Below are 57,109 nucleotides of genomic sequence, written 5' to 3'. Positions count from 1 at the left end.
GTCCTGCGGCGCACGCAAGCTGCCCAGGGCCACACGGTAGTCCACGTAGCGCTCGGCCAGTGCCAGGGCTCGCGTGGCCAGGGCGGCGGGGAAATGCCGGTTGACCAGCGCGGCCAGGCGCTGTTTGAGCGTGGCTGGGTCGCTGGCGTCGCCCGCTTCCATCAGCAGGGCTTCCAGCGTGTCGCGCAGGCCGTGCACCAGCAGGGGGTCGGCCGGGCCGTCGGTAGTGATGGCGCGGCGGCGTGCAAAAAAGCTGTGGTCCGCGCCCTGTGCTGGCGAGGGTTGTACCTGGGCACCGGCGGAGGCGGCGGCCGCCCCCGCTGGTGATGGGTGGGTATCCCCCGCGCCCAACCCGGCAGGGCCCCCCAGCCACCACACCACGGCGACCGTGGTGAGGGCCAGGACTGCGGCGGCAACCGCCCAGGTGCGCGAGGGCTGGGCCATGGCTTACAGGCCTTGTTGCTTGAGGCGGTTGGCGTGCTGGCGGTACAGCGTCACCGGGTCGGTGGAGAACCAGTCGCGCAGGCCCAGCAGCTGGTTGACTTCGTCGAGGTGGTTCTGGCGGTAGTCGCCCAGGTGTTTGCCCAAGCGCGACGAGCAGGCCGACACCAGGCCATCGTTGGCTTCGCCAAAGGTCAGGCTCAGCGTGGCCAGCAGCGCGTCGCTGGCATCGAGCACGTTGGTCAGGGGCAGGGTGCCGGTCCAGGAGTAGTAGCGCACACCGTTCACCAGCTCGGCGCCGCTGCCGCAGCCGGAGGTGGGCACGCCTTGCGGAAAGCGGCTGTTGAACTTGGCCGAGCCTGCCGTGGTCAGCGAGTCCAGCGCCGCCGTGGGCATCTGGGGCAGGCCCGTACCGCCGGAGGTCAGGTTGATCAGACCCACCAGTGCCTTGGCGGCGGCGCTGGCCACGGCTTCGGACACTGAACCTGCGGGCGCTACGCCGCGCAGGATGTCTGCCACGCGCGAACCCCGGTTCACACCGCCAATCGACGTGACCGATGCCACCAGCTGCGGCGCCACGCCCGCCACATAGCGGGTGGTGGGGCCTCCGTGCGAATGGCCCACCAGGTTCACCTTGGGGGCCCCGGTCAGCGCCAGGATGGTCTTGACCTGCGCCAGCAATTGCTCGCCGCGCACCTCGGTGCTGTTGGCGGCCGAGACCTGGGCGACGTAGACCTTGGCGCCGCCCTGGCGCAGTGCGTCGGGGATGCCGTAGAAGTAGTCGATGCCCAGGGCCGAGTCAAAGCCGAACAGGCCGTGCACCAGCACGATGGGGTAGCGCGTCTGGGTGTAGCCCGTCTGCGCCTGCGCGCCCACGCCCAGCAGCAGCAATCCCGCCGTTGCTGCCAGCACCAGTCGCCGCAAAAAGCGGCTGAAAAATCCGGTCATGTGTTTGTCTCCGTTGGTATGGTTTCTTATGCTCGCAAAAACGAACGACCGTTCTTTTTTGCGAGATCAATTTTTGTATTCGGCCCGTGGAGTCACTATCGGGACATACCCGTGTGTGCGCCGCACCATGCAGAAATCACGCAGTTGTTCGTAAAATCCTGCGCCATGAAAGCCTTTGACGCACTCGACAAGCTGGACCGCGCCATCCTGCGCCGCCTGCAGGACAACGGCCGCGAGACGTACGACGTCATCGGAGAACAGGTGGGCCTGTCGCCCAGCGCGGTGCTGCGCCGCGTCAAGCGGCTGGAAGACAGCGGAGTGATTCACCGCTACGTGGCCCTGGTGCAGCCCGAAGCGGTGGGGCTGGGGCTCACGGCGTACCTGAACGTGCGGCTGGAAAAACACACGGAAAGCCACAAGCGCAACCCCATGGACCTGTTCCGCGCCAGCGTGCAGACCTGGCCCGAGGTGGTGGAGTGCGCATCGCTCACCGGCGAAATGGACTACCTGCTGCGCGTGGTGGTGGCCGACATGGCGCACTACAGCCGCTTCATCATGGACACGCTGCTCAAGCACCCCAGCGTGCAGGACTGCAAGACCAGTTTTGTGCTCGACCGCGTGAAGGCGACGACGGCCGTGCCGGTGTAGTCCAGCGCGGGCCTTCGCCCTTGGCTGGGATGGGGCACGTCACAGGCGTGACTCCCTGTGGCGTCTGGCGGTGCGGCGGAGGTTGCTGTAAGGCGGTCCGCGCTTTACGCTCTGGCCCGTGCGGAGAAGGCTTGGCGCAGACGGGGTGCAGCCACCTCAGCCGTCGCGTCTGCGACCCATGCTGAGGAGATCCAGGGCATGAATACTCTCAAGTTGATAGCTATTGAGGCATGATCTTCCAGCGCTTGGAGCCGATTTTTCCGCATTTTGAGTAGGATCACTATTTTGTTGCGGCGCAGCAATTTGGACTGGAAAAGATGAGGGAAAACCCTTATATTTGGCGACATGTTCGCAACCAAAGACTGGCTCAAGGCATCCTGGTACGCAGGCCGGGACCTGCTGCGCCCGGTAACCAGCGGCTCTTCTGCCTCTGATATTCACATCCACCAGCAGGAGACGCCCGTGATGGTTCCTATCCGCTCCCTGGGCCCCTCCTACCGGGAGCGGATCACCCAGCACCTGCTGCAGCTGGAGCCTGCAGACCGCTACCTGCGCTTTGGCTATGCCGCCAACGACGAACAGATCCGCCGCTACGCCGAGCAGCTCAACTTCGAGCGCGATGAAATCTTTGGCATCTACAACCGCCGCCTTGAGCTCATCGCCATGGCCCACCTGGCGTTTTCGGAAAACCCCGAACACAAGCCGTGTGCTGAATTCGGTGTGTCTGTGCTCAAGCAGGCACGGGGTCGCGGCTTTGGCGCGCGCCTGTTCGAGCGTGCCGTGATGCATGCGCGCAATGAGGGCGTGAACATGGTGTTCATCCATGCGTTGTCTGAAAACACCGCCATGCTCAAGATCGCGCGCAACGCCGGTGCCACCGTGCGCCGCGACGGGTCCGAGTCCGAGGCCTATCTGCAGATTCCACCCGCCAGCCTCGACACGCGCATGACCGAGATGGTCGAGCAGCAGTTTGCCGAGGTGGACTACCAGCTCAAAAAGCAGGCCAAGCAGTTCTGGGACTTTCTGGCCAATGTGCAGGAAGTGCGCAGCGGCGTGCAACACGCGCGCCACCAGTCGGCCGAGTGATGCATGGCGGTCACGCCCCCGGCCGTGACGCCGGTGGTGGCTGGCTGTCACGGCAATCCGCTATCCTAGGGGCCTGATTCACTACCGCACGTCCTGCACTCCAGACAGTGTCTGACCCGCACCCCGCGCACCCCGGGCGACCGCCCGAGAGGGAAGACAAGCGCACCTTCCTGCAGAAAGTGGCCGAGTTCATCCATCCTGGGCCGGACTCCACGGAAGAACTCATCGAAACCCTGGCCGAGGCCGAGGACAACGAGGTCATCGGCGCCGAATCGCGCGTGATGCTGGAGCGCGTGATCCGCATGGCCGACATGACGGCGGGCGATGTGATGGTGGCAGCACCGCGCATGGACCTCGTCAACATTGACGCGCCTTTCGATGAGCTGCTGCACCTGGTGATCAGCACCGCGCATTCACGGTTTCCGGTCTATCAGGGCGAGCGCGAGAACATCATCGGCATCCTGATGGCCAAGGACCTGCTCAAGCTGCAGCGGGCGCCCGAGCTGAACATCCGTGCGTTGCTGCGCCCGGCAGCGTTTGTGCCCGAAAGCAAAGGCCTGAACGACCTGCTGCGCGAGTTCCGTGGCAACCGCAACCACCTGGCCATCGTGATCGACGAGTTTGGCCGCGTGGCCGGGCTCATCACCATCGAAGACGTGCTGGAGCAGATCGTCGGCGAGATTGAGGACGAGTTCGACATCCCCGAAGACGATGGCGACATCTTTGGCTTGGCCGACCGGACCTACCGTGTGAGTGGTGACACCCCCATCGAGCGTGTGGCCGAGGCCTTTGAGGTGGCCATCGTGGGTAGCGACCCCAACGAGCATTTCGACACCATCGGCGGCCTGATTGCCCACGAAATGGGCCATGTGCCCAAGCGCGGTGAGCATCTGCAGCTCAGCGGCCTGCATTTTGTGGTGCTGCACACCAAGGGCGGGGCGGTGCGCTGGTTCAAGGTGTCCAGGGTCGAAGACACTCCCTCCGACGGCTGATGTCGCGGCGCTCTCGGATGGCGGGCGGGCCGCTGCTGCCGCAACTGCTGCTGGCACTGGCGGCGGGCCTGGCCCAGGCGGCCTCGCTGGCCTGGCCGGGCAGCGGCCAACCCTTGTGGTGGCTGCAGCTGGCTTCGATGGCTGCACTCGCCTGGATGGTGCGGCCTTTCGCTGTGGAGCACCAGCGCGTCGCTGCGCCCTGGCGGCGCGGTACGTTCGTGGGTGGGTTGTTTGCCACCGCCTGGCTGGCAGGCACTTTCTGGTGGCTGTTCATTTCCATGCATTCCTATGGCGGCCTGCCCGCGCCGTTGGCCGTCGCAGCGGTGCTGGGGCTCGCTGCCTTTCTGGCCAGCTACTACGCGGCGGCTTTGGCCTTTTTTTGCCGGTATGCGCCGGTGAATCGTGCCGGGAGTGCTCTTCTTTTCGGAGCGCTGTGGCTGCTGGCCGAACTGGCACGGGGCGTCTGGTGGACGGGGTTCCCGTGGGGTGCAGGCGGCTACGCGCATGTGGATGGGCCGCTCGCCGTGCTGGCCCGCCACATGGGGGTGTATGGCATCAGCGCGGTGGCTGCTGCGTTGGCGATGGGCGTGGTGCAGGTGCGTGCCGCCGACCTGCGCAACGTGCGCTGGTGGGCGCTGGTGCTGGCGGCGGGCGGCCTGCTGGCCTGGGCCACGGTGGACCGGCTGTGTGCGGTCAATCTGTGCCACACCCCGGTACGGCGCGCAGCGCCCGCCCTGAGCCTGGAGCTGCTGCAGGGCAATATCCCCCAGGACGAAAAGTTCCAATCCGGCAGCGGCGTGCCCGTGGCCCTGCAGTGGTATGCCGAGGCCCTGCGCAACGCCCAGGCTGACCTGGTGGTGGCGCCCGAGACCGCCATACCGCTGCTGCCGCAGCAGCTCATTCCGGGGTATCTGGAGGGCATGCAGCAACGCTATGCGCAAGGGGCTCAGGCCGCCATGGTGGGCATTCCGCTGGGGGATGAAGCGCAGGGCTACACCAACTCCGTGCTGGGCATGAGCGCCACGACCCAGGCAGAGCCCTATCGCTACGACAAGCACCACCTCGTGCCATTTGGAGAGTTCATTCCGCCGTTTTTCAAGTGGTTCACGGCCATGATGAACATCCCTCTGGGCGATTTCAACCGGGGGACCGTGGGCCAGGCGTCGTTTGCCGTGGCGGGGCAGCGCATCGCGCCGAACATCTGCTACGAAGACTTGTTCGGCGAGGAGTTGGGGGCTCGATTCATCGACCCCGCCCAGGCCCCCACGGTGTTTGTCAACTTCAGCAACATCGGCTGGTTTGGCGACACCCTGGCCATCGACCAGCATCTGCACATCAGCCGCATGCGTGCGCTCGAATTCGAGCGCCCGATGGTGCGCGCCACCAACACGGGAGCCACGGTCATCATCGACCACCGGGGCGTGGTCACGCACCAGCTGGCTCGCTACACGCGCGGCGTGCTCAAAGGCGAGGTGCAGGGCCGGGGGCTGGACGCACAAAGTGGCTGGGCCATCACGCCTTACGCGTGGTGGGTGTCCCGCTGGGGGCTGTGGCCGCTGTGGGCGCTGGGGGCTCTGGTGCTGGTGGGGGCCATGGTCGCCAGCAGGGGCCGCAGGCCGCGTGGCAATTGATCCAGGTCAGGCATTGCGCCCGGCGTCGCAAGGGCCTGCGCACCCCCGTGTTTAGAGGCGGCTCCCTATGCCTTGATAATAGAGGCCCGCAACCGGGGGGCTGGTGTTGCGTAAAACGATGATTTGAGGCGGGCCATCCGCCGTTCTGGAGCACGACTGAAAATGGCAGATTCCTTTTCCTACGAACAACTGATCGCCTCGGGCGAGGGCCGGCTGTTCGGCGCTGACAGCGGGCGTCTGCCGCTGCCACCCATGCTGATGTTTGACCGCATCACGCACATCGACGGCGATGGTGGCGCGCACGGGCTGGGAAAGATCCGTGCCGAACTCGATGTCAAGCCCGACCTGTGGTTCTTTGCCTGCCATTTCCAGGGCGACCCGGTCATGCCCGGCTGCCTGGGGCTCGATGCCATGTGGCAGCTCATCGGTTTTTACCTGACCTGGCTGCAACTGCCGGGCCGGGGCCGCGCGCTGGGTGCGGGCGAGGTCAAGTTCACCGGCGAGGTCGGCCCTGACGTGAAGCTGGTCACCTACGAAATCGATATCAAGCGCGTCATCAAGCGCAAGCTGGTCATGGCCATTGGTGATGCCCGCCTGCTGGCCGACGGCAAGGAAATCTATGTGGCCAACGACCTTCGCGTGGGTCTGTTCAAGCGCGAGGAAGACGGTAAGGACGCAGCATGACCACCAAGAAGCGCGTAGTCATCACCGGCGCGGGCATCGTCTCGTGCATTGGCAACGACCTGGCCTCCGTGGAGGCTTCGCTGCGTGCGGGCACCAGCGGCATCAAGGCCGTGGAGAAGTTCAAGGAACTGGGTCTGCGCAGCCAGGTGGGCGGCGCACCGGAGATCGATATCGAAGCGCGCATTGACCGCAAGCAGCTGCGCTTCATGGGCGATGCGGCGGCCTATGCGCAGATCGCACTGGAAGACGCTATCCAGCAAGCAGGCCTCACGCCAAGCCAAGTCAGCCACCCGCGCACCGGCCTCATCATGGGGTCGGGCGGTGGTTCGCCCGCCAACCAGATCGAAGCGGCCGACACGCTGCGCGAAAAAGGCATCCGCCGCGTGGGGCCCTATCAGGTCACGCGCTGCATGAGTTCTACCGTGTCCGCCTGCCTGGCCACCAACTTCAAGGTCAAGGGCATCAACTACTCCATCACATCGGCCTGCTCCACGTCCGCCCACTGCATCGGCGCTGCCGCGCAGCAGATCGCCTGGGGCGTGCAGGACGTGATGTTTGCGGGCGGTGGCGAAGAGCTGAGCTGGGGCATGTCGCTGCTGTTTGACGGCATGGGCGCCATGTCCAGCAAGTACAACGAAACGCCCGAGCAGGCCTCACGCGCCTACGACGCGAACCGCGACGGCTTCGTGATCGCTGGCGGCGGCGGTGCCGTGGTGCTGGAGAGCCTGGAGCACGCCCAGGCCCGTGGCGCGACCATCCTGGCCGAAGTGGTGGGCTTTGGCGCCACCAGCGACGGTGAAGACATGGTGGCCCCGTCGGGCGACGGTGCCATTGCCTGCATGCAGCAAGCCATGGAAGGTCTGGACGCCCCCATCGACTACATCAACACCCACGGCACCTCGACCCCCGTGGGCGACATGCAGGAAGTGCGCGCCATGCGTGCCCTGTTTGGCGACAAGGTGCCACCGTTCTCGTCCACCAAGTCGCTCACCGGCCACTCGCTGGGCGCCACGGGCGTGCAGGAGGCCATCTACTGCATGATCATGCTGAACAAGGGCTTCATCGCCGGCTCGGCCAATGTCGAGACACCTGACCCGGCCCTGGGCGACATGCCTCTGGTCACGCAAACGCGCGATGCGCAGCTGAACACGGTGTTGTCCAACAGCTTCGGCTTTGGCGGCACCAACGCCAGCCTGGTGCTGCGCCGCTGGAACCACTGACCGGGGACTCCCCACCGCAACGGCCTGCCTGTCTCTGGACATGCAGGCCGTTTTTTATGGGCTCTATCGGCCCGTCAGCGCCTGACGGGCCTTGGGGTTGGGCTGCAGGGCCTCGTGCAGCAAGGCGGGCAGCATGCTCAGCATGCGGGTGGCCTGCAGACCGGGCGGAAAGGCGCGCGCGTGGTAGCTGTACAGCGACATGGGGGCCAGCTCGTGCAGCTCCTGTGCCACCATCTGCGCAGGGTCCAGCCCCTTGGCGGTGAGAAAGTCCACCACCGTCCAGCCCATGCCCCGGCGCACCAGCTCCAGCGCCAGGCGCGATGTCTGCACCTGGATGCCGGGCCCGGCAGGCGAGCCGAGGCGGTGTGCGATTTCGTCAATCGCCTGGCGCATGGGGTCGTCGCCCACCAGGCGGATCACGGGCACCTGCGCCAGCCGCGCACCGGGGCTGGCGGCACGGGGAGCACGCGCCCACACGCTGGTCGCGACCGCCAGGTACAAGCGACCACTGACCAGCAGATCGCTCGCGATTTGTGGGTGGGGGTGTTTGTAGAAACCCAGGCAAAAGTCCACGCTGCGTGTGAGCAGGGCCTGCGTCATCTGGTCCTGGTGGATGGTGCGCACCTCCACGCCCACCTGCGGATGCTGCTCGGCATGGTGCTGCAGCAGGCGCGGCAGAAATTCGTGCGTGATGGACGGTATGGCGCCCAGCCGCACATCGCCCGAATCACTGGTGGCCAGGTTGCGCGCGGTGCGCTTGAGCGCATCCAGCTGCCGGTAGATACCGGTGGACTCGGTGGCCAGCACCTGGGCCTCGGGCGTCGGGGTCAGGCCTGCCGGCGAGCGGTTGAATAGCCGGTAGCCCAGCTGCAACTCGGTGTGTGCCACGGCCTTGCTGATTGCTGAGGGGGTGATGCACAGCAACCGCGCAGCTGCGCTCATGTTGCCGGTTTGCAGCACGGCCTGAAAAACTTCCAGTTGTCTCAAGTTCATGGCGGAGTTGGCTTGTGGCGGTGGCCGAGGGGCACTTCATGGCCTTCGAACGGCAGTTCTGGGGTGTGAGCTGAATTCATAAGGGTGGGTCAATTATTCCGCATGACTGTGTTCTGGTTTCTCATAGGATGCGGCACCGCTTCACCGGCGGTTGTGAATAAAGCGGCGCAACGCGTGCTGCCACCCAAAAAAATCAGGAGACCTCTTCATGCGCATTTCTTCCTCCCCCACCGCCAGCCGCTGGCTCGCGGGTTTGCTGTTGTCTGCTGCCTCCGCCGTTGCCATGGCCCAGGCTGCCAAGCCCAATGTGGTAGTGCTGGCCACGGGGGGCACCATTGCCGGTGCGGGCGCCTCGGCCGCCAACAGCGCAACCTATGCCGCCGCCAAGGTGCCGGTGGACAAGCTCCTGGCAGGCCTGCCTGAGCTGGCCAATGTGGCCAAGGTGTCGGGTGAGCAGGTATTCCAGATCGCCTCCGAGAGCTTCACCAACGAGCACCTGCTGCGCCTCGGCCAGCGCGTTTCGGCCCTGGCCAAGCAGGCAGACGTGGACGGCATCGTGATCACCCACGGCACGGACACCCTGGAAGAAACCGCGTACTTCCTGAACCTCACCGTGCGCACCAACAAGCCCATCGTGGTGGTCGGCTCCATGCGTCCCGGCACGGCCCTGTCGGCCGACGGCGCGCTGAATCTGTACGACGCCGTGACCGTGGCCGCCAGCAAGGACGCTGCCGGCAAGGGCGTGCTGGTCACGATGAACGACGAGATCCAGAGCGGTCGCGACGTGAGCAAGACCATCAACATCAAGACCGAGGCCTTCAAGAGCCAGTGGGGCCCGCTGGGCATGGTGGTGGAAGGCAAGAACTACTGGTTCCGCGCCCCGGTCAAGCGCCACACGACCAACTCCGAGTTCAACATCGACGACATCAAGGCGCTGCCCGCCGTGGACATCGTGTACGGCTACGGCAACATGAACACCACGGGCATCGAGGCCTACGGCAAGGCCGGCGTCAAGGCGCTGATCCATGCCGGCACCGGCAACGGCTCGGTGGCTGCACAGGCGGTCGATTCGCTCAAGGCCTTGCGTGGCCAGGGCGTGCAGATCATCCGTTCGGCCCGCGTGCCCGATGGTTTTGTGCTGCGCAATGCCGAGCAGCCCGACGACAAGTACGACTGGGTGGTGGCCCATGACCTGCGCCCCCAAAAGGCCCGCATCCTGGCCATGGTCGCTTTGACCAAGACCAACGACAGCAAGGAACTGCAGCGCATTTTCTGGGAGTATTGATCCCTGTTTCCGAGGTTAGAACGCCATGCTTTGACGCGATGCATGCGTTGACGGCCACACCCGTGTGGCCACCGGTACGCACCGGCTTATAGCTCGCGTGACTGGTTGGGAAGGCTGGGGCTCCAAAAGGGCTCCGGCCTTTTTTCATGGGCGCGGGCCGGTGTTGCTGGCGCTGCCGCAGCACACGCGGCGGCGCGCCGTAAAATCACCGGTTTGCGCGCGCGACGCCCGTCCTTGTTGCCCATGGGGTGGCGGGCGCTGGGTTTGGCTCGCGCACCGCGTTTTCTTCTTTTTCCCCTTACTTGCCAGGCCCTGGCTTGCCAGTGCCTCAGCCACAGACGCCATGTTGACATTCCAGCAAATCATTTTGAAGCTGCAGTCCTACTGGGACGCGCAGGGTTGCGCCCTTTTGCAACCCTATGACATGGAAGTGGGCGCCGGCACATCGCACACCGCCACCTTCCTGCGCGCCATCGGCCCCGAGCCCTGGAAGGCCGCCTACGTGCAGCCAAGCCGCCGCCCCAAGGACGGCCGCTACGGCGAGAACCCCAACCGCCTGCAGCACTACTACCAGTACCAGGTGGTGCTCAAGCCCGCACCCGCCAACATCCTGGAGCTGTACCTGGGCAGCCTCGAAGCCCTGGGCTTCGACCTGAAAAAGAACGACATCCGCTTTGTCGAAGACGACTGGGAGAACCCCACGCTCGGCGCCTGGGGCCTGGGCTGGGAGGTGTGGCTCAACGGCATGGAAGTCACGCAGTTCACCTACTTCCAGCAGGTCGGCGGCATCGATTGCAAGCCCGCCACCGGCGAGATCACCTACGGCCTGGAGCGCCTGGCCATGTACCTGCAGGGCGTGGACAACGTCTACAACCTCAAGTGGACCGACACCCTGAGCTACGGTGACGTGTACAAGCAAAACGAGGTGGAGCAGTCCACCTACAACTTCGAGCACAGCGACGCGGACTTTTTGTTCACCGCCTTCAACGCGCACGAAAAGCAGGCCAAGTACCTGATGGAGCAGCAGCTGGCGCTGCCCGCCTACGAGCAGGTGCTCAAGGCCGCACACAGCTTCAACCTGCTGGATGCGCGCGGTGCGATCAGCGTGACCGAGCGTGCCGCGTACATCGGCCGCATCCGCAACCTGGCCCGAGCCGTGGCGCAGAGCTACTACGAGAGCCGCGAGCGCCTGGGCTTCCCCATGGCGCCGCGCGAGTGGGTGGAACAGATGACGAAGAAGGCTGCGTGAGAGAAATGACGATGACAACCCCAAACCTCCTCGTTGAACTGTTTGTCGAAGAGCTGCCGCCCAAGGCGCTGCAGAAGCTGGGCGATGCTTTCGCCACCGTGCTGGGCGACCAGCTCAAGGCCCTGGGCCTGGCGTCTGCCGCCTCGGTGGTCACGCCCTTCGCGTCGCCCCGCCGCCTGGCCGCGCATGTGACCGCCGTGGCCGACAAGGCCGCCGACAAGGCCGTGCAGCAAAAGCTGATGCCCGTGACCGTGGGCCTTCAAGCGGACGGCAACGCCACGCCTGCGCTGCTGAAAAAGCTGCAGGCGCTGGGCGCCGATGTGTCCAACCCCGCAGCCGCTGTGGCTGCCTTGAAGCGCGCGCAGGACGGCAAGGCCGAAGCCCTGTTCTACGACAGCGTGGTGCCCGGTGCCACGTTGGCGGCGGGCCTGCAAAAGGCGCTGGACGAAGCCATTGCCAAGCTCCCTATCCCCAAGGTGATGAGCTACCAGCTCGAAACCGACTGCGAGCTGCCCGGCTGGACCAGCGTGAACTTTGTGCGCCCCGCACACGGCCTGGTCGCGCTGCATGGCGGCACCGTGGTGCCCGTGAAGGCGCTGGGCCTGACCGCTGGCAACAGCACCACCGGCCACCGTTTTGAAGCCGCCGTGTCGCCCGTGGTGCTGGCCGATGCCGACAGCTACGCCGCCACGCTGCAAAAAGACGGCGCCGTGATTGCCAGCTTTGCCGAGCGCAAGGCCGAGATCGCGCGCCAGCTGGCAGCGGCTGCTGCGAAGGTGGGCAACGGCGCCCGCCCCATCGAAGACGAAGCCCTGCTGGACGAGGTGACCGCGCTGGTGGAGCGCCCCAACGTGGTCATCTGCCAGTTTGAAGAGCAGTTTCTGGGTGTGCCACAAGAGTGCCTCATCCTCACGATGAAGGCCAACCAGAAGTACTTCCCGCTGCTGGACGCTGCAGGCAAGCTGACCAACAAGTTCCTGGTGGTCAGCAACATCAGCCCCGAAGACACGAGCTTTGTGACTGGCGGCAACGAGCGCGTGGTGCGCCCCCGCCTGGCCGATGCCAAGTTCTTCTTTGACCAGGACCGCAAGAAGACTTTGGAGTCACGCGTGGCGGGTCTCGCCAAAGTCGTTTATCACAACAAGCTGGGCACGCAAGGCGAGCGTATGGAGCGCGTTTGCTCCATCGCCAAGTTCATTGGTGAGAAGCTGGGGGGCTCCGAGCTTGCCGAAAAGGCTGTGCTCGCTGCGCGTTTGTCTAAAGCCGACTTGCTGACCGATATGGTGGGTGAGTTCCCCGAGCTGCAGGGCATCATGGGTAACTACTACGCCCGTAACGATGGCTTGAGTGAAGAAATTGCAAATGCGATCTCTGATCACTATTGCCCACGTTTTTCTGGCGATTTCTTGCCTACCAGCTTGGTTGGGGTTTCTGTGGCGCTGGCCGACAAACTCGAAACCCTGGTGGGCATGTTCGGTATCGGCAACCTGCCCACGGGCGACCGCGATCCGTTCGCGCTGCGCCGCCATGCATTGGGCGTGATCCGCATGCTGGTCGAAAAAGACCTGCCGCTGGACTTGAGCGCGCTGCTGGCCGGTGCCGTGCCTGCCTTTGGCGACAAGATCACCGACGCCACGCCCGCTCTGGCCGACTTCATCTACGACCGCCTTGCTGGCAGCCTGCGTGAGCAAGGCTACAGCGCGCAAGAAGTGGACGCCGTGCTGGCACTGCGCCCGCAGCGCCTGGCCCTGGTCGAGAAGCAGCTGGCTGCAGTGCGTGCCTTTGCCGCCTTGCCCGAAAGCCCCGCCCTGGCAGCGGCCAACAAGCGCGTTGGCAACATCCTCAAGAAGGCCGAGGTCGAAGGCCCGGTGGATGCCCACGTCAACCCCAACCTGCTGCAGGAAAAGGCCGAGCAGGACCTGTACGCCGCGCTGCAGCGCTTTGTGCCCGAGGCCAATGCCCAGTTCGACGCGGGCGACTACACCGCCAGCCTGCAGACCCTGGCCGTGCTGCGTGCGCCCGTGGATGCGTTCTTTGACGACGTGATGGTGAACGCCGAGCAGCTGGACCTGCGCCTGAACCGCCAGGGCCTGCTCAAGACGCTGCACGAAGCCATGAACCGCGTGGCCGATTTGTCCCGTCTGGCGGCCTGACCCCTGGTGCTGGTAGGCTGGTGGTTCTCACAAGGCAAACCCCTCCTATGAAACTCGCCATCCTCGACCGCGACGGCACCCTCAACCCGATGGGGGATGAATACATCACTTCGGCCGACGAGTGGGCGGCGGTGCCCGGCGCGCTCGAAGCCATTGCCCGCCTCAACCATGCCGGCTGGCATGTGGTGGTCGCCACCAACCAGCCGGGACTGGGCCGGGGGCTGTTTGACGTGGTGGCGCTCAACGCCATCCACGCCAAGATGCACCGGCAGGTGGCGGCGGTGGGCGGGCGCATCGACGCGGTGTTCTATTGCCCCCATGCGGCCGACGAGGACTGCAGCTGCCGCAAGCCCGCCCCGGGCCTGCTGGAGCAGATTTGCGACCGCTACGGCATGGAGCGCAACGAGGTCCGCGTGGTCGGCAGCTGCGAGGCCCACCTGCAGGCGGGTGCCGCCCTGGGGGCCCAGTTGCACCTGGTGTGCACCGGCCGGTCTGCTGCGTTGCGGTCGGGCGGGGCGTTGCCTGCGGGGTTGCCGGCGGGTACGCAGTTGCACGCCAGCCTCGGAGATTTTGTGGACCAGTTGCTGCCGGTGGTGCCAAGCGCCTCAGCCGCCGTGGCCGCAGCGCCCTTGCCGCTGTCGTGACAGGGCGCAGCAGCATCTTGATGCTATTTAATTCATAGCTGTTGGCGCATATTTCACTAGCGCTTGCGGCCAAAAAGACATCCCAATGGCTCTTATCCGTTCTGTCATTCACCTTCTCTGGATGGGCATCACCGTGGTGCCCTACGCGCTGGCCATCATGCTGGGCACGCTGCTGGGCGTGCGGGGTGTGCCCCTGTACCGCATCGCCCGGGCCTGGCTGTCGCTGTGCATCAGCGGCGCGCGGGTGGTTCTGGGCATCCGCGCCGAGGTGACCGGCATGGAGAACCTGCCGCAGGGCGCCAATGAAGGCGCGATCCTGCTGGTCAAGCACCAGTCCACGTACGAGACCTTCCTGATGCCGGTGATCATGCCGCACCCCCTGGCCTACGTGTTCAAGAAGGAGCTGCTGCATGTGCCCTTCTTCGGCTGGGCCATCGGGCGGCTGGACATGATTCACATCGACCGCAACCAGCGCACGCAGGCCTTCAACAAGGTGGTGCAGCAGGGCAAGGACCTGCTGGCCAAGGGCATCTGGATCATCATGTTCCCCGAGGGCACTCGCATCGAGCGGGGGCAAAAGGGCAACTACAAGACCGGCGGTACGCGCCTGGCGATTGACACCGGTGCGCCAGTGATTCCGATCGCCGTGACCTCGGCCAAGGTGTGGCCGCGCAAGGCGTTCGTCAAGCGCCCCGGCGTGGTGGATGTGTCGATTGGCAAGCCCATCTCCAGCGTGGGGCGCCAGCCCGACGAACTGATGCGCGAGGTGGAGGCCTGGATCGAGGCCGAGATGCGTCGCCTGGACCCAGAGGCTTACCCAGCGGCCAACACCACGGCCCCCAGCGGGAAGTAAACCGACCGTGATGCAGCGGCTTGTGCAACTGGCGCTGGACCTGTTCGACCCGCCCGGGGCCCCTGCAGCAGGCCCCAGTCCTGTGGCTGCAGGTTTCAAGCCCAATCAGCCACAAGCGCTAGTCGTGCAAGCGCCGGTAGCTCCTAAAACTATAGTGAGCCGGCCTTCGGCGCCTGCGGTGCCGCTGCCCTCGCTGTTGTCGCCTGCCGAATTCCGCCACCCCCAGGCCAGCCGCGAGGTGCTGCTGGGAGATGCCGTCGTGGCCTATGCGCTGCAGCGCGCGCGCCGCCGCAGCATCGGCTTTACCGTGGGGGCCGACGGCCTGTCGGTGCGGGCCCCCAGCTGGGTGACGCTGGGCGCTGTGGATGCCGCGCTGCGCGAGAAGTCCGACTGGATCCTGCGCAAGCTGTCGGAGGCGCGCGAGCGCCAGCAGCGCATGGAAGGCGGTCGTATCGTCTGGGCCCATGGCGCAGAGCTGCCCTATCTAGGTGAGCCGCTGAGGCTGGTGCTGGACCCGAGCCACGGCTTTGCGGGCAAAGGCGGAGCGCTGGTGGCGGCGGTGGAGCCGGGCGGCGCAGCCACGACGCCCAGCCTGCACATTGGCCTGCCGCACAGCGCCAGCCCCGCACAGGTCCGCGATGCCGTCCAGGCCTGGTTGATGCGCGACGCGCGCCGCCACTTCACCGAGCGGCTGGACCACTTTGCCCCGCTGCTTGGCGTGCGCTGGGCCAGCCTGCGCCTGTCGAGCGCCAACACCCGCTGGGGCAGCGCCAAGGCCGACGGCTCCATCCGCCTGAACTGGCGCCTGCTGCACTACCGCCCGGCCATCATCGACTACGTGGTGGCGCACGAACTGGCCCACCTGCGCGTGATGGACCACAGCCCCCGCTTCTGGGACACCGTGGCCACCGTGGTGCCGGACTATGCGCAACTGCGCAGCCATCTCCGTGACGAACCCGCCCCCTTGTGGGATTGAAGAAGGACCCTGACGATGACCGAAGCCAAGATTTCCCCCGCCGAAGGCTACGCCGGTGACGTGACGCCCCAACAGGCCTGGCAATGGGTGCAGGCCGGGCAGGCCGTGCTGGTGGACGTGCGCAGCGACGCCGAACGCGAGTGGGTGGGCCACGTGCCCGGCGCCGCTGCGGTTGCCTGGAAGCAATGGCCGGGCATGGCGATGAACGCCGACTTCGATGCCCAGATGCGCGCTGCGGTGCCCGAGGGTGGACGGGCCGTACTGCTGTGCCGCAGCGGTGTGCGCTCCATTGCCGCCGCGCGCCGCGCCACCGAGTTGGGTATCACCGCGTACAACATCCTCGAAGGGTTCGAGGGCGATGCGGATGCGCAAGGCCAACGCGGCAAACGTGGTGGCTGGCGCTTTCATGGCCTGCCGTGGAAGCAAGGCTGATTTGCTATCAAAAAAAGAGCTGCCAGCGCTTTTTCTACTAGCGCTGGCAGCTCAGTGGGCTTGAATCTGCGAGAGATTACTTGGTCAGTGGCGGAATCCGCAGCTTCTGGCCGGGATAGATCTTGTCGGGGTGGCTCAGCATGGGCTTGTTGGCCTCGAAGATCACGGGGTACTTGTTGGCGTCGCCGTAGAACTTCTTGGCAATGGCGCTGAGCGTGTCGCCGCGCACCACGTCGTGGTATTGGGCTTCGGGCTCGGGGTTGGTCACCTCCATCAGGTTCTCGACGCTGGTCACGCTGGCCACGTTGCCGCAGCACAGGGTGACTTTTTCCTTGGCGGCCTGGGTGGGGGCGGTGCCCTTGACGGTGACCTTGCCTTGCGTGCCGTCGAATGCTACCTGTACGTTGCTGGCGCCCAGGTTCTGGGACGCGATGTAGGTCTCGATGGCCTTGGATGCCTTGGCGTTGAGTTCATCCTGCGTGGGGGCGGCTGCCGTGGCGGCCTGTGCTTCTTTACCGCCGAACAGCTTTTCGCCGGCTTCCTTGATGAAACTGAAAAGACCCATGTCGTACCTCCTAATGTTGCAGAAACAGGAAGGACCACTGTAGCGGGTACGGGCGGCTGCATCGTGTCGGACAGGGGCGCGACACGATTTTTCACAATTGGGGGGCCGGGGAGAGGTGGTGCCTCCGTAGCTGTCGCCCTCGGGCAGGGGCGCATCGCAAAACTCGGGATAATCCGCCGCATGACTTTTCTGGCCATCGACGTCGGTAACACCCGTCTCAAATGGGCGTTGTACGACGCTCCCCGCCCCGGGGCTGCGCTCATTGCGCATGGCGCCGAGTTTCTCGACCACATCGACCGCCTGGCCGAAGGCAGCTGGGCCTCGCTGCCCCATCCGACACGCATGCTGGGCTGTGTGGTGGCGGGAGATGCGGTCAAACGCCGCGTACAGGAACAGATGGAAATCTGGGACGTCACCCCCTCGTGGGTGGTGTCATCGGCGCAAGAGGCGGGGTTGACCAATGGCTACGACCACCCCTCGCGCCTGGGCTCCGACCGGTGGGTGGCCATGATCGGCGCACGCCACCATGTGCTGGCAAGCGGCCCTGCACGGCCGCTGGTGGTGGTGATGGTGGGCACGGCCGTGACGGTGGAGTGCATCGACACCGAGGGCCGCTTCATGGGCGGCCTGATCCTGCCCGGCCACGGCATCATGTTGCGTGCGCTTGAAACCGGCACGGCCGGCCTGCACGTGCCTACGGGCGAAGTGCGCCCGTTCCCTACCAACACCAGCGATGCGCTGACCAGTGGAGGCACCTACGCCATCGCGGGGGCCGTGGAGCGCATGTACCAGCACCTGTTGCAGCACTGCGGCCAGGAGCCTGCCTGCATCATGACCGGCGGCGCCGGCTGGAAGATGGCGCCCAGCATGACGCGGCCGTTTGAGCTGGTGGACAACTTGATTTTTGACGGACTTCTGGAGATTGCAGCGCAGCGGTTTGGGGGCTGAGGGCTTTTGAGCTCCGCATCCATAGCAGCGCGACACGGCAATCTACTGCAAACCTCTGTGTAAAACTGGCGCTGCGCAAGCCAGAGACACCGAGCAAGGGCCGTCCCGCAGCGAGGGTGTCGTCCCCCTTCCCGAATGGCGTAGCCAGTCGAGAGAAGGGGGAAGCGGCAAAGCCGCTCAGGGGGATGCCTCTTACTCTTCTTCCAGTTCCGCCCGTGCCATCTCCACATCCAGCCGCTCCATGGCATCCATGGGTTCCGCGGTGGCGGCCTTTTCGTAGAGCGCAGTGGCTTCCTTCATCTTCTTGTCGCCTTCCAGCATGACGAGGGCATTGGCGTACTCAATCATGGCGATGGCCGATCCCGGGTTGAGCTTGAGGGCCTCCTGGAACAGCTTGAGGCCCGTGTCCTTCTTGGCGCCATAGGTCATGCCGCCAATCAGCGAACCCACCTTGTCGATCACCTCCGCATGGAAGGCACCCAGCGCAATGCGCGCATCGGCGTGTTGGGGCGACAGGGCGATGGCCTTTTCCAGCGACTCCTTCACCTTGCCGCCCAGGCCCTGCGCCAGCGCCTTGGCCACGCTGATGCCCTGGCTGTAGCGGCCCAGCGCATACGCATGCCAGTACCAGGCGTTGGCGTTGTTCGGTTCTGCGGCCGCCTGGGCCTCGGCCCTTTCGGCCACCTGCATGAACAGGTCCAGCCGCGTCTTTTCCTTGGGCTCCAGGTAGTTGGCGTAGATGGAGGTGGCCTTGTTGGCCGCAGTCATGCCCGCGCCACCGGCCGCCAGGCCTGCAGCCGCCGCTTTCTCAAAGTCGCCGTTGTGGAACAGCGCCCACGCTTCCAGCACGGCTGCGTCCTTGGGGCAGGGTTCGGCATCACCGCCATGCAGTCGTGCCCATTGCTTCTTGACGCTCGCAGCGTCGAACTGGTAGTCGCCGGCGTGGGGGAAGGGGGTCCATTTGGCCATGGTGTGTGTCTCCGGAAGTTCTTGTGGTTGGGTGTCTGTGGTGGGCCGTCTCTGTATCAGCCAGGCACTGCGGCGTAGGCGCCGACCAGCTCCAGCAGGTGGGCCCGCTGGCCGCTTTCGAGGTAGGGCATGAGCAGGTTCAGCACATGGTGGGCTCCGCGCAGCAGCGCGGCCTGGGCGCTTTCAGGCTCCAGCGCGCGGCGCGGGTCGCGCACGTATTCAAAACTGAGCCAGTAGGTGAGCACCACGACCATGCTCGTGGCGGTGGCCTCCAGCTCGCGCGAGTCGATGTGCAGCGCGTCTGCGCGCCCCATGCCATCGAGCATGGCGCGCACGGCGCGGGTCTTGTTCTTGAGGATGGCCTGGAAGTGGGTTTCCAGGCGCCGGTTCTTGGACAGCAGGTCGTTGAGGTCGCGGTACAAAAAACGGTACTGCCAGATCAGCTCGAACAGCGAGTGCATGAAGAACCAGGCGTCCTCCACATTGCGCACACCGTCTGCTGCGGCCAGCAGCTCGGTGAGCGAGGCTTCGTAGCGATCAAACAGCGCGTTGATCAGCTCGTCCTTGGCCGGGTAGTGGTAGTACAGGTTGCCGGGGCTGATGCGCAGCTCGGCCGAAATCAGTGTGGTGGAGACGTTGGGTTCACCGAACCGGTTGAACAGGTCCAGCGTCACTTCCAGAATGCGTTCTGCGGTGCGGCGTGGCGCTTTCTTCACCATGTGTGCGGGCCCCTTCGCGTCGTTGTGTGTCGTTGTTGCGTTGTCTCTGATGGCTACTCTAACCCACGCAGTCATGCTGCAGTGCGACATGAGCAAAGGGCGCGCGTGCAGCATCCAGATTGCTTGTAGCGCACTTCATGGGTTTCACCAAAAAAAGAAAAGCGGTCCAAACGCCTTGGCGCGTGGACCGCTTGGAGCGGGCTGGGTGCTTGCCGGTGGCAAGCCGTGATCAACTGGCCGATGGCGTGCTGGTGGCTGCGTCGGCAGCGGCACGTGTCGCGGTCTTTTTGGCCGCAGCCTTCTTGGCGGGGGCCTTGGTAGCGGGCTTGGCGGCTGCCTTTGCAGGAGCCGCCTTCTTTGCCGCTGCCTTCTTGGCGGGAGCCTTGGCTGCGGGTTTGGCGGCTGCCTTGGCAGCAGCTTTGGCGGGTGCAGCCTTGCTGCCCTTGGCCAGGGCGTCCACACGGGCGCTCAGGGCTTCCAGGTCGCGGGCCGAGGGCACGCCCAGCTTGGCGAGGGCCTTGGCCACGCGGTCTTCAAAGATGTTTTCGAGTTTGTCCCACTGGCCCTGGGCCTTGGAGCCGATGTCGCTGGCCATGGTGGTCACGCGGCTGGTGGCTTCGGTGATCTTTTCTTCGGCCACGGCCTGGGTCTTGCGCTGGATGGTCAGGCCTTCCTTGACCAGGGCTTCAAACACCTTGCCGCCTTCTTCCTGTGCCTTGGAGAAGGCACCCAGACCGGCCAGCCAGATCTGCTGGGCGGAGTCCTTGACGGTGCTGGACAGTTGGGCGTTGCTCTTTTTCTTGTCGGCGCTGAGTTTCTGCAGTTTCTTGACCATGGGGCCTCCGTTGTGCGGTTGGTTGGGTTTGCCGGGGCGGGTTGCCTTCGACGCATGGCCGCACTGTACGCCGCACGGCGCGACAGGTGTAGGCGCGCGCTCCTAAAAATGTAGAGCGTGCCATCTAGCGGGGGCGTTCGCTGGCCGCCTAGCATCGGCGCGGGTTTCTGCTGAATCGGTGCGCGCAGGCCTTGGGCAAGAATGAAGCCATCTCAGAGGAGTTATCCATGCAGTATTTCGTGACGGGGGCAACGGGGTTCATTGGCAAGCGGCTGGTCAAGAAGCTGCTGGAGCGCAAGGGGGCGGTGGTGCATTTCCTGATCCGCAAGGAAAGTGCGGACAAGGTGGCCGACCTGCGCAGCTTCTGGGGCGTAGGCCCTGCACGCGCCGTCCCCGTGTTTGGCGACCTCACCGCCAAGAAGCTGGGCGTCTCGGCAGACGACGTGAAGAAGCTCAAGGGCCAGATCGACCACTTCTACCACCTGGCCGCGGTGTATGACCTGGCTGCTGACGAAGAAACCCAGGTGGCCGTGAACATCGAGGGCACGCGCAACACGGTGGACCTGGCCAAGGCGATTGATGCCGGGCACTTCCACCATGTCTCGTCCATCGCGGCCGCAGGTCTGTATGAAGGTGTGTTCCGCGAAGACATGTTCGAGGAAGCCGAGGGCCTGGACCACCCGTACTTCCAGACCAAACACGAGAGCGAAAAGATCGTGCGCCAGGACTGCAAGGTGCCCTGGACGGTGTACCGTCCGGCCATGGTGGTGGGCGACAGCACGACTGGCGAGATGGACAAGATCGACGGCCCCTACTACTTCTTCAAGCTGATCCAGCGCCTGCGCCAGTTGCTTCCGCCCTGGATGCCCACCGTGGGCCTGGAAGGGGGACGCGTGAACATCGTGCCGGTGGACTTCGTGGTCAACGCCCTCAACGTCATCAGCCACCAGAAGGACATCACCAAGAAGTGTTACCACCTGGTGGACCCAGTGGGCTACCGCGTGGGCGATGTGCTCGATATCTTCAGCCGCGCAGCCCATGCGCCGCGCATGAACCTGTTCGTCAACGCAGCGTTGCTGGGCTTCATCCCCAAGAGCGTGAAGAAGAGCCTGATGGCACTGGCGCCCGTGCGCCGCGTGCGCAACGCGGTGATGAAGGACCTGGGCCTGCCCGAGGACATGCTCACCTTCGTGAACTACCCCACGCGCTTTGATTGCCGCGAAACGTTGGCCGCGCTCAAGGGCTCCGGCGTCACCTGCCCCAATCTCAAGGACTACGCTTGGCGGCTGTGGGACTACTGGGAGCGCAATCTGGACCCCGAGCTGTTCATCGACCGCACGCTCAAGGGCACGGTGGCGGGCAAGGTGGTGCTGATCACCGGTGGATCGTCCGGCATTGGGCTGGCGGCGGCGCACAAGTTTGCTGAGGCGGGTGCGACCACCATCATCTGCGGGCGTGACCAGGACAAGCTGGACGAGGCCTGTGCCGAGGCAAAGGCGAAAGGCTACAGCTTCATCGCGTACTCGGCCGACATCGCCGACATGACCGACTGCGATCGCTTTGTGCAGCTGCTCATCGACAAGCATGGCGGTGTGGATTTCCTGATCAATAACGCGGGCCGCTCCATCCGCCGCGCCATCGAGTCGAGCTACGACCGCTTCCACGATTACGAGCGCACCATGCAGCTGAACTACTTCGGCTGCCTGCGCGTGACCATGGGCTTCTTGCCTGGCATGGTCGAAAAGCGCAAGGGCCATGTGGTCAACATCAGCTCCATTGGCGTGCTCACCAACGCACCCCGCTTTTCGGCCTATGTGGCCAGCAAGGCGGCACTGGATGCCTGGACGCGTTGTGCCTCCAGCGAGTTCGCGGACCAGGGCATCACCTTCACCACCATCAACATGCCCCTGGTGCGCACGCCCATGATCGCGCCCACCAAGATCTACAACAACGTACCTACGCTGAGTCCTGAAGAGGCAGCGGACATGATCGCCCAGGCCTGCATCTTCAAGCCGGTGCGCATCGCCACGCGCCTGGGCATCACCGGCCAACTGCTGCACGCCCTGGTGCCGCGCGTGGCGCAGATCACCATGAACACGAGCTTCCGCATGTTCCCGGATTCCACCGCCGCCAAGGGCGCCAAGGATGCCAAGCCGCAGTTGTCCGCCGAGGCGGTAGCGCTGCAGCAAATGATGCGTGGCATCCACTTCTGAAGCTGCGCCGCCTTCCTCCAAGGGGCCCGTGTTGAACTCTGTTACCCAGAAGCTAGGCGGACAGGGATAATCACGGGCTTTGCCAAGTCGGCATTACATACAGCCTCCCTATGATTCTGGTAACTGGCGGCGCGGGTTTTATTGGCGCTAACTTTGTCCTTGACTGGCTTGCTGCGTCGAGCGAGCCCGTCGTCAACCTCGACAAGCTCACTTATGCGGGCAATCTGCACAACCTGGACGGCCTCCAGGGCGACCCCCGCCACATCTTCGTGCAGGGCGACATCGGCGACACGGGCCTGCTGGAGCGCTTGCTGGCAGAGCACCGGCCCCGCGCGGTGGTTAACTTCGCGGCCGAGTCGCATGTGGACCGCTCCATCCACGGGCCCGAGGATTTCATCCAGACCAACATCGTCGGTTCGTTCCGACTGCTCGAAGCCGTGCGTGCCTACTGGAGCGCGATGCCCGAGGGCGAGCGCGCGGCCTTCCGTTTCCTGCACGTGTCCACCGACGAGGTGTACGGGTCGCTGGCGCCCACCGACCCGGCCTTCGCGGAGACGCGCGGGTTCGAGCCCAACAGCCCCTACAGCGCCAGCAAGGCGGCCAGCGACCACCTGGTGCGCGCCTGGCACCACACCTATGGCCTGCCGGTGCTCACCACCAACTGCAGCAACAACTACGGGCCCTACCACTTCCCCGAGAAGCTGATCCCGCTGATGATCGTGAACGCCCTGGCCGGCAAGAACCTGCCGGTTTACGGGGACGGCATGCAGGTACGCGACTGGCTCTACGTGAAGGACCACTGCAGCGCCATCCGCCGCGTGCTGGAAGCCGGTGCCCCTGGCGAGACCTACAACGTGGGCGGCTGGAACGAGAAGCCCAACATCGAGATCGTGAACATGGTGTGCGGCCTGCTCGACGAGCTGCGCCCCCGCGCTGACGGCCAGAGCTACCGCACACAGATCACCTACGTGAAGGACCGTCCTGGTCATGACCGCCGTTATGCCATCGATGCGCGCAAGATCGAGCGGGATCTGGGCTGGAAGCCCGCCGAGACCTTCGATACCGGCATCCGCAAGACTGTGCAGTGGTATCTGGACCATGCTGACTGGGTGGCCAGCGTGCAGACGGGGGCTTACCGCGCCTGGGTGCAGACCCAGTATGCGCAGGAGGCCGCCACTGCAGCCGTCACGGACGGTGCTGCATGAACATTTTGCTTTTTGGCAAGGGCGGTCAGGTAGGCTGGGAGCTGCAGCGCAGCCTGTCGGTGCTGGGCACGATCACGGCGCTGGACCACGACAGCGCGGACCACTGCGGCGACTTTGCGAACCCGACGGGTGTGGCCGAGACGGTGCGCGCCCTGCGCCCCGATGTCATCGTTAATGCCGCGGCCCACACGGCGGTGGACAAGGCCGAGAGCGAAGCCGACTTCGCCCGCACGCTGAACGCCATTACCCCCGGTGCCATCGCGCAGGAGGCAGCCAAGCTTGGCGCCTGGCTGGTGCACTACAGCACCGACTACGTCTTCGATGGCAGCGGCAGCCGCCCCTGGCTCGAAACTGACACACCCGCTCCCTTGAGTGTGTACGGTCGCACCAAGCTCGAAGGCGAGCAGCTCATTGCAGAGGCTTGCGCAAAGCACCTGATCCTGCGCACCAGCTGGGTCTATGCGGCGCGTGGTGGCAACTTCGCCAAGACCATGCTGCGCCTGGCGCAGGAACGTGAGCGCCTGACTGTGATCGACGACCAGTGGGGAGCGCCCACGGGTGCCGATCTTCTGGCCGACGTGACGGCACATGCCCTGAGCCACTTGCTGCAGCGCCCTCAGGATGCGGGTCTGTACCACTGTGTCGCAGCCGGTGAAACGAACTGGAACGAGTACGCAAAGTTCGTGATCGCGCAGGCGCAGCTTGCGCAACCTGCTATCCAAATCAAAGCAAAAGAAGTCGCTCCCGTCCCTTCGAGCGCATTTCCCACTCCTGCCGTGCGCCCGCACAACTCGCGCCTTCATACCGGCAAGCTGCAAGCCACCTTCGGCCTGCAGATGCCCCACTGGCAAGCGGGCGTGGCGCGCATGCTGGCTGAAGTTCTCTGATCGGTACTCTCTACATGACGCTACGCAAAGGCATCATCCTGGCTGGAGGCTCCGGCACTCGGCTGCATCCGGCCACCTTGGCTATCAGCAAGCAGCTCCTGCCGGTGTACGACAAGCCGATGATCTACTACCCCCTGAGCACGCTCATGCTCGCGGGCATTCGGGACATCCTCATCATCAGTACACCGCAAGACACGCCCCGTTTTGAGCAACTGTTGGGTGACGGCAGCCAGTGGGGATTGAACTTGCAGTACGCAGTGCAGCCAAGTCCAGACGGCCTGGCGCAGGCTTTCCTGATCGGCGAAGCCTTTTTGAGTGGAGCTCCTAGTGCGCTGGTGCTCGGTGACAACATCTTCTACGGGCACGACTTCCACGAGCTGCTGAACAACGCCCGGCAGCGAGAAGTGGGGGCCAGTGTTTTTGCCTATCATGTGCAGGACCCTGAGCGCTATGGCGTGGCTGAGTTCGATTCCCGGGGCAAAGTGCTTTCTCTGGAGGAAAAACCAGCACAACCCAAGAGCAGCTATGCGGTCACAGGCCTGTACTTTTACGACGACCAGGTGGTTGAGATGGCCAAGAAACTTCAGCCCTCGCCGCGTGGAGAGCTGGAGATCACTGATTTGAACCGTCTGTATCTGGAGCAAGGGCAGTTGAGCGTAGAGATCATGGGGCGGGGTTATGCGTGGCTCGATACAGGTACGCATGAAAGTCTCCTGGAGGCGGGCCAGTTCATCGCCACGCTGGAACACCGCCAGGGGCTGAAGATTGCGTGCCCCGAAGAAATCGCCTGGCGTTCACAATGGATTGATGGTGCGCAGTTAGAGCGGCTATCTCAGCCGTTGGTCAAAAGTGGGTATGGTCAGTACTTGATGCGCCTGCTCAAAGACAAGATTTATTGATAGGCGCTGTTCATGCAAGCTACACGGTTGGCTATTCCTGATGTTGTACTGATCGAGCCCCAGGTATTCGGAGACGCGAGGGGGTTCTTCTATGAGAGCTTCAATCAACGGGTTTTCAACGAGGCGACAGGCACATCCCACCAGTTCGTCCAAGACAACCACAGCCGCAGCGCCCAAGGGGTACTGCGGGGGTTGCACTATCAGATCCAGCAGCCTCAAGGGAAGTTGGTCCGTGTAGTCAGCGGTTCGGTCTTTGATGTGGCTGTTGATATCCGCCGCAGTTCACCCACCTTCGGTCAATGGGTGGGGGCTGAACTCAGTGCGGACAATCATCATCAGCTGTGGGTTCCTCCAGGATTTGCACACGGTTTTGTCGTGCTCAGCGAAACGGCCGAATTTCTGTACAAAACCACGGACTACTATGCGCCCGCACACGAGAGGTGCATAGCCTGGAACGATCCAGTACTGGCCATCGATTGGCGGTTGACCGCAGAGCCGCGCCTGTCCGCCAAAGACGCTCAAGGGGTCGAGCTGTCTCATGCCGAGGTATTCCCCTGACGCTGGGTACCAAATCTCTATTGGCGCGGTGGATTGGCGGTACCTTGGCTCAGTGCCTGCCGCATTGACTCGTAGAGTGCGTCAGATCCGAACTGGGGGTTGTCTGGGTCGAACGAAAAGATGTTGTGGCCTCGTGCCACAAGCTTGCCCTCCCAGCGGGGCTCCATGAAAAAAGACAAAAATTCAGCCCCCCTGGCAGCATGCTGGTCCAGTGTGCGCTGAAGCGTCGGCGTATTCATGGCCTTGAGTGGGTGAAATTCCGTGACTCCGTAACCCCGGTGTCCCGTGGCCTTGTACCACTGTCCAAACGCCTGCCCGTAACTCGCATCTCCGTACAGGCTTACCCCGAGGCGTATTCCTTGTTGCTCGCGCAGCGACGCATCAATGGCGAACTTGTGAGCATCCCAACTAGGATTCGCGAAAGGAACGATCTGGTGTGTGTAGTGAGGTACGTTACTAAGACATGACTCATGAACTACATCGTTAAAGAACCGAAGGTAGTCCACCACCTGCTGTCCTCTGAACTGGTGCCACAACGGTACCAAGGGGTTGTAGTAGTAAGAGGATTCATCAACAGGCATGTCGATGCTCGCAGGGGGTGGCGGTATGGCGGTCGTACTGGGTGGAAGTGGTTGTTGAGGTAGCTGCTTGGGAGGTGTTTGCGCCCTGTCCATGATGGCAATGCGCCGCGTGCCGAGAGGTGTGAGGCGTCCCGGGGTCTGCTCCAGGAATACGTCGATGCGATGTATGCCGGCAGGCAGGCGTCGGAAATCCATGTCCAGTCGCCAGCCGGTGTCGGCGTTGCCAAACTCTGGCTTTGCTTTCAGTACATCCTGTCGCCCCTTGTCCACCGGCGTTTTGCCCACGAACACGCCGTTGCGAAACACATGCACCCAAGCCGGTCCCGATCCTTCGGTGCGCGAGACATAGGCCCATCCGGAAATGGGCAGGGTTCCTTGCGCAAAAGAATCGATGTGCTCGGTGTATCGCTGCAGTGATTCAACGCGAATGTCTTTGGAAGGAGGTATTACTTCGTCAAAAGAGGCGTAATCGGCCCCCACCGCTCGGTTGAGCTTTTCAACGCTTTGAAACTCGTCGCGCAGGAATGTACGAAATGCAGCAATGGATTGCGGGCTGTAATCGGTAACGCGGTAGGGGGGGGTGAATCCCATGCCACTTTCAAAATCAGGAAACAGGTGATGCAGTTCGCCTAGAAGAGTGACTCCACGAATTTTGGCGATGTCGTGTGCGGGTAATCGACACACCGCATCCAACATTGCGCGTGCAGCTTGAACGCGGCGCTTGGTCAGCTCCGTGTGAGGGGTTGCAAAAGTCCAGTTATGGATAGGCGCACCGTAGTAACTGCTTTGTACGAGGGGGCCGTCACGTGTTTGCGCAAGGTTGCCAGCATCCTGGGCCAGCGCCTTTTCCAGTGAGGCGTTTGTAGAGAAGTGTGTCGAAAACAGGTACAGGATCAAAGGCCGGTCGGTATCACGGATCGTTCGCACCAAGCGATCAACCATGGGGCTATCAATTTCCCAACCGCCATGGATGTCCTTGCGAAACAGTTGTAGCAAAGGTACTGGCAGTGTGTAACCCAGTGGATACGCGTTCTGTGCGCTGGACGAGGGGCGCAGCGTGGAAAGCGTTGATTCCACCAATGCCGCTGCCGAGCCTCGTGGGCCCATGCAACTGCGTTCTAGATCCCCCGTGTGGGGCTCCTGGGTGGTGTCTGTAGGCGCAGCAATGCACGTATCGATGGCGCCAATCATGGGTGCGAGCAGCATTGGCGCTTTGCTGTGCAAGTTGTTTTTCGTGTGGTTGTACAGCAGGTGTACTCCTGCAGCGCCTGCAACGAGCACGCAGCACGCAGCGAGGATGGTGGAAAGCGCCGTCGTGCGACTGGCTGGATTAAAAGGACTCATATTTGCATGCCTGGATCGGATTACCAAGTGCCGACGAATGTAAAGCACTGGCACTTGTGCACTTCTTAACTGATTGCGCAACGGTCGGGTGAAAGTGGGCTTTGCGTCAGTGTTTCATGGTGCAAAGCTATCTAATTTGTAGCGCTTGCGCCGGATCTGTGCTTCCACTGCCCATCGTGGCTCGGAAATGCATTCTGCAGGGGTGGGTGCTGGACTTGGCCGCAGCTACACTCCTGCCAACGCCTCTGTCGGACGGGGGCTCTTGCACGCCCATCGTTTTGGCCTCATGTCGGGGGGCTATATCAACATTTTTCATGACGACAAATACACTTTTGGTCGAGCCGGCCGGCGAGGTCATCGACTCGCGCCCCCGGATTGGCGAACTTCTCGTTCAGGCCGGGAAACTCTCGTCGCGTGACCTGGAGCGCGCGCTATCTGCCCAGCAGGAAATGGGCGACATGCTCGGACGTGTGCTGGTTAGGCTGGGACTGGTTTCCGATGGTGATGTGGCCGGCGTCTTGTCCGTGCAGCTGGGTGTTCCATTGGTGCAGGCGGAAGGTTTTCCTGACCTCATGCCGGAGGTTGAAGGGTTGCTGCCTGAGTTTCTTCAGGCCCATGCCATTTATCCGCTGCGCCTGGAGGATGGTGTCTTGCACGTCGCCATGTCTGTGCCGCAAGACGCGTTTGTGGTCAAGGCGCTCCACCTTGCTACAGGCCTTGCGATTCGGCCTCACCTCGCTCTAGAAAGCGATATTGAAAGAGCGCTTGTCGAACCGGTTGAAGAACCCGAGGATGCTGACGACGGCTTTGGCGACGGACTGGATGGTGGTGACTTTGTCGAGCATCTCAAGGATCTCGCCAGCGAGGCCCCTGTCATCCGCTTGGTCAATACCATTATCGGTCGCGTGATTGACTTGCGTGCCTCTGATATTCACTTGGAGCCATTCGATGATGGTTTGCATGTTCGCTATCGCGTTGACGGTGTGATCCACCCCGGTGAACTGGTACCCCCACGCCTGTCTGCAGCTGTCAATTCGCGCGTCAAACTCCTGGCGCACCTCGACATTGCCGAGCGCCGTTTGCCGCAGGATGGCCGTATCAAGACACGTGTGAAGGGCCGTGAACTGGATTTGCGCGTGTCTACCGTCCCGACGGTTCACGGCGAAAGTGTGGTTATGCGGGTCCTTGACCGGGCCAGTGTGCGGCTGGAACTCGAAAAGATGGGTTTCGAGAAAGACACGTTGGCGCGCTTCAACCATTTGCTGGCTCGCCCACACGGCATTTTGCTGGTCACTGGCCCTACCGGCTCAGGCAAGACCACCACCCTGTATGCAGCCTTGGCCAAAATTGACGCCAGTGAGCAGAAAATCATTACTGTCGAAGATCCGGTGGAGTACCAACTCGAAGGCATCAACCAGATCCAGGTCCACTCGCAGATCAATTTGACATTTGCAAATGCGCTGCGCTCCATACTCCGTCAGGATCCGGACATCATCATGATCGGTGAAATGCGTGACGGGGAAACAGCGCAAATTGCCGTGCAGTCCGCCCTGACGGGCCATTTGGTGCTGTCCACGCTGCACACCAACACCGCCGCTGGTGCGGTGATTCGTATGCAAGATATGGGTGTAGAGCCCTATTTAATCACCTCCGCTGTCAACGGTGTTTTGGCCCAGCGCCTGGTCCGCACACTTTGCGAGCATTGCAAAGAGGCGTACGAGCCGGGCGCTGAGGTGCGCGAGAGTACCGGGTTGTCGCGCTTTTGCGCCCCTGGAAAACTTGTGTACAGGGCGGTTGGCTGTGAGCAGTGTCGTCAATCGGGCTACCGGGGGCGCACGGGCATTCATGAGCTGCTCCTGATCGATGAACCCATGCGTCGAGCCATCATCGAAGGGCGTGATGCCAATGTACTTAACTCGATTGCAGCCCAAAGCGGCATGCTCAGCCTGTATGAGGATGGCCTGCGAAAGGTTGCTGCAGGCTACACCACACTCGATGAGTTGGCTCGGGTGACGCAGGACCAGTCTGATGCCTGAGTTCGCATGGCGAGCCGCCAACAGTGCGGGCAAAGTCGAAGAAGGGCGCCTGACCGCGTCCACTCCTGCCCAGGTGCTCAAGCAATTGCGCGATCAAGGCATGACGCCACTGCATATCGGTGATGCCAGTGCAGCGGCGTCTCTGTCTGATGCCTCCGGTCAGGCCCATTCCTATGGAGGCTTTGCGCGCCCCAAGGGACGCCAGGCCAGGGGGCCTGTTACTTCGCCAGATGTTTTGGCTCTTACATCTGAATTGGCCATCATGCTGCGCGCGGGATTGGCGCTCGACAACGCTTTGCGAGTGCTCATCGACATGAGCCACAAGCCCAGTGTCGCCACTCTGGTGCAGGGCATTCTTGACGCAGTCAAAGGCGGTACGCCGCTCAGTCGTGCATTGGCGGCCCACAGAGACCTGTTTGGCGATTTTTATATCAACATGATCCGGTCTGGCGAAGCCAGTGGCCAGATGTCTGCAGTGCTCGATCGCCTGGTTGAGCATATGGAACGTCAGCGCGCATTGAGGGAGAGTGTTATTTCGGCGACTATTTATCCAGCCATCCTGCTGGGAGTGGCTGTACTGTCGCTGATCGCCATGCTTGGTTTCGTGGTACCGCAGTTTGAGAAGTTGTTCACTGATATGGGCGATGCGCTGCCGGTGCCTACGCGTCTCGTGATGGGGTTGGGGCATGCGTTTACCCAGTATGGTCTGGTGATGGGACTCGTGTTTGCGGGTGTGGGGGTAGTGGCACTACGCTGGCTCAAGTCACCTGCAGGTCGCCGTTGGTGGCAAACGTTGGTTTTGCGCTTGCCACTCATGGGGCCCCTTGCACTCAAATACCAACTGACTCTGTTCTCTCGTTCCCTTGGGACGCTGCTCGGTAACGGCGTACCAATGCTAACGGCGCTTCACATCGCCACAGAAACCGTGGGCAACACTGTGCTTCAGCAAGCGCTTGGGCGAGTGGCGCCTATCGTCAAAGAGGGGGGGAAAGTCGTGCAGGCCATCACGGCCACTGGCATTTTTGCGCCGTTGGCCATCAACCTCATTCGTGTAGGTGAGGAGACGGGGCGCATTGGACCCATGATGCTGGAACTGTCGAATATATTGAACCGGGAGGTCGAAACTGGCATCAAACGCCTGTTGACGCTCGTCGAGCCAGTGCTCATTCTGGTGCTTGGCGTGCTGATCGCGGCCATTATTGTTTCCATCTTGCTCGGAATTCTGTCCATCAATGACCTCGCCATATAATTTTTGTTTGTCCAAGGATTCCTCTCTCATGGTGAGTACAAGTGTTGGCCGCGCTCGCGGCACCGTGTTTGCGGCCCGGCGTTCGCGAGGCTTCACGCTGATTGAGTTGCTGGTGGTGCTGGCAATCCTGACGCTGCTGGCAGGCCTGGTGGGGCCCCGTGTTCTAGGGCAACTGGGTGGGGCCAAGTCCAAGACAGCGGGCGTGCAGATCGCCGATCTGGACAAATCGCTGGAGCTTTTCAAGCTCGATGTGGGGCGCTATCCAACCACTGAAGAAGGCTTGGATGCTCTGGTCAAGCGTCCTGGATCTGTCAATGGTTGGTCCGGCCCTTACCTCAAGGGGGGGGTTCCCTCCGATCCTTGGGGGCGTCCTTACAAATACGCAAACCCTGGCCCGAATGGCGGCATAGAAATTCTCTCGTTGGGGGCCGATGGGGCATCCGGCGGTGAGGGTGAGAACGCCGACATTCGCAACACGCCCTGAGTGCATCTCCTCGGTTGGATTCACCGTGCGGCGTGAACGCGGCTTTACGCTGGTTGAGTTGCTTGTAGTGTTTGGCATCATGGCACTCGTCATCGGGTTGGTGCCTGTGGCCTATGAGCGCATGCGAGAGGCATCGCAGTACCGTGATGCCGTACGCTCTATGTTCAATCAGTTGCGCTCGGCCCGCGCCACGGCTGTCAGTGAGGGCCGTGAGGTCCGCTTCACGGCAGACTTGGCTCGACGCCGCTATGGCGTCGAAGGTATGGAAGTCAAGGCTTTGCCTGAGCCGCTGCAGTTGCGTGCAGTCGTAGCAGACCGCGAGATTGGCCCTCAGGGGCTGGTGTCTATCCGGTTTCTTCCGTCCGGTGGTGCCACTGGCGGCAGCATAGAAATCCTGCGCTCTCCTGGCTCTGGAACGCGCTTGCGGGTGGACTGGTTATCCGGAAGAGCCACGCAGGAAGCATTGCTGCCATGAGGGCATCCAAGAGGCAACGTGGTCTCACGTTGCTCGAATTGTTGGTCGCGTTTGCCATCATGGCCATGTCGCTGGGCTTGCTCTACCGAGTTATGGGTGGCAGTGTTCGCAGTGCTGGGGACATAGAACGCTACCAGCGTGCAGTCGTCCTTGCCCAATCACTGTTGTCGTTGCGCGATACAGTGCCCGAGGGCGGGTGGCAACAATCGGGCGAATCGGCCGGTTACCTTTGGCAGATCCAGTCCGTACCTTTTGCCACTGGGCTGTCGGGCCCCAACATTCCGGCGCTGCATGAGGTGAGTATCTCAATTACCTGGTCAGAGGACCGGCGTCCGCGCAGTTTTGATCTCACCACTTTGCGTCCTGAGCGCAAGCCCCCAGTACAGGTCCGCCCGTGATACAGAGTTTTATAACTCGTCGATCCGAAGAGCGAGGCTTTACTTTGGTGGAGCTCTTGGTCGTCATGACGTTGCTTTCGCTCGTGATGGTGGCTATGGCGTCTGCCTTGCGCACGGCATCACAAACGGAGGAGCGGGTGGATGTTCGCCTGCAGCGCGTGGATGATTTGCGCACCGTCAGTGGTTTTCTGCGTTCGATATTAGGACGAGTTTCTGCCCAAAAGATCGGCACCCCTGTGGCTAATGGTGCAAGTCCTTATTTTTTCAGTGGCTCGGTGTCGTCCATGAGTTGGGTTGGCGTCATGCCCGCCCGCTATGGAGCTGGTGGCCGGTACCACTTCCGACTCGAGTTAACAGATGCCGGGATCCTATTGTTGCAGTACATGCCTTGGGAGGGTGCAGCTGTGCTGCCTGATTGGGCCTCGGGAGAGAGTACGCCGCTTCTTGCCGGGGTGACGGGGCTGACGTTTCAGTACGAGGATGCCGCCGTCGAGCCTCCTGATTGGTCTGCCCCATGGACGATAACCGACCGATTGCCTGATCGGGTCTCGATTTCAGTGCGGACGAATTCTGGTCCCTGGCCAGAAATTGTCGTGCCGTTGAGGGTTTTGCCGGGTAGCGATCCTAGGACGAGCGGGCCTGTGTTTGGAGGTACCTGAACATGGCTCGAGATAGCGTGAATCTGCCTGTGCGTAGCCAGCGTGGCATGGCATTGTTGGCGGTGCTGTGGATCGTTGCGGCCTTGAGCATTATTGCGACGGGGACCATGCGTACCGTACGAACAGAAAGCCGCGCCATTGTGCAAGCTCGGCAGCAAGTGGAGGCGCAGGCACTGGGTGACGGTGCCATTCAGATGGCCTTGCAGGCGCTCGTTGCAAACAATCAGCCCCTGACGAAGGCTACCTTGACCGAGATTGCATACCGTAACGTCACCATGCAGGTACAGGCGATGCCTCTGAACGGGCTCATCGATATCAATATGGCGGGGTTGCCGCTGTTGGAGCGACTCCTGTCTGTAGCCGGCGGGCTCCCTGCTGAAGCAGCGCAGGCAACAGCCCAGGCCATAGTCCAGACGCGCATGCGCCGAGACACCAGAGGCGGCCCCCAGCGCTTTGAGGCAGAAGAGGACCTACTGCGAGTACCCGGTGTTGACTACGACCTCTATGCTAAACTGGAAGGCGTTTTGACCGCAGACTTGCAGGGTTCGGGGCGTGTGAACCCACTGGCGGCACCCGTCGAGGTGCTTGCGGTTCTGGCTGGCGGCAACACAGCTGCTGCTACGCAGATTGCAATGGCCCGAGATGCGGGCCAAATCGGCGTCGACACCACGGCATTAGATGGTAGTCTGCTGGATGCATCTGTATCCCGCCGCGTTCGAGTCCAGGCTCGCGTGCCCTTGGCCGATGGGGGGTACGTGCGCGTCTCGCGCAGCGTTGACCTCAATGCCCGCACACCTAATGGCGCGCCTTGGCACACCTTCCGGACTGCTGTGCGCCTTGAGCCCCGTAAATCGTAAGCCCCCGATTCATCTACTAAATGCCAACCATTCAAACCGACGCCCGTTTTCTGGGGCTTGACCTGAGCGCCTTGGGGCGTAGCGTCCGACAGGCGTGGTCGGACATGCAGGGCTCACCGCCGTTTTCGTGGCTCACTCCGGATGCTTCTGTGGTTCTGCTCCAGCAAGATGGTGGTGAGTCGCTGTGGAGGGGAGGCTCGCGTCGCGGCGTGAGCGGCAAGGGCATCCAGGCGCCATTCGTAGCAGTGGAGTTGCCCGACGAATTGCTGTTGCGTCGCACTTTGACAATCCCTGCCATGGGAGAGGTTGACACCGCAAGTGCAGCCGCACTTCAGGTGCGTACGGTCAGTCCCTTCATTGAGCAGGACCTTGTGTGGGGCTATCGTACCCGGCCTGGTGCAGCGGGTGGGGCGAAATTTCTGGATCTCGCATTGGCGTCCCGTAAGCAGATTGCGCAGTATCTTGAGGCGCAAACTAAGCGCTTGGCGGGCAAGACTCCAGAGGTCTGGGTAGACCTGGCTGCAGGGGCTCCCATCGTCTTCAATGGTTACGGCGAAGGAGCTCGGCTTGCTTCGGGCGCGCGAGGGCGATGGGCTCGTTACGGTCTTTTGGCCTCTGCGCTGATCTTGATGGCGGCCATTTTTGTAACTCCTACTTTGCAGTTGCGGGCGCGTGCTATCGAGGCTGTGGGTGCTTATGACGACGTCGTGCACCGCACGCCTGCTTTGGTGAAGGAGCGCGAAGTGCTCATGCAGTCGGTAGAAAAGCTCAACGTATTGTCGGAGCTGCTTGCAGGCCGTGTGGAGCCGATGAGAGTGCTTGATCGGCTTACTAAAGTGCTGCCCGACGACACGGCTCTCCAGGGGGTCACGCTCAAGGGGCCGAAGGTCACGATCACGGGCTTGACTGCCAATGCCTCTGCACTCATGCAGATCCTTGGCGAGCAACCAGGTATTCGCGATGTTCGTGCACCTACCCCCACTACGCGTGTTGCGGGCGCGAACTCCAAGGAAAACTTTGTCATCGAGTTTTCGCTTGACCCGCAAGAGTTTGGGGTTGCCTTGGTACCTCAACCTGCGGCCATGACGGCATCAATGCCTGCTTCAACCGTTACATCCGCAGCTCCTGCAGGAGTTGTGAACGCTCCGTCTACCCCGGTGGCTAAGCCTGCCTCCGCACCAAGCGCCGCTGCAAGTGCGTCGACGGCTACCGCTCCGCCCGCCGCCCCGGGCGCTCTTGTTCCCGTGTTTGGCGGAAGTCCGCCCCAAGTGCCTGCAAAGTCTTCCTCGGCAAAACCCGAGCGCAAAGGAGCTCCATGAACACGCTCGCAGTACGCCGAACGGCACTTGTTGTGCTGCTGCTGGCCGTTGTACTGCTCCCTGTCATTGGCGGAGCGGTGTATGTGCGGACCAAACACGCCTGGGGTAAGGAGCGTCTTGCGCAGATTGAACCCCGGTATGCGCGGCTGCTGGGGCTTGAATCGCAACGGGGCGAACTCGAAGCCGCACGCCAAAGAGCAACCGAGTTGCGCGCGCAGTACGTGTACCCTGCAGCTTTGGACGGAACCCAAACAGGCAACCAGGCTCAGCAAAAGGTGCGTGACCTGTTTTCATCCGCAGGGCTGCAGGTCATTACCAGCCAGGTTCTCCCTCCGAAGGAAGAGAAAGGTTTTGACCGTATTCCACTCGTCCTGCGTGCAGAGGGTGAATTTCTGGGTTTGCAAAGCGCGTTGGCAGTGCTTGGTGCTCAGCAGCCGGTCATTGTGATCAATGAATTGGATGTACAGGTATTGGGAGGGCTGGCAAACATCAACCCCAAATTGCCTCCGCGCCTGTCGGCGCAATTCACTCTGAGCGTGCTGAGAGAGCGGCCATGAAGAAATACTCGCTGCATGTTCTGTTGTTCGTCAATGCCGCATTGGCATTGGTGTTGGCGAGGCTTTGGATTGATTCATCGGGGCACCTGCGCAACATTCGCTGGCAAGCGCCGGCCCCGCAGACAGCGGACTATCCATCTATGGTGCCGGCGCTGCCGCGTGCGGTGCCGACCGATACCTCCCAGTTCATTGCGATGCTGGATCGGCCTGTTTTCTCGCCCACGCGGCGTCCTCCGCCTCCGCCCCCGCCGCCAGAGGAAAAAGCGCCAACTGACAATCTCAGCACTGCGCAACTCTCAGGGCTCTTTTTGGGGGATGGCGACGGAGGTGCCATCATCCAGATTGCGGGCAAGCACAGGCGCGTCAGGTTGCGCGAGGTGGTCGAAGGCTGGGCGCTTTCGGCCATTCAAGACCGCAGTGTTACCTTTACGCAGGGCGGGCAGAGTCGAGTGCTCCAGCTGCCGCGTGCAGCATTGACCACGTACACCGGTTTGCCCCCCAGTGCGGGCACAGCTGCCCCGCCGGTCGCTCCTCGGCCGGCTGCGGCGCAGAATTTGCCGCCATCACCCGCTAACAACGGTACGCCTGTTCCGCAACCGACGGCGCGTCCAACCGGGCGCCCGCTGGTGCCCGTCTTTGGCGGTAGCGCACCGCAATAACACAAACTGCTCGCCCCGCGCCGTGTCCAACTTCACCCCACAAGGGCTTGTGTAACTCTATGACTTCCACCCGATTTGTACTGACCGCCATTGCCCTTGCGGCTGCTCAGGCGGCACTAGCTCAGGATGTGCAGCCCGCTTCTGTAGAGGCTGCCCAGCCGCCTGCTGCGCGCACCCAGGCCCCTACCGCTCCGCGAGGCGCGGTCGCTGCGCCAGACGCGCCCGGTGCGGAGGTTGCTCCTTCCTCTGCCAGTCCGTCGCCCAACACTGCGCAACCCCGCTACATTCAGGGCAACGATCAGGTGTTGGCGCCCGCGCGGCCGGTTTCACCTATTGAAGGGGCTCCGCTCTCGTTCAATTTTGAGGAAGCGCCCGTTGCCGAGGTGGCTCGAACGATTTTGGGGGACATCCTCAAAATTCCTTACGTGCTGCACCCGCCGCTTGCCGGAACTGTCACCCTGTCCACGCGCACCCCCATCCAGCCAGACCAGGCTGTATTTTTGCTGGAAAGCGCATTGCAGGCCAATGGGCTTGCCATGGTGCGGGACGTACGGGGCACGTACCACGTCGGCAAAGCCGATGCACTCAAGAGCATCGGTAGCGCCGTACGCCAGTTCGCGGGCGGTAGCGGCGCACCCCTGCCTCCAGGGTATGGAGCCATCGTAGTTCCGCTGCGCTTCATTGGGGCGGGGGAGATGGCTACTATTCTCCGGCCGCTGGCACCCGCCGACGCCATCGTTCGTGTGGACAATGTGCGCAATCTGCTGGTGCTTGCCGGCACCCGCAGTCAGGCGGAGGGTTGGCTGGATCTCGTCAATACGTTTGATGTGGACCTGCTCAAAGGCATGTCCGTGGGGCTCTTTCCGCTGAAGTACGCCACCATCAAGGAGGTCGAGGCGGCCTTGCGGCTGGTCAGTGGTTCGGCCCAGGCGCCGGCGGGCGCTCCCAGCGGTTCCTCCCTGGCAACCACGGCAGGCGCAGCATCTGTGGCTTCGGGCGCGTCCGCAGCGGCTGCCATGCTGGGCGAGGGCAACCCGCTGTTTGGAGCCCTGCGAGTCATGCCGGTGGAGCGGCTCAATAGCATCTTGGTGGTGACACCTCGCGCTGCTTACCTGGAAGAGGCGCGCAGATGGATCGAAAAGCTCGACCAACCCAGCGACAACGGTGCCGAAGCGCAATTGTTCATCTACCGTGTCCAGAATGGCAATGCCAAGCATCTGGCCAGTGTGCTGTCCGGCATCTTTGGTTCCAGCCAGACCAACACGGCCACAGCCAACAGCGGCGTAGCTCCGGGTCTGGGTGGGGCGGCGGGTACGTCACAAGTGCAATCGCCCTTTGGCGGCACAGGCTCTGCATTCGGCAATAGCGCCTGGGGCAACTCCGGCAATACCGGCTACGCCACGACGAACCGCACCGGCTCGACCATGAGTGGCTCTAGCGCCTTTGGTAATACCAACTCCTTCCAGAACCGCAATAGCCAAACAGCAAACACCACATCCCAGGGCATGGTGGCAGCCAATGTGGGCGGGGTTCGCGTCATGGCGGACGAGCTCAACAACTCCATCCTGGTGTGGAGCACGCGCGCCGAGTTCCAGAAGATCGAATCCACCCTGAAGCGGCTGGACCAGCCGCCCACCCAGGTGCTCATCGACGCGTCGATCATCGAAGTCACGTTGAATGACACGCTGCAATATGGTCTGCAATGGGCCTTCAGCGGCGGAACCGGGGGGGGCAACACCGGGGTGGGGCAGCTGTCCACCAATGACAAAAACCCAAACAACAGCGGTAGCCTCAATGTCATCGCCGGTGCGGGATTCACTTACTCGTTGATCAATTCGGCCAGCAAGGTCCGGGTGATCCTGAATGCGCTGGCCAGCCAAGATCTGCTCAAAGTGGTGTCCAACCCATCGTTGATGGTACTGGACAATCACACCGCGATGATGGCGGTGGGCGACCAGGTACCTGTGCTGACAAGCACCACTGATTTCCTCAACAACAGCAACGTCTCGACGAGCACCGTCCAGTACCGCGATACCGGCGTCAATCTGGCTGTCACTCCATCGGTGAATGCGGGCAACTTGGTGACCATGCAGATCGACCAGAGCATGACCGATCAATCTACTTTGACGGGCGCCAACAATCAGCCGATCTTCCTGCAGCGGCAAATCAGCAGCAAGGTGGCCGTGCGCAGTGGCGACACCATTGTTTTGGGGGGGTTGATCAAAGACAATCGCTCCGCGGGGAAAAGTGGCGTTCCTTTGCTCAAGGATGTGCCGCTTCTGGGCAACTTGTTCAGTAACACGACCAACACCGGTAAGCGAACCGAGCTGTTGGTGGTTTTGAGCCCCCGGGTGGTCCGCACCGACCCCGAGATACGCGAAGTGAGTGAAGACTTACGTGATCGCCTGCGAGGGCTGAACATCATTGAAATGCGCGATGGAGCCAAGGCGCGCCCTGCTCCGGCAGTGCAGTCCGTCAGTCCGCAGTAACTCGCGTGGTAGTTAGTGTTAGTAATCAATCAAACGTAGATTGTTAATAGAAGGAAACCATCAAGATGAAGACTCTTTCGTGGATTCGCCAGCGCCAACCTCTCTGGATGCCCGCGCTGGCCACAGTGGCTGCCATGGCGTTGGCTGGTTGCGCTACTTTGGCGGCTCCGCCAGAGAAGGTGGTGGAGAAGCGCGCCACCGAATACTGGAAGGCGCGCATTGCCGGCGATTACGCCAAGGCCTATTCGCTGTCCACACCCGCTTACCGCAAGCTGCATACTGCCGAGCAGTTTCGTGCGCAGTTCGGTGAAGGCGCATCCTTGCAAGGTGCAGAGCCGATCAATGTCACTTGTGAGCCAGAAAAATGCACGGTGCGCATCAAAATCAGTGCCGCACCTGCTCTGGTGGGCATGAATTTGGGTACCATTGCAACCCACCTGAGTGAGACTTGGCTGTTGGAAGACGGCCAGTGGTGGCGCTACCAAGATCTGTAAGCGATTGAGGCAGCTCCCTTGCAGGCCAAGGGGATGATGTTTGGGTTATTTGGGACTGTTGTATTTGATCAACAAACATCAGCAGGCCCTCTTAATCAAGTGTAGTTCCCAAGAGCGCTGTGCTACGATTCTCTAGCGTAATCAATCGTGGTAGTTGCGCTTACCAACTTTTTAACTGGAGTTCTTGTATGAAAAAAAATGTGATGGCCCTGAGCATTGCTGCCATGATTGGTGGCCTGGGCTTCGCGGGTGCTGCGTCGGCTGACGTCGTCGTCGGTACCGATGCAGCCCAAACTGCTGCTACCTACGCCGGCAAGATCATTGCCAAGCCAACGGCAACTGCTCTGGCAGTGACGGCTGGTGGTGTGGGCCACGCTCTGGTGGTGCCTTACTTCAATGCGCAAAACGGCAACATGACCGTGCTGCACATCACCAACACCGACCAAACCAACGGTAAGGTCGCCAAGGTGCGTTTCCGCTCCGCTTCCAACTCCGACGACCTGCTGGACTTCCAGGTTTTCCTGTCGCCTGGCGACGTGTGGACGGCTGCTGTGACGGCTGACGCCAATGGCCTGGCCCAAATCACCACCGCAGACAACACCTGCACGGTGCCCGCACTGACCACCCAGTCCTTCAACAACTCCACCAGCCGCCTGCCTGGCTACCTGACGGAAGCTCAGCGCACTGCACTGACCCGCGAAGGTTACGTGGAAGTGTTCAACGTGGCTGACATCACGGCTCTGAAGTCTTTCGACACCAACGGTGCTCTGAATGCTGCTGGTCCTAACCGCTCCCCTCTGTACACTGCTACCAAGCACGTGTCTGGCGTGGCTCCTTGCTCTGTTGCCGGCTCTACTGCTCGTTCGACTCTGAACGCTGCCGCTATCGCCGACTACACCACTGAAGCTCAAGTGGCTGCTGCTGGCCTGGACAGCCCCACCGGCGGTCTGATGGGTGACTGGTACATCATCAATGTGCCCCAAACCACCGTGTTCTCGGGTGCTGCAACTGCTATCGCCGCCACCGTTGGTGCTGGTGGCGCGAATGGCGTGGGCAACTTCCGTCACTTTGCACAGCTGGGCAACAGCCTGGTTACGGGCAGCGCTGACGGTGCAAACGGCGTGACGGCTGATCCGTTGTTCCGTTCTGCGAACGTGTTTGATGCAACGGGTGCTGTTGTCGCTGCAGCTGCGCTGCCGATGCTGAACTACGACGCGCCTGACATGTCTACGCCTTTCTTCGGTGCGGCTACCTCTGCTAATACGCTGGCACAAGCGACGAACCTGCTGACGGCCCTGGCTGTGAAGTCGGTGACCAACCAGTACGCTCTGGACGCATCGATCACCGCGAAGACTGACTGGGTGTTCTCCATGCCCGCACGTCGTTACAACGTGGCTGCCAACTACGCAGCTGTGACTGGCACGAGCGGCGCTACTGGCCCAACGTCGTCCAACGCTAAGTACCGTCTGTTCACTGACTTGAACGCTTCCGCCACGCAAGCTGGTGAGTGGTTCTATCCTGCAGTGAATGGTGCTGTTTACGCTACGGGTGGCGGTACCTACAAGGCTGGTGGCAACACCACTGTGGACACCAACGGCAACATCTGCGTGTTCGCCGATGGTCAAAAGTTCTTCGACCGTGAAGAAACCTCTGCTACTGCAGGTCCAGTGTTCTCGCCTGGTACCGCCAGCTCCGTTTCATTCTGCGGCGAAGTCAGCGTGCTGGCCTTCTCTGACACGGGCAACTCCGTGTTGGGCGCTTCGGTTGCTCGTAGCACCATCACTTCCGGCATCTACACGAACGGCTGGGGCGTGATCGACACGACCAACGCTGCTCAAGGTCTGCCACTGCTGGGTAACTCCTTCATCAAGCTGACCAACCCACAAGCTGGTGTCGGCGTGTCGGGTACCTACGGTATCTCTTGGCCACACCGCTACACGAAGTAATTCGTGGGCACTTAATCGCGGCAACGCGATCCAAAAAAGGCGGGGGATTCCCCGCCTTTTTTTCATTTCATATCTCCTTTTTATCCATGAAGCTTCTGACTACAACTTGCATCTCGCCGCTGCGCGGTATTACCTTGGCTGCTGCTTTGCTCGCCTGTGGTTCGATGGCCCAGGCAGCGGGCCCTGTGCCCTTGACTCAGGGCGGGAAATTTGCCATCACCAGCGTTGATCTGGAGGCAGATGCACTGATGCGCATGCCCGCGGAAATGCGCCCTATGGTGCTGGGCAACAAGCAGAGCGTGAGCCAAGTGGCCATGAATATGTATGTGCGCCGTGCCCTGGGCCAGCAGGCCTTGAAGGAAGGACTGGACAAGGACCCGCAGGTGGTTGCCATGCTGCAACTGGCGCGCGACAAGGTTCTGTCTGACATGATGCTGGCGCGCATTGATCAGCAGGCGGCACCCAGCGATGCTGCCGCCCTTGAAATGGCTCGCAGCATTTACCGTGCGAAGCCTGAACGCTTCCAGGTGGGCGAGCAGGTACAAGCGCGGCACATTCTCATTGGAGGGGTCACCCCGGAATCGCGTGCCAAAGCCGAAAAATTGCTTGCGGACATCAAGAAGGGTGGGGATTTCGCCAAGCTGGCAGAAGAGCACTCCACCGACAAGGGCAGTGCAGCTCGTGGCGGCGATCTGGGTTTGTTCCCAAAGGGCCGGATGGTGCCCGCCTTTGATGAAGCTGTCTTTGATCTCAAGAAAAAAGGCGACCTCAGTGGTGTGGTGGAAACCCAGTTTGGATACCACATCATCCAGTTGGAAGACCGCAAGCCGCCAAGCAATCGCTCCTTCGACGAGGTGAAAGATGAGTTGCTCAAGGAAGTGCGCGCCAGCGTCACGCAAGATGCTCGCGTGAAGGCAGCACAAAAGCTGCAAGACGGTGTGGAGCCCAATGCCAAGGCCATTGAAGACTTTGCGGCAGGCTACGCCAAAGGAGCTAGCATCCCGGTGCCAGCCAAGTAATATGGGTAGCGGGCGGCCAATTGCCCAAGGCCTAATCGCCTGAAGCCAAGGCCAGACGAGCCACGGTGGGCGGCTGTCCGCCTGCAACCTTCTTCTGATGAATATTCTCTGGAGCGAAGCGCGCGCGCTGTGGCGTGCGCGCACATTGGTGTGGGTGCTCACGCGCCGGGAGGTGGCTTCACGCCACTCCGGTACGGCACTGGGCATTGTCTGGCCCTATCTGCAGCCACTGCTCACTGTGGCTGCGTACTACCTAGTGTTTGATGTGGTGTTTGGCATGCGCCTGGGCGAGCAGGCCCCTACAAGGGCCGTTGGCGCGTATCTGGTAGTTGGCGCCTTGCCGTGGATGGCGTTTTGCGATGCCGTACAGCGCGGCATGACCAGCTTGATCGACGCTGGCAGCCTGTTGCACAAGAACCCTCTGCCACCTGTTCTGTTTACGTCACGCTCAGTGTTGGCCAGCTTCTCTATTTATGGCCCGTTGCTGCTGCTGGTAGCGGTGGCCTACATTCCTGCGCATGGGCTGAAGCCAGCCATCCTGGCTCTGCTGCCTTTGCTGCTGCTGCAAATGCTGTTGTGCATGGTGCTGGGTTACGCACTGGCCATACTGGCTGCGGCGCTGCGAGACGTTGCGCAGCTGGTGGGCTTTCTGCTCTCCGTGGGCATCTATCTGTCACCCATTCTGTTTCCCATTCAGCTCTTTCCCCAAGCCTGGCGCTGGGTGCTATGGCTCAACCCGATGACGGGTCTGGTCATGGGATATCAGCAAGTGCTGCTGCAAGGTCTGTGGCCCCAGTGGAGCGTATGGTGCGCAACACTTGTGTGGGTGTGTGCACTGTCAGTGGTACTGAACGCCTTAGTGGCCCGCAGCCGTGACCAATTGGTGGACTGGTTGTGAGCACCAAAAACTCCCCCAATACGCCGAGCGTGGTGCCTGACACCGTGCTGTCAGTGGCTGGCGTAGCTAAAGAATACAAGCTTTATCCCACCCCCCGGGCCAGGCTGCGTGCGCTGTTGACGGGCAAAGCCACCCACCGCAGCCACTGGGCACTGAGCGATGTGTCGTTTGAATTGCGGCGTGGCGAATGTATTGGTGTGATCGGTGACAACGGTGCAGGCAAAAGCACTTTGCTCAAACTGTTGGCGGGTACTTTGCAGCCCAGCCATGGGCGTATTGATCGCGTAGGCAGGGTGACTGCCATTCTGGAGCTGGGCGCTGGCTTTCACCCCGACTTCAGCGGCCGCGACAATCTTTACTTCGCGGGCAGCCTGATCGGTATCAATCATGATGAGATGGCGCGCCTGGAGCCTGAAATCATCGATTTCTGCGAACTGGGTGAGGCGCTGGACCGGCCGGTAAAAACCTATTCGTCGGGCATGACCGTGCGCTTGGCGTTTGCCCTGGTGACTGCGGTGCAGCCCGACGTTTTGATCATCGACGAAGCGCTGGCCGTAGGGGATCAGAATTTTCAGAAAAAGTGTGTCGAGCGCATCACGGCGTTTCGTAACAGCGGCTGCACCATCCTGTTCTGTTCACACAGCCCCTACCACATTCGCCATCTGTGCGACCGGGCACTCTGGCTCAAGGGGGGGCGGGTGGAGCAGTTCGGCAATACAGAGGCGGTGCTTGCCGCGTACGACGTACACACGCGAGCGCGTGAAGCCGCGGCCGAGGGCGACGCTCCTGGTGGGCCCGTGCCAGCTGTGACCGAAGGTGCTGGTGCAGGGCATCCTCCAGATGGTTCAATGGCTGACCAGTCGCGGCATTTCGCCGCCCCAAAGGCGGCAAGTGATGGCGGCAGTGCCTGCATTCTGTCGGTGGATGTGGCGCACCTCAATGATGCGGTGGGCGACCAGCCGCCGGTGCTCCAAGGCCATGATCTGGTGGTGACCATCCGTGCCCGAGGGCGGGGGATGGAGCGCCCGAATATCGGGTTCATGATCGAGCAGTCAAAGGGCGTGGGCATCACATCACTTGCTACGCACGAAGATGGAGCAGTGCCTGTCCAACTTGACGACGGCACCTGGCAATCCGTCCTGACCTTCCCGGATCTCCCTCTACACAGCGGCGACTATGTGATCAGTGCTTTTTTGTTCGACGAAACGGGGCTGGCAGTGTATGACCAGTGGTTTCAGTTTTTGCACTTCCGCTTCATTTTCCCCAAGCCGCTGCCTGGTTTGGTGCGGCTGCCCCACCGCTGGGGTTAACGCCCGCAGACTCTCCCGCAGATCCTCGGCTGACTCATTTGCGTACAGCGGGGCTGTCAAAGCACCAAGGCGCAGGATGTCGCGCTTGCAGCGCGCACCTGTCCTGCGCTCACGAGTCGGCATCTTCCAGCTGCTCCCCGATAATCTGTGGTTTCTCGCGCATTCCAACACCATGACAGTTCTTCCAACATCGACATCCACCCTTGGCCAACAACTGCTACGAGAGGGGCGTGAGCTGCTGGCACGGGGCGACAGGGAGGCTGCAGCGCAAGTGCTGGTGCGTGCGCGCGATGAACGCGATGTGGTGCTGGCCGCCCACGCACTCATAGAGGCGAATGACCTGATCGGGTCCTTCAACAACGTCATGGGGCTGAACTGCACCATCTCTGAGCAAGACGACATTTTCGGCTTCTTTCGAAGTCACCACTCAAGCCGTAACCCACTGCGCGACTACCTCGCGGACGGCTGGAGAACTTTGTCGGAGCTGATGCTGCTGCTGGAGGCGGTGGACCAGCCACTATTGAGGACGCCCCGTGTGTTGGAATTCGCCAGCGGCCATGGCCGGTTCACCCGGCACTTGGTCAAGGCGCTGGGTTCTTCGCGGGTCGTGGTGTCGGATGTAGTGCCGAATGCGGTGGAGTTTTCTCGTAGCACGTTCGGTGTTGATGGCTTCTTGTCGACCAGCGTGCCTGAGAGTGTGCAATGGCCTGCCCGCTATGACCTGGTATTTGTGTTGTCTCTCTTCAGCCATTTGCCAAGCGCGACGTGGTCGCGTTGGCTCAAGGTGTTGTACGAAGCGGTTGCCCCTGGCGGGCTGCTGGTGTTCAGCACCCACGGTATCAAAGCGGCCGACTTTGATCATGTGACGCTGGACGAGGATGGCTATTTTTTTGCGGCTTCCAGCGAGTCCACTGCCATCGACGAGCAGGAATACGGCACCACTTTTACCTCAGAGGCGTTTGTCCTTGCGCGCATTGCCGAAACAGTGGGGGCCGACAGGCTGGTGCACAAGGCACCAGTTCATTTCTGGAACCACCAGGACGCTTACGTGCTGCGCAAACCGTGAAAGGAGCACTTGGGTGGAGCGTTGGCAGTGTGGCCAAGCAGCCCAGACTGCTTGCAACATGGTGCTGCTGCGGGAACGTAGGAAGCGATGGATCACAGTGCTATCCCTGGAGAAGCAATGAACAATAGTTGGTGGTTAAAGTTGCAGGAGCGGCTGTGGGGTATGGCTCCATGGGATGCAGAGCGCATCAGTGACGAGTGGTTTCGGGCGCATTTCGACTACGCCGCCAACGTGGTCCACCAGTGGATGGGCAGCGCGCTTGATATGCGCACTGCAAGACTGCTAAATTTTGGCTGCGGCGATGGCATTACCGATTTGTCTCTGGTGCTGCGTCACGGCGCTACTGCCATTCATGGCATCGATATTCGCAGGGAATACACCAAACTGCCGCGCATTGCCAGCGAGCAACTGGGCATGCGCCGTATCCCGGCTGCGCTGACGTTTGAGACCATCGCGCCGGGCGCGCGCCTGTCGGATCGCCATTCGGGTATCGATGGCATTATGAGCTGGTCTACTTTCGAACATGTGCAGCGCGACCAGTTGCTGCCGATCTTGCAGGATCTGCACGCCTGTTTACGCCCGGGGGGGGTGTTTTTCTTGCAGATCGAACCGTTGTTCCATTCACCCTATGGCTCGCACCTGCGCCGCTATGACGAAGTGCCGTGGCACCATTTGCTGGTGCCCGAAGAGGTGCTGTGGTCCACCATAGAAGCCCACGAAGGGCCGATCAACGCGGAGGAAGTCGACTTTGGGTTTGCTGACTTTGGCGTAGACGGCTACAAACGCTTCGTGTTCAAGGAGTACCAACAGCTCAACCGTTTGACGGCGGATGAACTGGTGGATCTTGTGCGTCAAGCTGGTTTCGTGGTGGAGCAACAGGAGCGACGCAGCGTAGACCTGCTGCCACCGCAGCAATTACTTGTGCAATACAGTGAATCAGTGCTGCGCAACAATGAGATTTTTTTGCTGTTGCGCAAGGGTGCTTAGGAAGACAAGTCGTTCACGAGGGCTTGCGTGCCATGACTACAAAGCCATGTGCGGGCTGGCCCTTTTGGGTACGCAGTACGGTGTTTTCGACTTCCACCACAAATCCGGCATCCCGGCACAGGCTCTCGACATGGCTGCGCTTGTGGACGTACCGTTCAGTAGACCTATTCAGGACGAGGTCAGGTCCATCCTCTGGCCCACTTTCGCATGAGAAGAACAGTCTTCCACCTGGCACCAGGGTGCGCCACACCGCGGGAATGACTTTACTCAAGTCGCCCACATACACGCAGACATCCAGTGCAACGACTACATCGTAGGACGTAGCTTCAGCCTCGCTGAGTGCGTCGTGCAGGTCAGCGACGGTCAATGTGTCGTACAGGTTGTAGCGGCGTGCCTGATCAAGCATTTTTGGGGATAAATCCACGCCCGCCAGGCGACCTTGTAGCCTGCCCAGTTGGGCCCCCAGCAGTCCTGTTCCGCAGCCTAAGTCGAGCAGGTTGAGCTTTCTGTCCGGATAAAAAGCGATGATTTTCTTGGCAATCTGCTGTGGCAACCTGTAGTTCAAGCCTTGGACCAGCTGAGCGTCGAAAAAATGTGCAGCGTTGTCGAAAAGTTGCCGGTTGAGTTCGGTGGGCTGGTGTGCTGGAGTTTGTCCTTGTGCGCGCTCTTCGTAGTAGGCGTAGACGGGATTGGTGGGGTCGAGCGCTCGCAGATGGGCTGTTGCGAGAGCAGCTTCTTCCAGACGCCCTGCAATCAAGAGCATGTGCATGCGCCCTTCGAGCGCTGCGCGATCCTCGGGTGAGTCTGCAATGAGCCCGTCCCAGAGAGCAAGGGCCTCGTCATACTGCTCCATCTGACCCAGGGCGGAGGCGAGCATCATTCGCAACTTGGCATCGGAGGGTTGCCGGGCCAGGCCTTGCCGGATACGGCGCACGGCGAGGGCGAAGTCACCAGTGAGTTGTGCGACGTCAATTGCACCATCCAGCACGACGCGGCTCTCGCTGTCAAGTTGAAGCGCTGTGGCGGCGTTCTCGCTCGCTTCTTCATACTGACCCTGTCTCGCCTGCAACTGCGCCAGCACAATAATGCCGGGAGCCCAGCTGGGGGCGAGCGACAGCCCGGTTTGCATAAGTTGAAACGCTCCGGCCACGTTGCCAGCTTTTTCTGACATGACCCCTGCCATCATGTATACGCGTGGGTCGTTGGGGAATTGGGCTCGTGCTTGATTGAGCGCGTCGGCAGCCTGAGCAAGTTGGCCTTGCTCTATCAGCGTGCGGGCGGCTTCGATGAGCGGAAGGTTGGGGTCGGAAATACTGTTCATGGTGGTGATTGAAGTAATTTACTTTTGCAGCCAATTCTTGATTCGACGCTGCCAGTGCGCAGGAATACGGCGGGCTGCAGTGCGCAGCAGAGGGAGCGAACGCAGGTAAGCGAGTGCGTTCAGTGCCTCAGAACGTGCTGACGCGCCCTTGGGTGCCAGGTATTGGGCTAGCAACGCGGCAGCCAATGGTGGCTGCGCGTCTGCTTTGGCCGACATGCCCATCAAATAGTCGTGCTGGTATGTCCAGGGCGCGCTGCTATCAGGCACAGGTTGGGCGAACGTGGGTGCTGGCGGCAAGCCAGGCACGAAATGCTCGGCACGCAAAGCTGTGAAAAAGCGGACCCATTGCTTTCCTTCCTGGTCCCACGGACATACCCAGCTCCAAGGCCTGCCAACAATGCGTTCTGCAAATGCGCCGATGTCCGGAACGGCCACCGGCAAGCCTGCCTGCAAAGCGGCGCTGAGCGTATAGCTGTAGGTCTCAGGCCAGAGGGCGGGGAACCAGACTATGTCGGGTTGCAGCCAAGCCAGCAGTCCCGGCAAGTCCTCGTCCTGGTAGGCGCCATGTACGGTAAGCCGTGCGCGTGGCTGGGTTTGCAGGTGGCGGTAGCCATAGCCGAGCAGATGGAACTCCACAGGCGCACCTGTTCTGGCGGCTTCCTGGGCCGCCGCTTCAAGCACGTCAGCACCCTTGATGGCACTGAGTGCGCCGAGGACCACCACTTTGAGTGGTGCGTCCGGGGGCAAATTTTTGGCCTGCGGCAGTGGCGTTCCCTTGCTGTCAGGCGTGGCCATGTCCGTGTGGGGAATGGCCCGCACACGCGCACTGGGGGCAAATGCAGCGATGCGCCGTGCAGTGTCTGCGCTGGGGGCGATAACCAGGCGAGCGCTAGTCAAAAAGTGACGGTTGCGGTGTCGCCAGTCCGCCACCGTGCCGTTGCCCATGGGGGCGGGGTCATGCGGGGAGCAACAAGCGCACTGCCCGGGGGCGGGTTCCCCAGCAAATCGGTTGTCGCTGCCCGTCAGGGAGATGTGAGCGCAATAGCTGTAGTAGTCGTGCGCGGTGAAGTCATAGTCCACCCCCAACTGTGCTGGCAGGTCCAGAACCAGCGGATCATGGCCAAGGATATGGTGGTAGTGGATATGCCGCACACCCAAGATACTGAGCACCTGAACGAGGTCTGCGAACTGGTCGGAGAGCCGGAACAAGAGTTCAAAGCCTTCATCCTTGCCAGCCAGTTCCAGGCGTACGCGCTGGTCTGGTGCGGGCGTGAGTGTGAGGAAGGTCGCTTGGTCACTCAAATGTTGCGCGAGTTCGCGCACATGGCGAAGGGTGCCGCCCGCCCTGTCGTGCAGCACAGCCAGCACGACGGGGCGTTGAGCCCGCTGTATGCGTGCCATATCCAGCGCGAGGCGATAGGGTTGCGCCGGATCTGCCTGCACAAATGCCATGACCTCGCGCTCGTAGCGGGGGTGCAGGCGTCGCAGGGTTTCCATGGCGGCCCGCTCGCGCGGGCTTTTGCTGTCGCCAAAGCTCACGCCACCGGTGTGCAGCACAAAGGTGTCTAGCAGATGGAGATTGCGCCAGCCCGCCTTTGCCGCACGTTGGCAGAAGTCGTTTTCTTCGCCGTAACCCTTGCCGAAGTTCTCTGTGTCAAACAGTCCCACCTGCTGCAGGCAGTCGCGGCGGATGTACATACAAAACCCTACACCGGTGGGAACGTCCACCACAGCGCCCGGATTGGTTTGCGCACACAGTGCGTCCAGCCGTGCCGTGTCGTAGTCCGGCGGCAAGGCGTTGTCCTTGCAAAAACGAGGGTAGCTGCAGATCGTGGCGTTGTTGGAAAACGGCGTAACCGAGCCTACCTTCTGGTCACCGTAGGCTGCGCGGCGAATACGGTCGAGCCAATCATTGGCGACCTCAGTATCGCTGTTGAGTAGCAACACATCGTGGCTGTCGCTCAGCGACATGCCTCGGTTCACCGTTCCTACAAAGCCCAGATTTTCCGGGTTTTCCAGCAGCGTGATGCGGCTGTCTTGCTGTGCACGTTCCCGCAGCCATTCGGTGACTTCTGGTTCCGGGCTGGCGTCGTTGATGACGATCAGGCGCCAAGGCGTTTCGCATTGGCTTGCCAGGGCTGAATCAATACACAGTTGTGTATCGGCCAGTCCTCGGTATACGGGCACGATAACGTCTACAGGATGAGTGCTTGGCGCCAGTGGCACGGGTGCAGGCTCTGCGGGTTGCACGGGTGCCGGGACGCGGCCCAGCAATCGATCAATGTGCATCTTGGCGTGGACCAGGGGGCGGGTGGCTCTGAACACGGTGGAGTTTTCTATGGTCTTGAGGTGGTCGGCCAGTGCTTGGTAGTCCTTGTTCAGGCGAGTAGCTTCCTGCTGCCACATGGCGCGTTGCTGTGCAAGTGCCTTATTGCTTTCTTCTAGAAGGCTGGCTCTGCCACTCACCGCCTGTAGTTGGTTCTGCTGTTGCTCTATCCGGCTCTGTGCATCACGGGCACGGCTCTCCAGTAGGTCGATGCGGTCTCCCAGCGGTTTTACCGTACTGGACAGCGCCAGATAGTCGGCAGACATGGGCCAGCCCAGTTCAACGTCCAGCCGCGCGCCCGAGAGGCTGGCAGACGCAAAAGCCTCGGCGGGGATGGGCAGCTCCAGCCAGGGGTCAGTGCCGGTGAGAAGTAGCAAGCTTGCGCCGGACGCTGGTGGCATAGGGGCTTGCCAGGCAATTTGGCTGTGGGGGGTGGACGCCAGCAAGGTGCGGCTGGAGGTGTCTGCCGACCACTGCCAAAGCGCATCGCCTTGCTCGTTGCGCAGGGTGATGCCGTACAAGTGCAAAAAACCAGCTCGGTCTGCTGGGTCGAGTCTGAGCCGTGTGATGGCCTCGCCAACCGCGGGTATTTGAAAGCTTACGGTTTGATGCTCGGAGCCAATGACGCCAGTGGCGCTGAGCTTGTCACTTTCCGCATAGCCATCATGTCGCCCTATATACAGCTGTGCGGTGAAGAGTGCGTTTGCAGCATCAAGGTCAGTGGGAGCGTGTTCGGCGATCGGCACATAGGTCACAGGCCGTGCAACGCCTATGAACTGGTAGGTCAGGGCATCGGGAATGCCGAGCAGGTAGCGGGCGACATTGGGTGGCAGGCGATCAAAGGCCACCTGAAATTCCGAGTCGGGCAATTGCCTGGTGATGGTATCGACAGCGTCCAGATCCCAGCGCTGTTCGGACAGAAACCTCACTAGCGAGCGGCGCGTGAAGAATCGCAGGTGGGTGCGATCGAGCAGGCCTTCCTCTCGGTAGCGGAACTCCCCTTCCAGTAATTCAGCCAGAAGCCCGCTGTAAGCGGCATTGGGCACCGATATGAGTAATCGGCCTTCTGGTGTTAGGAGTTCGCGGCACATCTGCAAAACAGACTCTGGCCGCTTGAGGTGTTCCAGAACATCGGCGCAAACGATGTAGTCATATTGCTTGGTACCGAACATGCTGAGCAAGTCGGCTGTCTCCAGGTCGGCCACCTCCACCTGTCGATAGTGGGGTTGGGCATGCGCAGCCTCTGCTTGACTGAGGGTGACGCCATCCGTCGTGCAATCGCGGGTTTCCTTGAGATATTGCCCAAGAGCTCCGCTGCCACACCCCAGATCCAGCACGCAGGCGCCGCGCCTGATCAGGCCGGCCAGGACCGACAGCGAAGTGCGCTCCCCGTCTGCGATGGAGCGCAAATACACGTGCAGATCGTCAATAGAATTCGTCATCCGGCGATTATGACGGGCCAGATACGGCGACTTCGCACGCTGCGCAGGGGACAATACCGGTCGATGTCAGTCATTCAGCCTTTGTTTCAGCCTGGTTTGGTGGTCTCTGTGGTCAGTCACGGACACGGCGACATGGTCCATGCTCTGTTGCTGCAGTTGGCCCGGGTTTCGGCAGCCTCCATATCCCGCGTGGTGCTGACGCAGAACCTGCCAGAGCCGGAGCCCGTTCCTCCGGCAGGAGGCTGGCCATTTGAATTGTTGCGTGTAGTCAATGAGGCACCCCTCGGGTTCGGCGCCAATCACAATCGGGCTTTGGCCACAGTCACTGAGCCGTTTGTGTGCGTTCTCAACCCCGACGTGATGCTGGTAGGCCACGAGGATCCCTTCCAAGTGCTGGTTTCAGCGTGCTGTGCGCCGAACATCGGTTGTGCGTATCCTGTTCAGATCGATCCAGAGGGGCGGGTACAGGGCAGTGAGCGCGAAGTTCCCTCTCCCGTCGCGCTTTTGCGCCGCAGGCTTATGGGCCGCCAGGAGATACGGGTGGATTGGGTAAATGCTGCCTGCATGGTTTTGCCTTCTGCCGTTTGGCGCTCCTTGGGCGGGTTCGATGAGCGCTATTTCATGTACTGCGAAGATGTGGACCTTTGCCTGAGGTTGCGGTTACGTGGGCTGCATTTGGCCAAGGCGCCGGTTCAAGTCATTCACGCCGGGCAGCGTGCCAGTTCGCGTAGCCTGAAGCATCTGGGCTGGCACGTCCAGAGTCTTTGGCGTTTGTGGCATTCGCCAGTCTATGCCCGCGCGCTACAGTTTCTAACCTCGGCGTCAGCTGACAAAGGTACCATCGGCGCTCCATGATTTGGTTGTCTGTGGTCGGTTTTTTGGTAGCGGCGCTGGCTGCGGGGCTCATTGTGAGATGGGGGCGGGAGCATGCGGCGGTTTACAGCGATTCGATGCCCCAGCGCTTTCACCTCGGACATGTTCCTCGATTGGGCGGCGCAGCGTTGGTGATGGGTACGTCCGTAGGGTGGGCGTTGGGCGTACTGCAGTCCGTCTATTGGGGCGACCCAGGCTCTCTCCGGCTCGACTTTTGGGTGGCGGGCTGGCTGGTGGTCGTGCTTCCGGCAGTGATCGGTGGCATTGCGGAAGACCTTACCCAGCGCCTTTCAGTGCGTTACCGCCTCACTTTGACCGGGGCATCTGGCGCATTGGCGGTATGGCTTTTGGGTATCAATCTGCCACGCCTGGGCTGGCCGTGGCTTGATGCTGTCCTGGTTGCTGCCCCCTGGCTTGGCATCGCCATAGTCGTGCTTGCAGTCGCAGGCCTGCCCCATGCCTTCAATATCATCGACGGCTACAACGGGCTGGCGGGAATGGTTGCCTTGATCGTGTGCCTCGCTTTGGCGCACGTGGCGCTGCAGGTGGGTGACCGGGCGCTGGCTGCGCTGCTGGTATCCACCGCCGCAGCCACCGGCGGCTTTCTGGTCTGGAATTACCCGCGAGGCATGTTGTTTGCCGGAGATGGGGGGGCCTATGTGTGGGGCGTGGTGATTGCCATGGCCAGCATCTCGCTGGTGCAGCGCAATGCGGACGTATCGCCTTGGTTCCCGATGCTCCTGCTGATCTACCCGGTGTGGGAGACGATTTTCTCCATTTACCGCAAGGCGGTGCGGGGCGTTTCACCGGGCGTGGCCGATGCGCTGCATTTTCACCAGCTCATCTACCGCCGCATTGTTCGTGGGGTGTTTCACGATGATGAGTCCCGCCGGGTGCTGATGCGCAACAACCGTACGTCGCCCTATCTGTGGGGTTTTACGCTCCTGACGGTGGTGCCTGCAGTGCTGTTCTGGAACAACACGCCCCTGCTCATGGCGTTTTGCGGGCTTTTTGTGGTGAGCTATGTTATGGCCTATCTGGCCATCGTGCGGTTCAAAGTGCCGAACTGGCTGCGCCACTGAAGCCTTCTTGTGTTCGCGCGCCTGGCGAATGCGGCACAATTTGCGCCTCACAGTTTTCTCCGGATGGCACGCCTCCATGACCGACCTTCTTTCGATTGCCCCACGCGACAAGGCTGAAATCCTGGCCCAGGCGCTGCCCTACATCCGCAAGTTCCATGGCAAGACCATGGTGATCAAGTACGGCGGCAACGCCATGACGGACCCGGCCCTGCAGGCCGACTTTGCCGAGGACGTGGTGCTGCTCAAGCTGGTGGGCATGAACCCGGTGGTGGTGCACGGTGGCGGCCCGCAAATCGAAACCGCGCTCAACCGACTGGGCAAGAAGGGCGAGTTCATCCAGGGCATGCGTGTGACCGATGCCGAGACCATGGAAGTGGTCGAATGGGTGCTGGCCGGCGAGGTGCAGCAGGACATCGTGGGACTGATCAACCAGGCCGGTGGCAAGGCCGTGGGCTTGACCGGCCGTGACGGCGGCATGATTCGCGCACAAAAGCTCAAGATGGTGGACAGCAAGGATCCCACCATCGAACACGACGTGGGCCAGGTGGGTGACATCGTTTCCATCGACCCCAGCGTGGTGAAGGCGCTGCAAGACGATGCGTTCATTCCCGTCATCAGCCCGATTGGCTTTGGCGAGAACAACGAAAGCTACAACATCAATGCGGATGTGGTGGCCAGCAAACTGGCCACGGTGTTGCAGGCTGAAAAACTGATGCTGCTGACCAACACCCCCGGTGTGCTCGACAAGGCCGGCAACCTGTTGACCGACCTTACAGCCCGCCGCATCGACGAGCTGTTTGCCGACGGCACTATCTCGGGCGGCATGCTGCCCAAGATTGCCGGTGCGCTGGATGCCGCCAAGGCGGGTGTAAATGCGGTGCACATCATTGACGGGCGTGTGCCCCATGCCATGCTGCTGGAGATCCTGACTGACCAGGCCTACGGCACCATGATCCGCTCTCACTGACCCAGCGTGAGGTCTCCATGCGTCTGCTGTTGGTCGAAGACGATGTGATGGTGGCCAGCGGCATCAAGCTGGGGCTCACCGATGCGGGTTATGCGGTGGACTGGGTGGGCAGTGGCGAGCGGGCCGAAGAGGTGCTGCGCGCCGAGTCGTTTGACGCAGCCATCATCGACATCGGGCTGCCCGCCATGGACGGCCTGGAGCTGACACGCCGCCTGCGCCGTCCAGACATGGCAAGCCCCGCCATGCCAGTTTTGATACTGACGGCGCGTGACGCGCTGCATGACCGGGTGCAGGGGCTGGATCTGGGGGCGGATGACTACATGGTCAAGCCGTTCGAGCTGCCCGAGCTGCTGGCGCGCCTGCGTGCGCTGTTGCGCCGTTCCCAGGCTGCGACCACGGCCGTGCTGAGTTTTGGCCCGCTGGAGCTGGACACGGCCGGGCGCCGGGCCAGCATGCGCACACCGGCTGGCGAGCAGGTCATCGAACTGGGCCCGCGCGAGTGGACGGTGCTCGAATACCTGCTCATCAACGCCCCCAAGCCTGCTAGCAAAGACAAGCTGCTGCAAGCGCTGACGGGGTGGGACAAGGAGATCACCCCCAACGCGGTGGAGGTGTATGTCTCGCGCTTGCGGGGCAAGCTGGAACCCCACGGTGTGGCGCTGCGGTCCATACGGGGCTTTGGCTACCGGCTCGAACTGCAGGCAACCTGAGCAGGTGTTTTCCGCGCCCAGTTCGCCGCCTCGCCATGCTTTGGAAAAACTCCTCCCGGCGGCCCGGCCTGCGCGCCATGACATCAGACCTGCGCACCCGGCTGCTGCTGATGCTGGTACTGCCCCTGTGTGTGCTGGTGCTGGCGGGGGTCTGGCTGGACTACCGGTCGGCCGATGAGGCAGCTGGCCAGCACGACCAGCGTCTGGTGCGGCTGCTGCCCGCGCTGGCCGATTCGGTGCTGGCGCCGCCCATCCACGACAACGACCCACCGCTGCTGCTGCTGGCGCCGCCCATCGAAGAGTTTTTGCGCCAGAACGCGGGCTTTGCGGCCTACAGCGTGCGCGATACCTCGGGGCGCCTGTTGCTCGGAGAGGGCTGGGTACACGGCGCCGTGCCCACCACACAGGCCCCGGAGTTCCACAGCGTGGAGTTCGGCGGCGTGACGTACCGGGTGGCGGCGCAACGCGGGCGCACGGGGGCGGGCGAACTGGTCGTGGCCCTCGCCGACGGGTCGGACCCTCGCCAGAAATGGGCGCAGCAACTGCTCCTCAGGGTGTTGTTGCCCAACCTCGTATTGCTGATTGCCGCGGGTTTTGCGATCCATTGGGCGGTGCGGCAGGCCTTCAAACCCCTGGTGGGGCTTGCGGAGGCGGTGGAGCGCCGCTCTCCCCGCGATCTCAGTCCCATCGACGAGGCCGCCTCGCCCGACGAGGTGCGGCCCTTGGTGCACTCGCTCAACCGCCTGTTTGCGCTGGTCAACGCACAGGCCGAAGGGCAGCGGCGTTTTGTGGCCGACGCGGCGCACCAGTTGCGCACGCCGCTGGCGGGCTTGCAGGCCCAGGTGGAGGCCTGGGCCATGATGGCCAAGGCGGCAGCGCCGCCACGCACGTCTTTCCCGGATTTCGACCGAAAAATGCCGCTAGCGCATGAAGATCGTGCACAAGGCGCTATTGTTTTGGGAGCGGATCAAATCGAGAAGCTGCGCAACGCCACGCGCCGCACCTCGCAGCTGGCGCACCAGCTGCTGGCGTTGTCTCGCGCGGACGCCCGCAGCCTGGACGCGCAGCCGCCGCAGCGGGTTGACCTCAAGGATCTGTGCGAGTCGCTGCTGGAAACATTTTTGGACGCAGCAACCGGCAAGGGCCTGGACCTCGGGCTCGATGTCCAGCTGGTGCATGTGACAGGCCATGGCTGGCTGCTGCGCGAGCTGCTGTCCAACCTGGTGGACAACGCCATCAAATACACACCTGCGGGGGGCGTGGTGACCATCCGCTGCGGACTGCGCCAGGGGCGCGCGGGCCCGCCCCGGCCCTACGTGGAGGTGGAGGACGACGGCCCTGGCGTGCCGGAGTCTGAGCGTACCCGCGTGTTGCAGCGGTTCTACCGCGTGCCCGGCGCGGGAGGCGAGGGCACGGGCCTGGGCCTGGCCATTGCGGACGAGATTGCCCGGGTACACCGTGCCGCACTGACGCTGGGCACGGGCCCCCAGGGGCGCGGGCTGCTGGTGAGGGTGGTGTTTCCGCTGTA

52 protein-coding genes (2 of these 52 only partly in view) are annotated in these 57,109 nt (G+C 62.1%); 42 read left to right on the top strand and 10 right to left on the bottom strand.

The features are described from left to right. Positions 1-444, bottom strand: the start of a protein-coding gene (locus ACTJKQ_RS01005) for a lipase secretion chaperone (RefSeq protein ID WP_440595720.1). The gene continues 546 nt to the left of window position 1, outside the view; only the first 444 of its 990 coding nucleotides appear in the window; its start codon is at positions 442-444; its stop codon lies off the left edge, out of view. Between the two features lie 3 nt (positions 445-447). Further along, the gene (locus ACTJKQ_RS01000; protein ID WP_099731316.1) at positions 448-1,389 is read right to left on the bottom strand and encodes an esterase/lipase family protein; all 942 of its coding nucleotides are present in this window, start codon (positions 1,387-1,389) and stop codon (positions 448-450) included. A 165-nt stretch (positions 1,390-1,554) separates the two neighbouring features. On the opposite strand from ACTJKQ_RS01000, the gene ACTJKQ_RS00995 reads away from it, so the two are divergent. From ACTJKQ_RS00995 to fabB, 6 genes are all read left to right on the top strand, one after another. Next, a complete protein-coding gene (locus tag ACTJKQ_RS00995; protein WP_015012403.1) occupies positions 1,555-2,037 on the top strand; it encodes an Lrp/AsnC family transcriptional regulator in 483 nt (160 codons plus the stop codon). Between the two features lie 345 nt (positions 2,038-2,382). Continuing rightward, complete coding sequence (locus ACTJKQ_RS00990; protein ID WP_056059504.1) at positions 2,383-3,123, top strand: GNAT family N-acetyltransferase; 741 nt, start codon at positions 2,383-2,385, stop codon at positions 3,121-3,123. Positions 3,124-3,230: 107 nt separating this feature from the next. Continuing rightward, on the top strand, positions 3,231-4,115 hold the full coding sequence (locus ACTJKQ_RS00985) for an HlyC/CorC family transporter (protein WP_060986846.1): 885 nt from the start codon (positions 3,231-3,233) through the stop codon (positions 4,113-4,115). After that, positions 4,115-5,746, top strand: a complete 1,632-nt coding sequence (lnt, locus tag ACTJKQ_RS00980; RefSeq protein WP_440595719.1) for an apolipoprotein N-acyltransferase — start codon at positions 4,115-4,117, stop codon at positions 5,744-5,746. Before ACTJKQ_RS00985 ends, lnt begins: the two co-directional genes overlap by 1 nt. Positions 5,747-5,908: 162 nt before the next feature. Next, positions 5,909-6,430, top strand: a complete 522-nt coding sequence (gene fabA / locus ACTJKQ_RS00975) for a 3-hydroxyacyl-[acyl-carrier-protein] dehydratase FabA (protein ID WP_440595718.1) — start codon at positions 5,909-5,911, stop codon at positions 6,428-6,430. After that, the gene (gene fabB / locus ACTJKQ_RS00970; protein WP_440595717.1) at positions 6,427-7,650 is read left to right on the top strand and encodes a beta-ketoacyl-ACP synthase I; all 1,224 of its coding nucleotides are present in this window, start codon (positions 6,427-6,429) and stop codon (positions 7,648-7,650) included. The genes fabA and fabB overlap by 4 nt, the downstream gene beginning before the upstream one ends. Before the next feature lie 63 nt (positions 7,651-7,713). On the opposite strand, the gene ACTJKQ_RS00965 is transcribed toward fabB, so the two are convergent. Next, positions 7,714-8,643 carry a LysR family transcriptional regulator gene (locus ACTJKQ_RS00965; protein WP_260666205.1) on the bottom strand — a complete coding sequence of 310 codons (930 nt, stop codon included), beginning with the start codon at positions 8,641-8,643 and terminating at the stop codon, positions 7,714-7,716. 208 nt (positions 8,644-8,851) lie between these two features. Here ACTJKQ_RS00965 and ACTJKQ_RS00960 point away from each other — a divergent pair, with 208 nt between their 5' ends. The 7 genes from ACTJKQ_RS00960 (at position 8,852) to ACTJKQ_RS00930 (ending at position 16,235) form a co-directional block, all read left to right on the top strand. Continuing rightward, positions 8,852-9,928, top strand: a complete 1,077-nt coding sequence (locus ACTJKQ_RS00960; protein ID WP_099731311.1) for a type II asparaginase — start codon at positions 8,852-8,854, stop codon at positions 9,926-9,928. A 343-nt stretch (positions 9,929-10,271) separates the two neighbouring features. Next, positions 10,272-11,177, top strand: coding sequence for a glycine--tRNA ligase subunit alpha (glyQ, locus tag ACTJKQ_RS00955; RefSeq protein WP_010462637.1), 906 nt, complete (start codon positions 10,272-10,274; stop codon positions 11,175-11,177). 11 nt (positions 11,178-11,188) lie between these two features. Then, positions 11,189-13,330, top strand: coding sequence for a glycine--tRNA ligase subunit beta (gene glyS, locus ACTJKQ_RS00950; protein ID WP_440595716.1), 2,142 nt, complete (start codon positions 11,189-11,191; stop codon positions 13,328-13,330). Between the two features lie 47 nt (positions 13,331-13,377). Continuing rightward, the gene (gene gmhB / locus ACTJKQ_RS00945) at positions 13,378-13,974 is read left to right on the top strand and encodes a D-glycero-beta-D-manno-heptose 1,7-bisphosphate 7-phosphatase (RefSeq protein ID WP_440595715.1); all 597 of its coding nucleotides are present in this window, start codon (positions 13,378-13,380) and stop codon (positions 13,972-13,974) included. Between the two features lie 85 nt (positions 13,975-14,059). Further along, a complete protein-coding gene (locus tag ACTJKQ_RS00940) occupies positions 14,060-14,827 on the top strand; it encodes a lysophospholipid acyltransferase family protein (protein ID WP_099731310.1) in 768 nt (255 codons plus the stop codon). Between the two features lie 10 nt (positions 14,828-14,837). Further along, on the top strand, positions 14,838-15,803 hold the full coding sequence (locus ACTJKQ_RS00935; protein ID WP_440595928.1) for a M48 family metallopeptidase: 966 nt from the start codon (positions 14,838-14,840) through the stop codon (positions 15,801-15,803). Between the two features lie 15 nt (positions 15,804-15,818). Continuing rightward, entirely contained in the window at positions 15,819-16,235 is a 417-nt protein-coding gene (locus ACTJKQ_RS00930; protein WP_116748856.1) for a rhodanese-like domain-containing protein, read from the top strand. 76 nt (positions 16,236-16,311) lie between these two features. On the opposite strand, the gene lysM is transcribed toward ACTJKQ_RS00930, so the two are convergent. After that, positions 16,312-16,800, bottom strand: coding sequence for a peptidoglycan-binding protein LysM (lysM, locus tag ACTJKQ_RS00925; protein ID WP_056745437.1), 489 nt, complete (start codon positions 16,798-16,800; stop codon positions 16,312-16,314). A 180-nt stretch (positions 16,801-16,980) separates the two neighbouring features. Between lysM and ACTJKQ_RS00920 the strand changes: the two genes are divergently transcribed. Next, positions 16,981-17,748: a type III pantothenate kinase gene (locus tag ACTJKQ_RS00920; protein ID WP_440595714.1), complete on the top strand. Its 768-nt coding sequence runs from the start codon at positions 16,981-16,983 to the stop codon at positions 17,746-17,748. A gap of 192 nt (positions 17,749-17,940) precedes the next feature. Here ACTJKQ_RS00920 and ACTJKQ_RS00915 read toward each other — a convergent pair whose 3' ends face one another. From ACTJKQ_RS00915 to ACTJKQ_RS00905, 3 genes are all read right to left on the bottom strand, one after another. Next, complete coding sequence (locus tag ACTJKQ_RS00915) at positions 17,941-18,717, bottom strand: hypothetical protein (protein ID WP_440595713.1); 777 nt, start codon at positions 18,715-18,717, stop codon at positions 17,941-17,943. A gap of 56 nt (positions 18,718-18,773) precedes the next feature. After that, positions 18,774-19,436: a TetR/AcrR family transcriptional regulator gene (locus ACTJKQ_RS00910; RefSeq protein WP_015012420.1), complete on the bottom strand. Its 663-nt coding sequence runs from the start codon at positions 19,434-19,436 to the stop codon at positions 18,774-18,776. A 229-nt stretch (positions 19,437-19,665) separates the two neighbouring features. Further along, positions 19,666-20,271 (bottom strand): phasin family protein, encoded by a 606-nt coding sequence (locus ACTJKQ_RS00905; RefSeq protein ID WP_121507617.1) that lies wholly within the window; start codon positions 20,269-20,271, stop codon positions 19,666-19,668. A gap of 227 nt (positions 20,272-20,498) precedes the next feature. On the opposite strand from ACTJKQ_RS00905, the gene ACTJKQ_RS00900 reads away from it, so the two are divergent. The 5 genes from ACTJKQ_RS00900 to rfbC all read left to right on the top strand — a co-directional run bounded on the left by ACTJKQ_RS00900 (position 20,499) and on the right by rfbC (position 26,033). Continuing rightward, positions 20,499-22,484, top strand: a complete 1,986-nt coding sequence (locus ACTJKQ_RS00900) for an SDR family oxidoreductase (RefSeq protein ID WP_260666210.1) — start codon at positions 20,499-20,501, stop codon at positions 22,482-22,484. A 110-nt stretch (positions 22,485-22,594) separates the two neighbouring features. Then, positions 22,595-23,689, top strand: a complete 1,095-nt coding sequence (gene rfbB / locus ACTJKQ_RS00895) for a dTDP-glucose 4,6-dehydratase (protein WP_440595712.1) — start codon at positions 22,595-22,597, stop codon at positions 23,687-23,689. Continuing rightward, positions 23,686-24,576 (top strand): dTDP-4-dehydrorhamnose reductase, encoded by an 891-nt coding sequence (rfbD, locus tag ACTJKQ_RS00890; RefSeq protein WP_440595711.1) that lies wholly within the window; start codon positions 23,686-23,688, stop codon positions 24,574-24,576. The genes rfbB and rfbD overlap by 4 nt, the downstream gene beginning before the upstream one ends. 14 nt (positions 24,577-24,590) lie before the next feature. Continuing rightward, complete coding sequence (gene rfbA / locus ACTJKQ_RS00885; RefSeq protein WP_440595710.1) at positions 24,591-25,475, top strand: glucose-1-phosphate thymidylyltransferase RfbA; 885 nt, start codon at positions 24,591-24,593, stop codon at positions 25,473-25,475. Positions 25,476-25,487: 12 nt separating this feature from the next. Next, entirely contained in the window at positions 25,488-26,033 is a 546-nt protein-coding gene (gene rfbC, locus ACTJKQ_RS00880) for a dTDP-4-dehydrorhamnose 3,5-epimerase (RefSeq protein ID WP_440595709.1), read from the top strand. A gap of 17 nt (positions 26,034-26,050) precedes the next feature. Here rfbC and ACTJKQ_RS00875 read toward each other — a convergent pair whose 3' ends face one another. Next, the gene (locus ACTJKQ_RS00875) at positions 26,051-27,805 is read right to left on the bottom strand and encodes a hypothetical protein (protein WP_440595708.1); all 1,755 of its coding nucleotides are present in this window, start codon (positions 27,803-27,805) and stop codon (positions 26,051-26,053) included. 467 nt (positions 27,806-28,272) lie between these two features. Between ACTJKQ_RS00875 and gspE the strand changes: the two genes are divergently transcribed. The 18 genes from gspE to ACTJKQ_RS00785 all read left to right on the top strand — a co-directional run bounded on the left by gspE (position 28,273) and on the right by ACTJKQ_RS00785 (position 46,860). Next, complete coding sequence (gene gspE, locus ACTJKQ_RS00870) at positions 28,273-29,994, top strand: type II secretion system ATPase GspE (protein ID WP_395458049.1); 1,722 nt, start codon at positions 28,273-28,275, stop codon at positions 29,992-29,994. Beyond that, on the top strand, positions 29,987-31,243 hold the full coding sequence (locus ACTJKQ_RS00865; protein WP_056059459.1) for a type II secretion system F family protein: 1,257 nt from the start codon (positions 29,987-29,989) through the stop codon (positions 31,241-31,243). Before gspE ends, ACTJKQ_RS00865 begins: the two co-directional genes overlap by 8 nt. Positions 31,244-31,271: 28 nt before the next feature. After that, positions 31,272-31,727, top strand: coding sequence for a type II secretion system major pseudopilin GspG (gene gspG / locus ACTJKQ_RS00860; RefSeq protein ID WP_056059457.1), 456 nt, complete (start codon positions 31,272-31,274; stop codon positions 31,725-31,727). A 25-nt stretch (positions 31,728-31,752) separates the two neighbouring features. Then, positions 31,753-32,202 carry a type II secretion system protein gene (locus tag ACTJKQ_RS00855; protein WP_056059455.1) on the top strand — a complete coding sequence of 150 codons (450 nt, stop codon included), beginning with the start codon at positions 31,753-31,755 and terminating at the stop codon, positions 32,200-32,202. Then, the gene (locus ACTJKQ_RS00850) at positions 32,199-32,600 is read left to right on the top strand and encodes a type IV pilus modification PilV family protein (protein ID WP_395458055.1); all 402 of its coding nucleotides are present in this window, start codon (positions 32,199-32,201) and stop codon (positions 32,598-32,600) included. Before ACTJKQ_RS00855 ends, ACTJKQ_RS00850 begins: the two co-directional genes overlap by 4 nt. Continuing rightward, positions 32,597-33,259: a prepilin-type N-terminal cleavage/methylation domain-containing protein gene (locus tag ACTJKQ_RS00845; RefSeq protein WP_395458057.1), complete on the top strand. Its 663-nt coding sequence runs from the start codon at positions 32,597-32,599 to the stop codon at positions 33,257-33,259. Before ACTJKQ_RS00850 ends, ACTJKQ_RS00845 begins: the two co-directional genes overlap by 4 nt. A 17-nt stretch (positions 33,260-33,276) precedes the next feature. Next, positions 33,277-34,116 (top strand): general secretion pathway protein GspK, encoded by an 840-nt coding sequence (locus tag ACTJKQ_RS00840; RefSeq protein ID WP_288851663.1) that lies wholly within the window; start codon positions 33,277-33,279, stop codon positions 34,114-34,116. 20 nt (positions 34,117-34,136) lie between these two features. Further along, positions 34,137-35,435, top strand: a complete 1,299-nt coding sequence (locus ACTJKQ_RS00835; RefSeq protein WP_440595707.1) for a PilN domain-containing protein — start codon at positions 34,137-34,139, stop codon at positions 35,433-35,435. After that, positions 35,432-35,992 (top strand): type II secretion system protein GspM, encoded by a 561-nt coding sequence (gene gspM, locus ACTJKQ_RS00830; protein ID WP_395458060.1) that lies wholly within the window; start codon positions 35,432-35,434, stop codon positions 35,990-35,992. The genes ACTJKQ_RS00835 and gspM overlap by 4 nt, the downstream gene beginning before the upstream one ends. Further along, entirely contained in the window at positions 35,989-36,651 is a 663-nt protein-coding gene (locus ACTJKQ_RS00825) for a hypothetical protein (protein WP_288851660.1), read from the top strand. The genes gspM and ACTJKQ_RS00825 overlap by 4 nt, the downstream gene beginning before the upstream one ends. A 59-nt stretch (positions 36,652-36,710) precedes the next feature. Beyond that, positions 36,711-39,140 carry a type II secretion system secretin GspD gene (gspD, locus tag ACTJKQ_RS00820; protein ID WP_440595706.1) on the top strand — a complete coding sequence of 810 codons (2,430 nt, stop codon included), beginning with the start codon at positions 36,711-36,713 and terminating at the stop codon, positions 39,138-39,140. A 107-nt stretch (positions 39,141-39,247) separates the two neighbouring features. Next, positions 39,248-39,634: a hypothetical protein gene (locus ACTJKQ_RS00815; protein ID WP_056060003.1), complete on the top strand. Its 387-nt coding sequence runs from the start codon at positions 39,248-39,250 to the stop codon at positions 39,632-39,634. Between the two features lie 188 nt (positions 39,635-39,822). Further along, positions 39,823-41,580 (top strand): cell surface protein, encoded by a 1,758-nt coding sequence (locus tag ACTJKQ_RS00810; RefSeq protein WP_288851657.1) that lies wholly within the window; start codon positions 39,823-39,825, stop codon positions 41,578-41,580. Between the two features lie 86 nt (positions 41,581-41,666). After that, on the top strand, positions 41,667-42,599 hold the full coding sequence (locus tag ACTJKQ_RS00805; RefSeq protein ID WP_056059439.1) for a peptidylprolyl isomerase: 933 nt from the start codon (positions 41,667-41,669) through the stop codon (positions 42,597-42,599). 97 nt (positions 42,600-42,696) lie between these two features. Beyond that, a complete protein-coding gene (locus ACTJKQ_RS00800) occupies positions 42,697-43,497 on the top strand; it encodes an ABC transporter permease (protein WP_056059437.1) in 801 nt (266 codons plus the stop codon). Next, on the top strand, positions 43,494-44,807 hold the full coding sequence (locus ACTJKQ_RS00795) for an ABC transporter ATP-binding protein (protein WP_440595705.1): 1,314 nt from the start codon (positions 43,494-43,496) through the stop codon (positions 44,805-44,807). The genes ACTJKQ_RS00800 and ACTJKQ_RS00795 overlap by 4 nt, the downstream gene beginning before the upstream one ends. A gap of 76 nt (positions 44,808-44,883) precedes the next feature. Then, a complete protein-coding gene (locus tag ACTJKQ_RS00790) occupies positions 44,884-45,873 on the top strand; it encodes a class I SAM-dependent methyltransferase (protein ID WP_395458070.1) in 990 nt (329 codons plus the stop codon). A gap of 117 nt (positions 45,874-45,990) precedes the next feature. Next, positions 45,991-46,860: a class I SAM-dependent methyltransferase gene (locus ACTJKQ_RS00785; protein WP_288851653.1), complete on the top strand. Its 870-nt coding sequence runs from the start codon at positions 45,991-45,993 to the stop codon at positions 46,858-46,860. A 13-nt stretch (positions 46,861-46,873) separates the two neighbouring features. On the opposite strand, the gene ACTJKQ_RS00780 is transcribed toward ACTJKQ_RS00785, so the two are convergent. Continuing rightward, complete coding sequence (locus ACTJKQ_RS00780) at positions 46,874-48,181, bottom strand: methyltransferase (RefSeq protein WP_440595704.1); 1,308 nt, start codon at positions 48,179-48,181, stop codon at positions 46,874-46,876. Positions 48,182-48,199: 18 nt separating this feature from the next. Then, positions 48,200-51,949, bottom strand: coding sequence for a methyltransferase domain-containing protein (locus ACTJKQ_RS00775; RefSeq protein ID WP_440595703.1), 3,750 nt, complete (start codon positions 51,947-51,949; stop codon positions 48,200-48,202). On the opposite strand from ACTJKQ_RS00775, the gene ACTJKQ_RS00770 reads away from it, so the two are divergent. The 5 genes from ACTJKQ_RS00770 to ACTJKQ_RS00750 form a co-directional block, all read left to right on the top strand. After that, a complete protein-coding gene (locus ACTJKQ_RS00770; RefSeq protein WP_436078375.1) occupies positions 51,923-52,804 on the top strand; it encodes a glycosyl transferase in 882 nt (293 codons plus the stop codon). The genes ACTJKQ_RS00775 and ACTJKQ_RS00770 overlap by 27 nt on opposite strands. Continuing rightward, positions 52,801-53,904, top strand: a complete 1,104-nt coding sequence (locus ACTJKQ_RS00765) for a glycosyltransferase family 4 protein (protein WP_056059425.1) — start codon at positions 52,801-52,803, stop codon at positions 53,902-53,904. Before ACTJKQ_RS00770 ends, ACTJKQ_RS00765 begins: the two co-directional genes overlap by 4 nt. A 76-nt stretch (positions 53,905-53,980) precedes the next feature. Beyond that, the gene (gene argB, locus ACTJKQ_RS00760; RefSeq protein WP_056059422.1) at positions 53,981-54,871 is read left to right on the top strand and encodes an acetylglutamate kinase; all 891 of its coding nucleotides are present in this window, start codon (positions 53,981-53,983) and stop codon (positions 54,869-54,871) included. A 17-nt stretch (positions 54,872-54,888) separates the two neighbouring features. Then, entirely contained in the window at positions 54,889-55,581 is a 693-nt protein-coding gene (locus ACTJKQ_RS00755; RefSeq protein WP_056059420.1) for a response regulator transcription factor, read from the top strand. A 77-nt stretch (positions 55,582-55,658) separates the two neighbouring features. Then, positions 55,659-57,109: the 5' portion of a sensor histidine kinase gene (locus ACTJKQ_RS00750; protein ID WP_121941934.1), read on the top strand. The gene runs 1 nt beyond the window's last position; only the first 1,451 of its 1,452 coding nucleotides appear in the window; it begins with the start codon at positions 55,659-55,661; only part of the stop codon is in view: it crosses the right edge, with 2 bases visible at positions 57,108-57,109.

It is taken from the genome of Acidovorax sp. 22279, assembly GCF_052045435.1.
GTDB classification, from domain to species: domain Bacteria; phylum Pseudomonadota; class Gammaproteobacteria; order Burkholderiales; family Burkholderiaceae_C; genus Acidovorax; species Acidovorax delafieldii.
This window is presented reverse-complemented; position numbering and strand designations above follow the sequence as displayed.

Coding starts and splice junctions, on each gene's coding strand:
- rfbB (WP_440595712.1), top strand. CDS start 22,595: ATGATTCTGGTAACTGGCGGCGCGGGTTTTATTGGCGCTAACTTTGTC.
- lnt (WP_440595719.1), top strand. CDS start 4,115: ATGTCGCGGCGCTCTCGGATGGCGGGCGGGCCGCTGCTGCCGCAACTG.
- gspM (WP_395458060.1), top strand. CDS start 35,432: ATGAACACGCTCGCAGTACGCCGAACGGCACTTGTTGTGCTGCTGCTG.
- ACTJKQ_RS00920 (WP_440595714.1), top strand. CDS start 16,981: ATGACTTTTCTGGCCATCGACGTCGGTAACACCCGTCTCAAATGGGCG.
- rfbD (WP_440595711.1), top strand. CDS start 23,686: ATGAACATTTTGCTTTTTGGCAAGGGCGGTCAGGTAGGCTGGGAGCTG.
- ACTJKQ_RS00790 (WP_395458070.1), top strand. CDS start 44,884: ATGTCGCGCTTGCAGCGCGCACCTGTCCTGCGCTCACGAGTCGGCATC.
- ACTJKQ_RS01000 (WP_099731316.1), bottom strand. CDS start 1,389: ATGACCGGATTTTTCAGCCGCTTTTTGCGGCGACTGGTGCTGGCAGCA.
- ACTJKQ_RS00915 (WP_440595713.1), bottom strand. CDS start 18,717: ATGGCCAAATGGACCCCCTTCCCCCACGCCGGCGACTACCAGTTCGAC.
- ACTJKQ_RS00835 (WP_440595707.1), top strand. CDS start 34,137: ATGCCAACCATTCAAACCGACGCCCGTTTTCTGGGGCTTGACCTGAGC.
- ACTJKQ_RS00810 (WP_288851657.1), top strand. CDS start 39,823: ATGAAAAAAAATGTGATGGCCCTGAGCATTGCTGCCATGATTGGTGGC.
- ACTJKQ_RS00905 (WP_121507617.1), bottom strand. CDS start 20,271: ATGGTCAAGAAACTGCAGAAACTCAGCGCCGACAAGAAAAAGAGCAAC.
- ACTJKQ_RS00785 (WP_288851653.1), top strand. CDS start 45,991: ATGAACAATAGTTGGTGGTTAAAGTTGCAGGAGCGGCTGTGGGGTATG.
- fabB (WP_440595717.1), top strand. CDS start 6,427: ATGACCACCAAGAAGCGCGTAGTCATCACCGGCGCGGGCATCGTCTCG.
- ACTJKQ_RS00935 (WP_440595928.1), top strand. CDS start 14,838: ATGCAGCGGCTTGTGCAACTGGCGCTGGACCTGTTCGACCCGCCCGGG.
- ACTJKQ_RS00960 (WP_099731311.1), top strand. CDS start 8,852: ATGCGCATTTCTTCCTCCCCCACCGCCAGCCGCTGGCTCGCGGGTTTG.
- rfbA (WP_440595710.1), top strand. CDS start 24,591: ATGACGCTACGCAAAGGCATCATCCTGGCTGGAGGCTCCGGCACTCGG.
- ACTJKQ_RS00765 (WP_056059425.1), top strand. CDS start 52,801: ATGATTTGGTTGTCTGTGGTCGGTTTTTTGGTAGCGGCGCTGGCTGCG.
- rfbC (WP_440595709.1), top strand. CDS start 25,488: ATGCAAGCTACACGGTTGGCTATTCCTGATGTTGTACTGATCGAGCCC.
- glyQ (WP_010462637.1), top strand. CDS start 10,272: ATGTTGACATTCCAGCAAATCATTTTGAAGCTGCAGTCCTACTGGGAC.
- ACTJKQ_RS00990 (WP_056059504.1), top strand. CDS start 2,383: ATGTTCGCAACCAAAGACTGGCTCAAGGCATCCTGGTACGCAGGCCGG.
- gspE (WP_395458049.1), top strand. CDS start 28,273: ATGACGACAAATACACTTTTGGTCGAGCCGGCCGGCGAGGTCATCGAC.
- gspG (WP_056059457.1), top strand. CDS start 31,272: ATGGTGAGTACAAGTGTTGGCCGCGCTCGCGGCACCGTGTTTGCGGCC.
- ACTJKQ_RS00930 (WP_116748856.1), top strand. CDS start 15,819: ATGACCGAAGCCAAGATTTCCCCCGCCGAAGGCTACGCCGGTGACGTG.
- ACTJKQ_RS00805 (WP_056059439.1), top strand. CDS start 41,667: ATGAAGCTTCTGACTACAACTTGCATCTCGCCGCTGCGCGGTATTACC.
- argB (WP_056059422.1), top strand. CDS start 53,981: ATGACCGACCTTCTTTCGATTGCCCCACGCGACAAGGCTGAAATCCTG.
- glyS (WP_440595716.1), top strand. CDS start 11,189: ATGACAACCCCAAACCTCCTCGTTGAACTGTTTGTCGAAGAGCTGCCG.
- ACTJKQ_RS00900 (WP_260666210.1), top strand. CDS start 20,499: ATGCAGTATTTCGTGACGGGGGCAACGGGGTTCATTGGCAAGCGGCTG.
- ACTJKQ_RS00865 (WP_056059459.1), top strand. CDS start 29,987: ATGCCTGAGTTCGCATGGCGAGCCGCCAACAGTGCGGGCAAAGTCGAA.
- ACTJKQ_RS00780 (WP_440595704.1), bottom strand. CDS start 48,181: ATGAACAGTATTTCCGACCCCAACCTTCCGCTCATCGAAGCCGCCCGC.
- ACTJKQ_RS00850 (WP_395458055.1), top strand. CDS start 32,199: ATGAGGGCATCCAAGAGGCAACGTGGTCTCACGTTGCTCGAATTGTTG.
- ACTJKQ_RS00800 (WP_056059437.1), top strand. CDS start 42,697: ATGAATATTCTCTGGAGCGAAGCGCGCGCGCTGTGGCGTGCGCGCACA.
- ACTJKQ_RS00815 (WP_056060003.1), top strand. CDS start 39,248: ATGCCCGCGCTGGCCACAGTGGCTGCCATGGCGTTGGCTGGTTGCGCT.
- ACTJKQ_RS00965 (WP_260666205.1), bottom strand. CDS start 8,643: ATGAACTTGAGACAACTGGAAGTTTTTCAGGCCGTGCTGCAAACCGGC.
- ACTJKQ_RS00875 (WP_440595708.1), bottom strand. CDS start 27,805: ATGATTGGCGCCATCGATACGTGCATTGCTGCGCCTACAGACACCACC.
- lysM (WP_056745437.1), bottom strand. CDS start 16,800: ATGGGTCTTTTCAGTTTCATCAAGGAAGCCGGCGAAAAGCTGTTCGGC.
- ACTJKQ_RS00775 (WP_440595703.1), bottom strand. CDS start 51,949: ATGACGAATTCTATTGACGATCTGCACGTGTATTTGCGCTCCATCGCA.
- fabA (WP_440595718.1), top strand. CDS start 5,909: ATGGCAGATTCCTTTTCCTACGAACAACTGATCGCCTCGGGCGAGGGC.
- gspD (WP_440595706.1), top strand. CDS start 36,711: ATGACTTCCACCCGATTTGTACTGACCGCCATTGCCCTTGCGGCTGCT.
- ACTJKQ_RS00995 (WP_015012403.1), top strand. CDS start 1,555: ATGAAAGCCTTTGACGCACTCGACAAGCTGGACCGCGCCATCCTGCGC.
- ACTJKQ_RS00825 (WP_288851660.1), top strand. CDS start 35,989: ATGAAGAAATACTCGCTGCATGTTCTGTTGTTCGTCAATGCCGCATTG.
- gmhB (WP_440595715.1), top strand. CDS start 13,378: ATGAAACTCGCCATCCTCGACCGCGACGGCACCCTCAACCCGATGGGG.
- ACTJKQ_RS00755 (WP_056059420.1), top strand. CDS start 54,889: ATGCGTCTGCTGTTGGTCGAAGACGATGTGATGGTGGCCAGCGGCATC.
- ACTJKQ_RS00910 (WP_015012420.1), bottom strand. CDS start 19,436: ATGGTGAAGAAAGCGCCACGCCGCACCGCAGAACGCATTCTGGAAGTG.
- ACTJKQ_RS00940 (WP_099731310.1), top strand. CDS start 14,060: ATGGCTCTTATCCGTTCTGTCATTCACCTTCTCTGGATGGGCATCACC.